Source organism: Anabaena sp. UHCC 0451 (assembly GCF_034931405.1).
Lineage (GTDB): Bacteria > Cyanobacteriota > Cyanobacteriia > Cyanobacteriales > Nostocaceae > RDYJ01.
Map to the genome: position 1 here is coordinate 44,085 of NZ_JAYGHA010000004.1, position 57,671 is coordinate 101,755.

The 57,671-nt window shown below is 37.9% G+C and carries 56 protein-coding genes (1 of these 56 only partly in view); 28 read left to right on the forward strand and 28 right to left on the reverse strand.

All coding sequences use genetic code 11. From position 1 onward, the window contains the following. Window positions 1-120 precede the first annotated feature (120 nt). A complete protein-coding gene (locus VB694_RS04115; RefSeq protein WP_323359043.1) occupies window positions 121-327 on the reverse strand; it encodes a hypothetical protein in 207 nt (68 codons plus the stop codon). A gap of 269 nt (window positions 328-596) precedes the next feature. On the opposite strand from VB694_RS04115, the gene VB694_RS04120 reads away from it, so the two are divergent. After that, entirely contained in the window at window positions 597-1,397 is an 801-nt protein-coding gene (locus VB694_RS04120; protein ID WP_323359044.1) for a Tab2/Atab2 family RNA-binding protein, read from the forward strand. Window positions 1,398-1,406: 9 nt separating this feature from the next. Here the strand turns inward: VB694_RS04120 and VB694_RS04125 are convergent, their stop codons facing one another. Both VB694_RS04125 and VB694_RS04130 read right to left on the reverse strand, forming a co-directional pair. Next, window positions 1,407-2,210: an SDR family oxidoreductase gene (locus VB694_RS04125; RefSeq protein ID WP_323359045.1), complete on the reverse strand. Its 804-nt coding sequence runs from the start codon at window positions 2,208-2,210 to the stop codon at window positions 1,407-1,409. A gap of 262 nt (window positions 2,211-2,472) precedes the next feature. Continuing rightward, window positions 2,473-4,572, reverse strand: coding sequence for an amylo-alpha-1,6-glucosidase (locus tag VB694_RS04130; RefSeq protein ID WP_323359046.1), 2,100 nt, complete (start codon window positions 4,570-4,572; stop codon window positions 2,473-2,475). Between the two features lie 232 nt (window positions 4,573-4,804). On the opposite strand from VB694_RS04130, the gene VB694_RS04135 reads away from it, so the two are divergent. The 3 genes from VB694_RS04135 to VB694_RS04145 all read left to right on the forward strand — a co-directional run bounded on the left by VB694_RS04135 (window position 4,805) and on the right by VB694_RS04145 (window position 6,811). Continuing rightward, window positions 4,805-5,416, forward strand: a complete 612-nt coding sequence (locus VB694_RS04135) for a peroxiredoxin (protein ID WP_323359047.1) — start codon at window positions 4,805-4,807, stop codon at window positions 5,414-5,416. A gap of 160 nt (window positions 5,417-5,576) precedes the next feature. Then, entirely contained in the window at window positions 5,577-6,125 is a 549-nt protein-coding gene (locus tag VB694_RS04140; RefSeq protein ID WP_323359048.1) for a peroxiredoxin family protein, read from the forward strand. Window positions 6,126-6,160: 35 nt separating this feature from the next. Next, window positions 6,161-6,811, forward strand: a complete 651-nt coding sequence (locus VB694_RS04145) for a glutathione S-transferase family protein (RefSeq protein WP_323359049.1) — start codon at window positions 6,161-6,163, stop codon at window positions 6,809-6,811. Between the two features lie 66 nt (window positions 6,812-6,877). Here VB694_RS04145 and VB694_RS04150 read toward each other — a convergent pair whose 3' ends face one another. The 4 genes from VB694_RS04150 to VB694_RS04165 form a co-directional block, all read right to left on the reverse strand. Then, on the reverse strand, window positions 6,878-7,864 hold the full coding sequence (locus VB694_RS04150) for a J domain-containing protein (protein WP_323359050.1): 987 nt from the start codon (window positions 7,862-7,864) through the stop codon (window positions 6,878-6,880). Between the two features lie 169 nt (window positions 7,865-8,033). Beyond that, on the reverse strand, window positions 8,034-8,495 hold the full coding sequence (locus VB694_RS04155) for an AAA family ATPase (RefSeq protein WP_323359051.1): 462 nt from the start codon (window positions 8,493-8,495) through the stop codon (window positions 8,034-8,036). Between the two features lie 81 nt (window positions 8,496-8,576). Continuing rightward, window positions 8,577-9,866, reverse strand: coding sequence for a glucose-1-phosphate adenylyltransferase (locus VB694_RS04160; protein ID WP_323359052.1), 1,290 nt, complete (start codon window positions 9,864-9,866; stop codon window positions 8,577-8,579). A gap of 154 nt (window positions 9,867-10,020) precedes the next feature. Beyond that, the gene (locus VB694_RS04165; RefSeq protein ID WP_323359053.1) at window positions 10,021-10,485 is read right to left on the reverse strand and encodes a DUF29 domain-containing protein; all 465 of its coding nucleotides are present in this window, start codon (window positions 10,483-10,485) and stop codon (window positions 10,021-10,023) included. Between the two features lie 163 nt (window positions 10,486-10,648). Here VB694_RS04165 and VB694_RS04170 point away from each other — a divergent pair, with 163 nt between their 5' ends. Continuing rightward, window positions 10,649-11,050 (forward strand): helix-turn-helix domain-containing protein, encoded by a 402-nt coding sequence (locus VB694_RS04170; protein WP_323359054.1) that lies wholly within the window; start codon window positions 10,649-10,651, stop codon window positions 11,048-11,050. A 30-nt stretch (window positions 11,051-11,080) separates the two neighbouring features. Further along, window positions 11,081-12,526: a glycoside hydrolase family 13 protein gene (locus tag VB694_RS04175; protein WP_323359055.1), complete on the forward strand. Its 1,446-nt coding sequence runs from the start codon at window positions 11,081-11,083 to the stop codon at window positions 12,524-12,526. Here VB694_RS04175 and VB694_RS04180 read toward each other — a convergent pair. Further along, on the reverse strand, window positions 12,523-12,768 hold the full coding sequence (locus VB694_RS04180) for an HNH endonuclease (RefSeq protein WP_323359056.1): 246 nt from the start codon (window positions 12,766-12,768) through the stop codon (window positions 12,523-12,525). The genes VB694_RS04175 and VB694_RS04180 overlap by 4 nt on opposite strands. A gap of 92 nt (window positions 12,769-12,860) precedes the next feature. On the opposite strand from VB694_RS04180, the gene VB694_RS04185 reads away from it, so the two are divergent. Beyond that, a complete protein-coding gene (locus tag VB694_RS04185; protein WP_323359057.1) occupies window positions 12,861-13,403 on the forward strand; it encodes an REP-associated tyrosine transposase in 543 nt (180 codons plus the stop codon). Window positions 13,404-13,504: 101 nt separating this feature from the next. Here VB694_RS04185 and VB694_RS04190 read toward each other — a convergent pair whose 3' ends face one another. From VB694_RS04190 to VB694_RS04200, 3 genes are all read right to left on the reverse strand, one after another. After that, on the reverse strand, window positions 13,505-14,239 hold the full coding sequence (locus tag VB694_RS04190; RefSeq protein WP_323359058.1) for a PEP-CTERM sorting domain-containing protein: 735 nt from the start codon (window positions 14,237-14,239) through the stop codon (window positions 13,505-13,507). Window positions 14,240-14,522: 283 nt separating this feature from the next. Beyond that, window positions 14,523-14,936 (reverse strand): HNH endonuclease signature motif containing protein, encoded by a 414-nt coding sequence (locus VB694_RS04195; RefSeq protein ID WP_323359059.1) that lies wholly within the window; start codon window positions 14,934-14,936, stop codon window positions 14,523-14,525. Further along, on the reverse strand, window positions 14,937-15,146 hold the full coding sequence (locus VB694_RS04200; RefSeq protein WP_071190106.1) for a hypothetical protein: 210 nt from the start codon (window positions 15,144-15,146) through the stop codon (window positions 14,937-14,939). It lies immediately after the preceding gene. A 148-nt stretch (window positions 15,147-15,294) separates the two neighbouring features. Here VB694_RS04200 and ileS point away from each other — a divergent pair, with 148 nt between their 5' ends. Both ileS and VB694_RS04210 read left to right on the forward strand, forming a co-directional pair. Beyond that, window positions 15,295-18,180, forward strand: coding sequence for an isoleucine--tRNA ligase (ileS, locus tag VB694_RS04205; RefSeq protein ID WP_323359060.1), 2,886 nt, complete (start codon window positions 15,295-15,297; stop codon window positions 18,178-18,180). Between the two features lie 135 nt (window positions 18,181-18,315). Continuing rightward, the gene (locus VB694_RS04210; RefSeq protein ID WP_323359061.1) at window positions 18,316-18,903 is read left to right on the forward strand and encodes a Uma2 family endonuclease; all 588 of its coding nucleotides are present in this window, start codon (window positions 18,316-18,318) and stop codon (window positions 18,901-18,903) included. Here the strand turns inward: VB694_RS04210 and VB694_RS04215 are convergent. Together VB694_RS04215 and VB694_RS04220 are read right to left on the reverse strand one after the other, a co-directional pair. Beyond that, entirely contained in the window at window positions 18,886-19,038 is a 153-nt protein-coding gene (locus VB694_RS04215) for a hypothetical protein (protein WP_323359062.1), read from the reverse strand. The two genes, VB694_RS04210 and VB694_RS04215, sit on opposite strands and share 18 nt — an antisense overlap. 151 nt (window positions 19,039-19,189) lie before the next feature. Beyond that, window positions 19,190-20,074, reverse strand: coding sequence for a ParA family protein (locus VB694_RS04220; protein ID WP_323359063.1), 885 nt, complete (start codon window positions 20,072-20,074; stop codon window positions 19,190-19,192). Window positions 20,075-20,383: 309 nt separating this feature from the next. On the opposite strand from VB694_RS04220, the gene VB694_RS04225 reads away from it, so the two are divergent. Continuing rightward, window positions 20,384-21,757 (forward strand): AAA family ATPase, encoded by a 1,374-nt coding sequence (locus VB694_RS04225; protein ID WP_323359064.1) that lies wholly within the window; start codon window positions 20,384-20,386, stop codon window positions 21,755-21,757. Beyond that, complete coding sequence (locus tag VB694_RS04230; protein ID WP_323359065.1) at window positions 21,757-22,485, forward strand: chromosome partitioning protein ParB; 729 nt, start codon at window positions 21,757-21,759, stop codon at window positions 22,483-22,485. Before VB694_RS04225 ends, VB694_RS04230 begins: the two co-directional genes overlap by 1 nt. 60 nt (window positions 22,486-22,545) lie before the next feature. Here the strand turns inward: VB694_RS04230 and VB694_RS04235 are convergent, their stop codons facing one another. From VB694_RS04235 to VB694_RS04245, 3 genes are all read right to left on the reverse strand, one after another. After that, window positions 22,546-24,606: an ATP-binding protein gene (locus VB694_RS04235; RefSeq protein WP_323359066.1), complete on the reverse strand. Its 2,061-nt coding sequence runs from the start codon at window positions 24,604-24,606 to the stop codon at window positions 22,546-22,548. A gap of 138 nt (window positions 24,607-24,744) precedes the next feature. After that, the gene (locus VB694_RS04240) at window positions 24,745-25,701 is read right to left on the reverse strand and encodes a glycosyltransferase family 2 protein (protein WP_323359067.1); all 957 of its coding nucleotides are present in this window, start codon (window positions 25,699-25,701) and stop codon (window positions 24,745-24,747) included. Between the two features lie 4 nt (window positions 25,702-25,705). Continuing rightward, window positions 25,706-26,719: an Npun_R2821/Npun_R2822 family protein gene (locus VB694_RS04245; RefSeq protein WP_323359068.1), complete on the reverse strand. Its 1,014-nt coding sequence runs from the start codon at window positions 26,717-26,719 to the stop codon at window positions 25,706-25,708. A gap of 211 nt (window positions 26,720-26,930) precedes the next feature. Here VB694_RS04245 and VB694_RS04250 point away from each other — a divergent pair, with 211 nt between their 5' ends. Both VB694_RS04250 and VB694_RS04255 read left to right on the forward strand, forming a co-directional pair. Next, a complete protein-coding gene (locus tag VB694_RS04250) occupies window positions 26,931-28,151 on the forward strand; it encodes a glycosyltransferase family 4 protein (protein WP_323359069.1) in 1,221 nt (406 codons plus the stop codon). Window positions 28,152-28,814: 663 nt separating this feature from the next. Then, window positions 28,815-29,999, forward strand: a complete 1,185-nt coding sequence (locus tag VB694_RS04255) for a helix-turn-helix domain-containing protein (RefSeq protein ID WP_323359070.1) — start codon at window positions 28,815-28,817, stop codon at window positions 29,997-29,999. A 56-nt stretch (window positions 30,000-30,055) separates the two neighbouring features. On the opposite strand, the gene trpS is transcribed toward VB694_RS04255, so the two are convergent. From trpS to VB694_RS04270, 3 genes are all read right to left on the reverse strand, one after another. Further along, window positions 30,056-31,063 (reverse strand): tryptophan--tRNA ligase, encoded by a 1,008-nt coding sequence (gene trpS / locus VB694_RS04260; RefSeq protein WP_323359071.1) that lies wholly within the window; start codon window positions 31,061-31,063, stop codon window positions 30,056-30,058. Window positions 31,064-31,309: 246 nt separating this feature from the next. Next, entirely contained in the window at window positions 31,310-31,711 is a 402-nt protein-coding gene (locus tag VB694_RS04265; protein WP_323359072.1) for a transcriptional regulator, read from the reverse strand. Then, a complete protein-coding gene (locus tag VB694_RS04270) occupies window positions 31,695-31,994 on the reverse strand; it encodes a type II toxin-antitoxin system HigB family toxin (protein WP_323359073.1) in 300 nt (99 codons plus the stop codon). The genes VB694_RS04265 and VB694_RS04270 overlap by 17 nt, the downstream gene beginning before the upstream one ends. Before the next feature lie 180 nt (window positions 31,995-32,174). Here VB694_RS04270 and VB694_RS04275 point away from each other — a divergent pair, with 180 nt between their 5' ends. Both VB694_RS04275 and VB694_RS04280 read left to right on the forward strand, forming a co-directional pair. Beyond that, window positions 32,175-33,752, forward strand: coding sequence for a B12-binding domain-containing radical SAM protein (locus tag VB694_RS04275; protein WP_323359074.1), 1,578 nt, complete (start codon window positions 32,175-32,177; stop codon window positions 33,750-33,752). A 325-nt stretch (window positions 33,753-34,077) separates the two neighbouring features. Next, complete coding sequence (locus VB694_RS04280; RefSeq protein WP_323359075.1) at window positions 34,078-35,223, forward strand: DNA cytosine methyltransferase; 1,146 nt, start codon at window positions 34,078-34,080, stop codon at window positions 35,221-35,223. 4 nt (window positions 35,224-35,227) lie between these two features. On the opposite strand, the gene VB694_RS04285 is transcribed toward VB694_RS04280, so the two are convergent. After that, the gene (locus tag VB694_RS04285; protein ID WP_323359076.1) at window positions 35,228-35,968 is read right to left on the reverse strand and encodes a restriction endonuclease; all 741 of its coding nucleotides are present in this window, start codon (window positions 35,966-35,968) and stop codon (window positions 35,228-35,230) included. Next, window positions 35,965-36,213, reverse strand: a complete 249-nt coding sequence (locus tag VB694_RS04290) for a helix-turn-helix transcriptional regulator (RefSeq protein ID WP_323359077.1) — start codon at window positions 36,211-36,213, stop codon at window positions 35,965-35,967. Before VB694_RS04290 ends, VB694_RS04285 begins: the two co-directional genes overlap by 4 nt. A gap of 180 nt (window positions 36,214-36,393) precedes the next feature. On the opposite strand from VB694_RS04290, the gene VB694_RS04295 reads away from it, so the two are divergent. Then, a complete protein-coding gene (locus tag VB694_RS04295; RefSeq protein WP_323359078.1) occupies window positions 36,394-36,858 on the forward strand; it encodes an SRPBCC family protein in 465 nt (154 codons plus the stop codon). Between the two features lie 157 nt (window positions 36,859-37,015). On the opposite strand, the gene VB694_RS04300 is transcribed toward VB694_RS04295, so the two are convergent. Continuing rightward, window positions 37,016-38,287 (reverse strand): CCA tRNA nucleotidyltransferase, encoded by a 1,272-nt coding sequence (locus VB694_RS04300; RefSeq protein ID WP_323359079.1) that lies wholly within the window; start codon window positions 38,285-38,287, stop codon window positions 37,016-37,018. 152 nt (window positions 38,288-38,439) lie between these two features. On the opposite strand from VB694_RS04300, the gene VB694_RS04305 reads away from it, so the two are divergent. The 6 genes from VB694_RS04305 (at window position 38,440) to VB694_RS04330 (ending at window position 43,830) form a co-directional block, all read left to right on the forward strand. Beyond that, on the forward strand, window positions 38,440-38,688 hold the full coding sequence (locus tag VB694_RS04305) for a Ycf34 family protein (RefSeq protein ID WP_323359080.1): 249 nt from the start codon (window positions 38,440-38,442) through the stop codon (window positions 38,686-38,688). Between the two features lie 122 nt (window positions 38,689-38,810). Next, a complete protein-coding gene (gene tsaB, locus VB694_RS04310; protein WP_323359081.1) occupies window positions 38,811-39,470 on the forward strand; it encodes a tRNA (adenosine(37)-N6)-threonylcarbamoyltransferase complex dimerization subunit type 1 TsaB in 660 nt (219 codons plus the stop codon). A gap of 235 nt (window positions 39,471-39,705) precedes the next feature. After that, the gene (gene plsX / locus VB694_RS04315) at window positions 39,706-40,731 is read left to right on the forward strand and encodes a phosphate acyltransferase PlsX (RefSeq protein WP_323359082.1); all 1,026 of its coding nucleotides are present in this window, start codon (window positions 39,706-39,708) and stop codon (window positions 40,729-40,731) included. 97 nt (window positions 40,732-40,828) lie between these two features. Next, complete coding sequence (locus tag VB694_RS04320) at window positions 40,829-41,845, forward strand: beta-ketoacyl-ACP synthase III (protein ID WP_416233463.1); 1,017 nt, start codon at window positions 40,829-40,831, stop codon at window positions 41,843-41,845. Between the two features lie 43 nt (window positions 41,846-41,888). Beyond that, window positions 41,889-42,770 carry an ACP S-malonyltransferase gene (gene fabD, locus VB694_RS04325; RefSeq protein WP_323359083.1) on the forward strand — a complete coding sequence of 294 codons (882 nt, stop codon included), beginning with the start codon at window positions 41,889-41,891 and terminating at the stop codon, window positions 42,768-42,770. A gap of 160 nt (window positions 42,771-42,930) precedes the next feature. Next, window positions 42,931-43,830 carry an acyl-CoA desaturase gene (locus tag VB694_RS04330; protein WP_323359084.1) on the forward strand — a complete coding sequence of 300 codons (900 nt, stop codon included), beginning with the start codon at window positions 42,931-42,933 and terminating at the stop codon, window positions 43,828-43,830. Between the two features lie 58 nt (window positions 43,831-43,888). Here the strand turns inward: VB694_RS04330 and VB694_RS04335 are convergent, their stop codons facing one another. The 5 genes from VB694_RS04335 to VB694_RS04355 form a co-directional block, all read right to left on the reverse strand. Continuing rightward, a complete protein-coding gene (locus VB694_RS04335) occupies window positions 43,889-46,933 on the reverse strand; it encodes a type I polyketide synthase (protein ID WP_323359085.1) in 3,045 nt (1,014 codons plus the stop codon). Window positions 46,934-46,953: 20 nt separating this feature from the next. After that, window positions 46,954-47,370 (reverse strand): hypothetical protein, encoded by a 417-nt coding sequence (locus tag VB694_RS04340; protein ID WP_323359086.1) that lies wholly within the window; start codon window positions 47,368-47,370, stop codon window positions 46,954-46,956. Window positions 47,371-47,413: 43 nt separating this feature from the next. Next, window positions 47,414-48,424 carry a hypothetical protein gene (locus VB694_RS04345; protein WP_323359087.1) on the reverse strand — a complete coding sequence of 337 codons (1,011 nt, stop codon included), beginning with the start codon at window positions 48,422-48,424 and terminating at the stop codon, window positions 47,414-47,416. 23 nt (window positions 48,425-48,447) lie between these two features. Then, on the reverse strand, window positions 48,448-49,668 hold the full coding sequence (locus tag VB694_RS04350; protein WP_323359088.1) for a cytochrome P450: 1,221 nt from the start codon (window positions 49,666-49,668) through the stop codon (window positions 48,448-48,450). A 100-nt stretch (window positions 49,669-49,768) separates the two neighbouring features. Continuing rightward, window positions 49,769-51,778, reverse strand: coding sequence for an AMP-binding protein (locus VB694_RS04355; RefSeq protein ID WP_323359089.1), 2,010 nt, complete (start codon window positions 51,776-51,778; stop codon window positions 49,769-49,771). Window positions 51,779-52,219: 441 nt separating this feature from the next. On the opposite strand from VB694_RS04355, the gene VB694_RS04360 reads away from it, so the two are divergent. The 6 genes from VB694_RS04360 (at window position 52,220) to VB694_RS04385 (ending at window position 57,253) form a co-directional block, all read left to right on the forward strand. Continuing rightward, on the forward strand, window positions 52,220-52,933 hold the full coding sequence (locus VB694_RS04360; protein WP_323359090.1) for a PspA/IM30 family protein: 714 nt from the start codon (window positions 52,220-52,222) through the stop codon (window positions 52,931-52,933). Window positions 52,934-52,943: 10 nt separating this feature from the next. Beyond that, complete coding sequence (locus VB694_RS04365) at window positions 52,944-53,840, forward strand: phosphate ABC transporter substrate-binding protein (RefSeq protein WP_323359091.1); 897 nt, start codon at window positions 52,944-52,946, stop codon at window positions 53,838-53,840. Between the two features lie 103 nt (window positions 53,841-53,943). Continuing rightward, window positions 53,944-54,582 carry a lysophospholipid acyltransferase family protein gene (locus VB694_RS04370; protein WP_323359092.1) on the forward strand — a complete coding sequence of 213 codons (639 nt, stop codon included), beginning with the start codon at window positions 53,944-53,946 and terminating at the stop codon, window positions 54,580-54,582. A 306-nt stretch (window positions 54,583-54,888) separates the two neighbouring features. Continuing rightward, the gene (locus VB694_RS04375) at window positions 54,889-55,926 is read left to right on the forward strand and encodes an AI-2E family transporter (protein WP_323359093.1); all 1,038 of its coding nucleotides are present in this window, start codon (window positions 54,889-54,891) and stop codon (window positions 55,924-55,926) included. A 116-nt stretch (window positions 55,927-56,042) separates the two neighbouring features. Beyond that, on the forward strand, window positions 56,043-56,339 hold the full coding sequence (locus VB694_RS04380; protein ID WP_323359094.1) for a DUF2288 domain-containing protein: 297 nt from the start codon (window positions 56,043-56,045) through the stop codon (window positions 56,337-56,339). Beyond that, a complete protein-coding gene (locus tag VB694_RS04385) occupies window positions 56,336-57,253 on the forward strand; it encodes a hypothetical protein (RefSeq protein WP_323359095.1) in 918 nt (305 codons plus the stop codon). The genes VB694_RS04380 and VB694_RS04385 overlap by 4 nt, the downstream gene beginning before the upstream one ends. Before the next feature lie 130 nt (window positions 57,254-57,383). On the opposite strand, the gene VB694_RS04390 is transcribed toward VB694_RS04385, so the two are convergent. Next, on the reverse strand, window positions 57,384-57,671 hold the 3' portion of the coding sequence (locus VB694_RS04390) for a flotillin family protein (RefSeq protein ID WP_323359096.1). It continues 1,623 nt past the right edge of the window; 288 of the gene's 1,911 nt are visible here — the last part of the coding sequence; the start codon falls outside the window, past its right edge — the gene reads right to left on this strand; its stop codon occupies window positions 57,384-57,386.

A 57,671-nucleotide genomic window follows, 5' to 3' on the forward strand; every position in this document is an offset into this window, starting at 1 on the left:
GATTTTTTCAAAATTCAAACATGAGTCCTGTATTAGCAAATTCAGATTAATTTCACCCAAACGAATACATCCCCACCTGCTTAACTCTAGAGATGGGGAAATAATAATTACATGATTTGCTTAACGAGAGGGATTACCCTGATTAGGACTCCCCGCTACTTGATCTTCACCGGGTGCTTCTGGTTTAGCTGTTTCTCTAGCATCACTTTTTTCAGTATCGCCGGTTTTACGAATTTCTGCATCAAGGGGAGTTTGATAACCACCAGAAGCTGCTGGTGTACTCTCTTGCTGTTCAGATTTTTTTGTTTTCTTAGCTTTTGAATTCATGAATTGAATAAACTCCGATATAAACTCCGATTAATCTGGGCATTATTTTAGTTAGTCAAGAAGTACAAATTTATCTATCTATAATCTAGTTATGAGAAATTTCTTTATCTGTCCTAAGTATTGTTTTTAATTTCGTCACTTCATACTTGCAGAAATAGACAAAATTGCCAAATTGATCTGTTATTGATCAAAAAAATAATTTATGATTACTTAATTGTCCCTGTTTTGTGCTAAAAATTAAGTTGAACTACAGAGGTACAGAATTAAGAATGAGTCTAGTTTGGCAGGTTGATTTTTATCGCAGTCCTCAAAAGGATGCAACAGAACAGGTATTATGGGAGTTGTTGATTTGTGATCCAACTCGCAGCTTTGAATATGTCGCTACCTGTCCCCAGTCACAAGCTAATTCAAAGTGGCTGACAGAACAGTTTAAGTTAGCAGCTAAAGCAAAATTACCAGATATCATCCAGTTATTTCGTCCTCAGTCTTTGAGTTTAATTACCGCTGTGGGAAATAATTTAGGTATTAATATTGAAGCTACCCGTCACACTTTAGCATTAAAAAAATGGTTGCAAGAAAAGCAATATCCTACAGTTATTGATAAACTACCACCAACACCATTACCGGAAAATCTCTGGGGTGAAGAATGGCGTTTTGCAAATATTCCCGCAGGTGATATTGTGGATGAGTTTGCAAATCGTCCGATTCCTGTTTTGCAAATACCAGAATTTCTGCAACCGATTAATCTAGGTTTAGCGTCAACTGTTCCTATTCCCGGTGTGATAATTTATGGTGGTAGACAATCTCTGCGTTTAGCAAGATGGTTACAAGAAGCTCATCCTGTAAGTTTAAATTATATCGCTGGTGCGCCTGATGGTTTGATTTTAGAAGCTGGTTTAGCAGATAGATGGATTTTGGCAACTTTTGAAGATGCAGAAGTTACAGCAGCAGCAAAGGTATATGAACAGAGAAAACAATTAAGTAAAGGTTTGCATTTTTTATTGGTGCAACCTGATAATTCAGGGATGACTTACAGTGGTTTTTGGTTATTACAACAGGAAAAACTTTAGTCTTCCTAATTATTTCCTTAGTTCGTGCATATTTCGCACGACTTTTGTCACTATGTTTCTGGGTGCAAATCTGACAGATTTCACTAATATATTATTTCTCAGACCAGGTATAGCAATAGTTTTGTTTGCCATTAAACTATCATAGCCTATTTTAGCCACCGTCTCACTATTCATCATTCTATTAACATGAGAAATTTTGGCTTCTTCCATTGCAGCCGCTTTTTGAAATTCTGATGTTGTCGGTCCTGGACAAAGAGTAGTGACTGTTACCCCTGTACCTTCTAATTCATTAGCGATCGCTTCAGAAAATGATAACACATAAGCTTTAGTGGCAAAATAAACTGCCATTAATGGACCAGGTTGAAAAGCTGCAACTGAAGCCACATTTAATATCTTACCATAGCCTTGAGCAATCATATCTTTGAGGAACAATTTAGTTAGGTGGGTGAGACTAACTATGTTTACCTGTAACATTTTTAATTCTGTGGTCAGGTCAGTTTCGCTAAATACTCCATAAGTACCAAACCCAGCATTATTAACTAATACATCAATTTTAATTCCAGCTTGCTGTAATTCGGTGAATATTTCTGTTGGAGAAGTTGATATAGATAAATCTTTAACTAAAGTTTTGATGGAAATACCAAATTTTGGGCTAAATTCCTCAGCAATTATCGCTAGTGTTTCTGCATCTTTATCTACTAAAACCAGATTGTAATTATGACCAGCAAAAACATAAGCTAATTGATAGCCAATTCCATGCGCTGATCCGGTGACAAGAACAGTTTTTTGTCGAGATTTATGATTATTTTTCATTTGATGTAATGGTTAATTTAACTTGAATAAAGTGAAAATGTTCTGATATGAACAGTATTGTAATTGACTTTTGTAGCAGTCCCATTAACCTTATGAGTCTCAAATGAAAAAATCTGTATTCCCTGATTCACTCTTTATTTACAAACAGTCCTAAGTCATCAATTAATAATTAGGACTAAAGCTGCGTGTCACACCAAAAATTATTAAAAATGTACTAACTTTGGCTTTCTTATTTGCGCCTTTGCGCCTCTGCGTGAGAAAATCATTTAAAATGCCGTAAAACCTCAGCAACAGACCAAGCTTGAGCGATCGCACCCCTAGATATATGCGGTGCATCACCATCAAAAATTTCCGAAATTGAACCCAGACAACCATCAGATAAAAAATGATCTAAAAGTGGTTGCCAATCAAAAGGTATAGGTATTTGAGGATAAAAACGCTCCCAAGCCCGGATGTAGGCACCAATTAACCAAGTCCAAACAGTACCTTGATGATAAGAGCGATCGCGTTTTTGTGGACTACCCTCACATTTCCCCATATATTCGGGATCACCAGGATCGAGACTTCGCAAACCGTAAGGAGTCAATAATCGAGAAGTTGCTAAATCTAATACTTGTTGTCCCTGCTGTTCAGAAAAACCGCAATGATGCAGAGATAATGCTAAAACCGCATTAGGGCGAATTTGCGAATTTCTTCTATCATCTAGATCAATCACATCATATAAATAACCTAACTGCGGATTCCAGAACTTTTGTAAAGAAACTTTTACCTGTTCTGCTTGCTGTACATAGCGTTGTTTTTGATTATTTAAACGTAGAGAATTGTCTATGTCTTCATGACTCAAACGTTCAGCCCATTTACTCAACCAACATAAAGCCGAATACCACAAAGCATTAATTTCCACTGGTTTACCGCGACGGGGTGTAATAGGTAGTCCTTCCACCATCGCATCCATCCAAGTCAAAGCCACACCATTAGCATCCCAAGAAAGCAGCCCATCCATAGCATCAACTTGGATATTGTAGCGAGTACCACCAATAAAAGCTTTGTAAATTTGCTGGACAACTGGGAACTGCTCTACTAAAAATTGCCAATCTTGAGTAGCTTCTAAGTAAAGTCCTAAAGTTTCAATCCACCATAAAGCGGCATCAATACTATTATAAAATGGTTCGCTATCCACATCAGGAAAAGCATTAGGTATCAGTCCATAACGACAATAACGCCCAAATGTTTTTAGCAGTCCTTTGGCTATATCAAAACGTCCTGTAACTAAGGTCAATCCTGGTAAAGCAATTAAAGTATCTCTACCCCAATCATTAAACCAATGATATCCAGCGATAACTGTTGGACCGGCTATGGAATCACGATAAACAATAAACTGATCACTGGCTTTGAGTAATTGTTGAATAGGTGACAGGTGACAGGTGACAGGTGACAGTGAAGAAGAGGGTGTGGGGTGTAGGGTGTAGGGTAAGAATTTTCTCCCCATCTCCCCATCTCCCCAACCGAAAATCTGAGCCAGTCTTTCTTGTTCTGCGTCTACTGTTTCTGTAAAGCTATCAGGTGAGAGAATTGGTTGTTCAGAGTCGGGTAAACCTACTTTGGCTTCTAGGGTGACTGTATCTCCTGGTTGGAGGTTAATTGTTAAATAACCGGGACTATAAAGGTCTTGGCGATCGCCTAATCCTCGTTTTGTTTCTGCTGGTAAACTATAATTCCAGTACCATAATCCATCAACTTGATACTTTCCTTGTGTCCAGCGCAGATGCCAAGGTGTACCAAATTGATCAGCATTACTCATTTGTAAACAAACTAACTTTTGACTAACTAATTGAGAACATTGTATTTTTTCACTCCCAATTTGTTGATGATGAAAATCGCGATCGCCTATAAACAATCTCAACCTTAAAATCCCTGCATCCTTACCTTCATAACGATACTGAATCAAAATCCTCTGAATATTCGGTATTGATAATTTATTCTCCCCACCTCCCCATCTCCCCATCTCCCCACCTTTTCCCCGCAACCCATTTGGCATCACCAACTGTCTGGTTAACTGCCAGTTATCCTCACTCCAAACCCATTGGGGAACTGGGTTAATATCGAAATGGTTCAGGAATTTATAACCTGTTGGTTCAATTTGACCACTACCCCACACATTTGTCCCCAGTGCTATGACTTTTCCTGATATTTCTAAACTTGCTTCTAAGTGTGAGAGCAGTAATTTTCTTCCTGAAGGTGGATTTGTTACTGCAAATAACCAACCATGATAAGTCCTTGTCTGTACATCCGCAACTGTACCACTGGCAAAACCACCCAAACCATTAGTCAACAGCCATTCTCTAGTATCTAAATCAGTCATGTGATTTTGGATTTTAGATTTTAGATTTTATATCTTAGATTAATTCCACCTATCAATCCTGGGGTTTGAAACATGAAGGAATGATTAGTCATCAGCTACTCAAAATCGTAATGACTATGATATAGTCGTAACAGATCGTAATCAAACTGTAAAAAGCGTAAATGGGTGAGTTTTCATCGACCCCGAATTTCTACGCTAAAAAATAGATATAAGTTGAAGGAGAACTAGATTAATGACACTCACTTACGGATCAGAAGGATGCCTTCGAGTTGGTCAACAGGCTCCCGATTTTAAAGCCACAGCCGTAGCAGATCAGGAATTCAAGGATATTAAACTTTCCGACTATCGTGGTAAGTATGTAGTCCTGTTTTTTTACCCCTTAGACTTTACCTTTGTTTGCCCCACTGAGATCACAGCATTTAGCGATCGCTACGAAGAATTTAACAATCTTAACACAGAAGTTCTCGGTGTTTCCGTTGATAGCGAATTTTCTCACCTGGCTTGGATTCAAACAGATCGTAAATCTGGCGGTGTAGGTGATTTAAATTATCCCCTAGTTTCCGATATCAAAAAAGAAATTAGTGCCGCTTACAACGTTCTTGATCCCGCTGCTGGTATTGCTTTGCGTGGTCTGTTTATCATTGACAAAGATGGTGTCATTCAACACGCCACAATCAACAATCTAGCATTTGGTCGCAGTGTTGAAGAAACATTGCGTACCCTACAAGCTATCCAACACGTTCAATCTCACCCCGATGAAGTTTGTCCTGCTGGTTGGCAACCTGGAGAAAAAACAATGGTTCCCGACCCTGTGAAGTCCAAAGTTTATTTCGCAGCAGTTTAGGTAACTGGGGATTGGGGACTGGGGACTGGGGATTGGGGACTGGGGACTGGGGACTAGGGACTAGGGACTAGGGACTGGGGACTGGGTAAGATTTTTCCCAATCACCAATCATTAATCACCAATCCTCGATGAATTTTTAACTTTTATTTTTTAATAATTTATGCTGACATCAACAGATTTTACTGGTTTATTTAATGAGAGATTTTTTCGCAATCTTTTACCAAAACCTGCACTTGACGAGTTTAGGTTGGGAGTAGGAACGCCAGATTTTAAATTATCAGATATTACCAATAATCGTACCGTAAAATTATCAGATTATCGTGGTAAACAACCAGTTTTACTGGCCTTTACCAGAATTTTCACAGAAAAGCAATATTGCCCCTTTTGCTATCCCCATATTAAAACCTTGAATGAAAATTATCAGGAGTTTGTGAATCGAGGTATAGAAGTTTTAATGATTACTAGCACTGATAAAAAGCAAAGTCAAATAGTTGTACAAGACTTAGATTTAAAAATGCCCTTATTCAGTGATCCTAGTTGTTATGTTTTTCGGACTTATAAAACAGGACAAGCACTAGGAGCGCCTTTACCAGCGCAATTTGTGTTAGATCAAGATGGCAAATTAGTTTACAGACATTTATTTTCTTTTTTGGATCATAATGCCAGCGTAGAGAGATTGTTAGAGCAATTCAATCATAGTAAAGTGTAAAATTTTAATTATGTCTAATTATTTAGGTTTTTTTGATGATTACGCTTTATCATACGCCGATTTCTCCCAACTCACGCCGAGTCTGGATTACGCTACTAGAAAAAGGATTAGAATTTAAACTGGTAGAAGTTAAACTAAATGGAGAACAGTTTAAACCGGAATTTTTAGCGATTAACCCTTTCCATCACATTCCAGCCTTGGTAGATGATGGTTTTAATGTAGTAGAGTCCTTAGCAATGTTGGATTATTTAGAAGCTAAATATCCAACTCCTTCGATGTTGCCAAAAGATGCAAAAGATTTAACAATAGTGCGAATGGTAGAAATGGTGAGCGTAAATGAATTATTACCTGCTATTACACCGCTGATGTCAGTAATGTTAGATTTACCGGGAAAAAATGCAGAAGCAATTGAGCAAGCTAAGACAAAAATTAGCACTGCATTGAATTTTTTCGAGAACCAGCTTGATGAACGCCCGTACTTTGGCAGTGATAACCTAACTTTAGCTGATGTTGTAGCCGGAAGTATAGTACCCTGGTTGCCAAAAGCGGGTATATCCTTAGATGAATATCCAAAATTAAAAGCTTGGTGCGATCGCTTAGTTGCACGTCCAGCATGGGAAACTACCCAAGCGACACCAGAGATGATAGAAGGTTTTAGGACATTGATAATGTCCAGAACGGCATAGTATACGAGGTGACAGTGAAGAGGGAAGAGGGAAGAGGAAATAAGTTTCTTCTGCCTCCTGCCTCCTTTATAATTTGACTTGAGCCAAATGACTGCGGGGGTTGTAGGTGCGAATAGCCCGGATTTTTTCATAATATTCCCTCTCTTGTGGACTGAGGTCTTTAGGTGGTGCGATCGCCACCTTAACGAATTGATCACCACGTCCACCTTTAGCTAGAGGCCAACCCTTACCACGTAAGCGCAGAGACTGACCAGAACGAACTCCCGCTGGTAGCTTCACATTAACACTGCCATCGGGTGTAGGTACATCAATAGCAGCACCTAAAGTAGCTTCATCGGGGGTAATTAGCACCTCACAGACTAGATGATCACCCTCAATTTGAAAAAAAGAATGAGGTTGGAGTTCCACCTTTAAATACAAATCTCCCCGTTGTTGAGTCATCGGGTTAACTTGACCTTTGCCTCGTACCCGCAAACGAGTACCAGTTTTTGCACCTGCGGGGATGCGAACATCTATAGTCTCATTCCCCAAACTAAAGCGTTTTTGCACCCCAGCGAATGCTTCAGCAAAAGTTAAGCTAATTACAAACTCAGTATCTTGAGTTGCACCAGCACTAGCATCTTGAAAACCAAAATCGCTAAAACCGCTACCTGGTCTACCAGTAGAAGAGCGATAAGAGTAACTTTGTCTCTTAGTTCCAGGTCTTGCACCACCAAATAAATCATTGATAAAATCGTTAAAACTGCCGTATTCACTGAAGTCAAAGCCACTCATATCAACACCAGCAGCACCAGCACCAGGGAAGCCACCTTCGCCTACTTGCTTCCAGTATTGACCATATTGATCATATTTTTTACGTTTATCTGGGTCAGAGAGAACTTCATAAGCTTCGTTAACTTCTTTAAATTTTGCCTCGGCTTGCTTATTAGCGGGGTTAACATCGGGGTGGAATTTACGGGCTAGTTTACGAAAAGCCTGTTTAATTTCTTCTGGACTGGCAGTTTTACTAATTCCTAAAATTGAGTAATAGTCTTTAAAGTCCGTTGCAGCCATCTACCAGCCTCCTGTAAAAATTTAAGTTATTTTTTTTTCTAAGATATGAGATTTACTGTTTGCCAGGTATAATGCCTGGGAGCAGAATTATTGATATTAAATTAGCAAAGAATATCAAAAATTGAGTGTGGTTGTCGCTCATAGTGGCAGCGAAATTCCCGTACTCCCGTCATTGGGGAAAGCAAATCAGCTGATCTAGTCCATCGTCTAAACTAGGAGGAGCATCCCGGAGTTGGCGGTGCATTCGCAAAATGACTTCTTCAGGAACGTGTCGGTTACGCTGTTTATTCCGTGCTAAACATAGCCATACTGGAGTTTTTAGCCATAACCCGGTAATGTGAGTAAAACCGATATGACGGGCTAATTCTACCATTTCCCGGCGTTGTTTTCTCTGGGCATTGGTGGCATCGAAAATGGTGGGTATACTTATGCTAGTGGCTTGCTGAAATTGCCTTTCTATTTCTTGCCAAATTAATAGCCAAGATCCTTGAGTTGCTTCTGAACCAAAAAGCTGCCCCCGGATAGCATCTGTGGAAATTAACCGCATCTGGGGGCATTCTGTTAGTAGTTGTTTGGCCAATGTTGACTTACCACTACCAGGAAGACCAATCAGCAAAAGTAGTTTAGTCATTAGTCATTAGTCATTAGTCATTAGTCATTAGTCATTAGTTATTTTTTCCCAATTACCAATTACCAATTACCAATTACCAGACTAAATGATTGTGCCATCAGGAATTACAGCATTTTTGAGAACAACTACAATCCCACTACGAATGTAAAAACCTTGTTTTTCCCGTTCGGCTTCTTGGACATTATCTTTATTGACAATTTTCACATCATGACCGATGCGGGCATTCTTATCAATAATGGCTTTGCGAATGATGGTGTCTGTCCCAATACCCACAGGGATGTCACCTTGTTCTAGGCTACATTGGCGTTCGACAGAGGGTTGATAATAGTCTGCACCCATGAGTAGGGATTCTTCAATTATACAGCCTGATTCAATCCGCGATCGCACTCCCAAAACTGAATGCTGAATGCGGCAGTTTTTCAAAATACAACCTTCGCCAATCATTGATTCTGTGATATCACAATTCAAGAGTTTAGACGGAGGTAAATAACGAGCGCGGGTGTAAATTGGTGCTGCTTCATCATAGAAGCTAAAAGGCGGCATTGGTTGTTGGGTCAGGGCTAAATTAGCCTCATAAAAGGCTTCGATTGTTCCAATGTCTTCCCAGTAGTCATCAAATAAGAAAGCTTGAACGTTGTGATCCTTAGCTGCATCAGGTATAATTTCTTTACCAAAGTCAGTCCGTTCTAAAGATTCTTTCAACAGTTTGATCAAAACATCTTTTTTAAAGACATAAATCCCCATCGAAGCGATGTAGGGTTGTAATTCAGCTTGTTCTTTGGTTAAACCCAGTACGGTAGTATCCACACGCATTTGCGCTAAAGCGTCACCTTTGGGTTTTTCGCTAAAGTCAATTACTCTACCGGAGTCGTCGATTTTCATCAAGCCAAAATCGGAAGCACGGCGATCATCAATAGGAATGACAGAAAGGGTAATATCCGCATTTGTGTCCCTGTGACGCTGGATAAACTGACGGTAATCCATGCGGTAGAGGTGATCACCTGATAGAATCAGAAATTCGTCTACATCCCAATCTTGTAACATCCAGATGTACTGACGCACAGCATCAGCCGTACCTTGGAACCAGTTGGGGTTTTCAGGTGTTTGCTGTGCTGCTAACACTTCCACAAACCCATCACTAAAGCCGCTGAAGTTGTAGGCGCGGGCGATGTGACGATTCAGGGAAGCTGAGTTAAACTGTGTCAGGACGTAGATTTTAAATATCTCTGAATTGATGCAGTTGCTGACAGGGATATCTATTAAGCGATATTTCCCAGCCACTGGTACTGCGGGTTTAGCGCGAAGTTTGGTTAGCGGATACAGCCGAGTACCCGCACCCCCACCAAGTATGATTGCTAAAACTTTTTTCACAAAATTTCTCCAGACTGCCTTTCAACTCTCACCTACAGTTTAGGACTCTATGTGGCAGCTGATAAGGGGGGATCAAAGAATCTTGGGGAAGAATTTTTGAGAAGGTGGTTAGGTACGGAAAGTAGAACTAATGTATTAACAATTGTAGAGAATATCAATTAGGTAAAAAATCATCTTCTATTACTTGTAGTAGATGATATGGACAGATCACAGGAAAAGATTCTCTTGGTAAACCTGTTTCAGCTTTTGCTTGCTTAACCGCTTGTGTATAACATTCTGTAAAAATTTCCTCTAGATAGGGTTTGAGACTGGGAGAATCCTGGAGTGATTCTTGAACACGTCTACGATGTTCAATGATGCTTCCTTCCCAGCTACCGCTTCTCTTGTCAGGCTGAAATTGCCATTTGAGCAAATGCAGTAAAATAACAATCAGATTGCTTTTGAGACTTTTGCGTTCACTTCTTCCCATGTCGCCAATTTCTTCGATCAGGTTTTCCCAGTCGACATTTGCGTAGTCCTGACTTTGCAATTTTGCCACAGTTGTTTCTATCCATTGCAAGTAGTCAGTTTCATATAAGGTTGGGGAATGGGTTTTTAACAAAGACATGGCTGTTTCCATAGCTTTTACTTTGATTGTAGTTTATGAAACTAATAAATGGAAAGATGATCCTTTATTTAAAAAACCATTTCAAAAAGATACTTAATTAAGTTAATGAAAAGGAGTTCTTACCTCCCCAGATCCCAAATGTACAACCCTTGATTGATTAAAAAGTGATTAAAGTATGACTATCACACTGGACAGAAAAACCTATGGTTCTCTTTTAGAAGAATACCAACCTAAAGTTATTACTTCTGAAGCAGAGTATAATATTGCCATTGAATCTATTGAGAAATTGATGGAATGTGGAGAAGAACTTTCTCCAGAAGAAACTTCTCTATTAGAATTGCTTTCTATTCTTGTAGAAATGTATGAAGATTCCCAATTTCCTTTAGAATCAGCATCTCCTCAAGAAATTCTCTTACATCTGATGGATGCACGAGGACTTAAACAGGCAGATTTAGTTGATGTTATCGGTTCAAAGGGTGTAGTTTCAGAAATTGTTAATGGTAAAAGATCCATTAGTAAAGCACAAGCTAAAGCTTTAGGAGAGTTTTTCCATGTTTCTGCGGTACTTTTTATTTAAGATTCACAATTTCATAATTTATTAGTAGATATGCAAATTCACACACCAGACTGGGTAAAACACGCGGTTTTCTACCAAATCTTCCCCGATAGATTCGCTAAAAGCACACAACCCCATAAACGATTATTAAATAATGCAAAATGGGAAGATTGGGATGCTACTCCCACACTCCAAGGTTATAAAGGTGGGGATTTATGGGGAGTTGTAGAACAATTAGACTATATTCAAAGTTTAGGAATTAACGCCATTTACTTTACTCCGATTTTTCAATCAGCTTGTAATCACCGTTATCACACCCATGATTATTATCAAGTTGATCCATTATTGGGAGGTAATGAAGCTTTTAAAGAATTACTCAATGCAGCACATCAACGGAATATCAAAGTAGTTCTCGATGGCGTTTTTAATCATGCGAGTCGTGGGATATTCTTCTTTCACGACATATTAGAAAATGGACCTCATTCACCTTGGGTAGATTGGTTTAAAATTCAAGGTTGGCCACTTGCACCTTATACGGGTGATGCACCTGCAAATTATGAAAGTTGGGCAGGAATTCGCTCTTTACCAGTATTTAACCATGATAACCTTGATGTACGTGAGTACATTATGGAAATTGCCGAATATTGGATTAAATTTGGTATTGATGGATGGCGTTTAGATGTACCTTTTGAAATTAAAACTCCTGGTTTTTGGCAAGAATTTAGAGAAAGAGTAAAAGCAATTAATACCGATGCTTATATTGTAGGAGAAGTGTGGACAGATTCCCGCGAATGGTTAGATGGAACGCAATTTGATGGGGTAATGAATTATTTATTTACTGGTCCAACTATTGCCTTTACCGCTGGCGATCGCGTAGACTTAGAACAGGTAAAAGGGCGGGATTATGAAACCTATCCACCATTATTTGCTGCTGAATATGCGGAAAAAATTGAGGATTTATTAAAACTTTATCCTTGGGAAATTCAACTAACACAACTGAATTTACTCGCAAGTCACGATACAGCGAGATTAATTACCATTGCGGGTGGTGATATTGCAACTGTAGAATTAGCCACTTTACTTTTATTAACTTTTCCTGGTGCGCCAAGTGTGTATTATGGTGATGAAGTTGGTTTACCAGGTGCATTAGATCCTGATTGTCGTCGTGGTTTTCCGTTAGAATCTAATTGGAATTTGGAAATACTGGAAACTCATAAACAATTAATTTCTCTACGTCATAAATACGAAGCTTTGCGGATTGGAAATTATCAAGTTCTTTATGCAGAAAGAACGCTGTATGTATTTGCGCGAATTTTGGGAAATGAGGAATTAGTTATTGCAGTGAATGTGGGTAATGAGTCAGTTACAGCTAGTTTTGATTGTAGTCAATTACAAAATCAACCTGATCAAGTTTTATTTGGTAATGGAGAAATTGATTGGAATAGTAACAATCTAGGTTTAACTATTCCTGCGCGTAGTGGTTGCATTTTAGGTTAAATGTCGAAATGTCGGTGAAAACGATTGTCAATTTTATTTGTTTTGCTTTTATTACAAGTTAAACAGAGAGTTTGTAAATTGCTAATATCGTTTTTACCACCACGAGATAAAGGGATAATATGATCAATGCTGAGGTTAGTTTCTTGGGAAGTTTTACCGCAGCTTTGACACTGATATTTATCCCTTTGAAAAACGTAGTTTCTGACTTCTGGAGGTATGGGAATGCGTGGGGTTTTATTCATATTAATTGACGAAACTATTGATAATCAAAACAGTCGCTACGGGGTAAAGTCAAGGTTATAAAACACAACTTTAATCAAAGGATATTTATAGTATGGAATATCGCCGCGCCAAAGTTGCAGGAGGAACATACTTTTTTACAGTGGTGACAGATAAAAGACAAAAAATATTATGTTTACCAAAAAATGTTTGTTTATTAAGAGATGCTTTTGGTTATGTAATGCAGAAACATCCATTTATTATAGATGCTGTTGTTATTTTACCTGATCATCTCCACTGTATTTGGACTTTACCAGAAAATGATCATGATTTTTCTACCCGTTGGCGGTTAATTAAAAGTTATTTTAGTCGTAAATGTGAAACTATTTCACCAGAAAATATATCTATATCTAGAAAAAAGAAAAAACAACGGGCTATATGGCAATATCGTTTTTGGGAACATTTAATTAGAGATGAAATTGATTTTCAAAATCACGTTGAATATATTCATTACAATCCGGTGAAACATGGTTTGGTAACAGCACCAAAAGATTGGGAATATTCAAGTTTTCATCGCGCTGTGCGTCAAGGTATGTATGACATGATGTGGGGTGCGGGTGAGGAAATTATTTTTGATGATGATATTGGCAACGAGTAGGTTGGGTTATAGCTTGCTTCTCGTAGGGTAGGGTATGAAATGAAACCCAACATTAAACATAAAATATCATGGTGCTGGATTTCATTTCTCTGAGAGCGAAATTAGGATAATTTCAAATCCCGTTTTCTTTGCAATAATTTACCTACTCCTAAGATTAACCCTAGACCAAGAACATTAGAAGGCTCAGGAACAGATTGAGTAGTGGCTTGAACAATACTACTAGCTTGGATGTTGGGAACACCACCACCAGGTCCCGAAATATTTATGTATCCGAATCGCATCCCTGTGGTTGTTACAGATCCAGATGCTCCAATTGTTCCACCAGGTCCAAATCCTAAACTTGCTAATGTGATAGAGCCAAGGTTATTAAAGCTTTTGTTGGCGGAAGTTAAAACAACTGGGTTTCCGTATACAGAAACGGATGCTGTCGAACCAGTGGGTGTAATGCTCAGTTTTGTTACTGTATTTTTAGGATCAGCCGCAATCGCCCAAGGTGCATAACCACCACCTTTTGCTGCATTTAGGTCGTAGTAATTGGCCGCATAATCTACTACTCCATCACGATTGAGATCCAAAGCGATTGAATCATCAAATAAACCATCGAAAGCAAATGTGAAATCAAGAGAAGATACTACTTCTCCAGGAGTTCCCGTAACAGTTAGGCTAAATTCATCATAGAATGATCCACTGGCATAGCCTGGAGGTGGACCCCATGAACCGTTATCAGTAATTAGATTTACGGAACTAATTGTATAAGCTTGTGCTGGAGCAGAAATAAGCGCAAGTGCTGCAACTGTGAAACCTGCTAAGAAAATTGATTTATTAGATAATGGCATGATGGACTTTCTTTGTATTGAATGTCGTATAAACTTAAAAATAAATATAGATGGAATTACTTAATACAGTCAACCCTAATATCGGCTGAATTATTAATCTTCACAGATTCTTTACTAAAACTTTATACAGATAACTGTTTGTCGTCTAACAAAAGGTTACGGGATGTTTATATGCAATTCAAAGGTTTTAGTTCCGTAGGTTGGGTAGAACGAAGTGAAACCCAACATTAACCACAAGATACCAATGTGTAATGTTGGGTTTTCTTAACTCAACCGAAAGGGCTTAAAATGGTGGATGACGGCCAAGTAATTCCTCTTCTCCACGAATTGCTAACATCATCGGCCGATTTATTTTCAATGCTTCAACAGTTCCTCGTCCTGTAGCTGTTAATCCTACTACTCTCACACCATCCCAGAGAAAGTTTTCTGTCCATACTTGTTGACGAGGATTAAAAATAAATACTTCTTTTTTTGTTTCTGGATCTGTTACTGTTTGTCTAGCAGATTTGCGAAGTGAACACGACACACAAGCAAGAGCTAAATTATCAGATGTTGTTGCACCACCAGCCACAACTGGAATAATATGATCTATGTGAAATGTTGCAGCTTGTCCCGCTTGAGACAAACAACAATATTCACACCTATCTTTTGCACGCTGGATAACTAATTGACGTAGTGAACTTGGAATTTTACCCATTTATCCCGCCCGCATGATCCGCTGAGAACGCAAAGAAAGCAAAGATAAAAATTCCGCCAAATCAACTAAACCTTCAGCTTCATTTCTTTCTGCTAAAGTCAATTCTTCACCAGCATCTTGACGATCTAATAAAAATTGTAACCGTGTTTGTACAGCTTCAGGAAGTTGAAAATAAGTCAAACTAACGGGTATCTCAATTACTTCAGTCATATAATATTTCCCTACAGATGTGATCTATTGCCTGAAAGTATGACTATAAATCTCTGATCAATATAGCGATCGCTCACCGCACCCTACAATCATACCATCTCTTATAATTGATCGGATAACCTGCACACCTACATTTAGGCATGAAACTGTGACCGAAACTGGAAAATACAAAGATACCGTCAACTTACCCAAAACTAACTTCGATATGCGGGCAAACGCCATTAAGCGCGAACCCGAAATCCAAAAATTCTGGGAAGAAAACAACATTTATTCTCAACTGGCTGAAAACAACCCCGGCGAATTATTTATACTCCATGATGGTCCTCCCTATGCTAACGGCCAGTTGCATATTGGTCATGCCTTAAATAAGATTCTCAAAGATATTATTAACCGCTACCATTTGCTAAAAGGTCGTAAAATTCGCTACGTTCCAGGCTGGGATTGTCACGGATTGCCAATTGAGTTGAAAGTTCTGCAAAATATGAAACAGGCAGAACGGCAAAATCTCACTCCTTTGCAATTGCGTCAAAAAGCCAAAGAGTTTGCACTGAAAACCGTAGATGAGCAAAGAGAAGGCTTTAAACGCTATGGAATTTGGGGTGATTGGGAAAATCCTTATTTAACCCTCAAACCGGAATACGAAGCCGCGCAAATTGGCGTTTTTGGGGAAATGTTCCTCAAAGGTTATATCTATCGCGGTTTAAAGCCTGTGCATTGGAGTCCTAGTTCTAAAACCGCTTTGGCTGAAGCAGAGTTAGAATATCCTGAAGGTCACGTTTCTAGGAGTATTTACGCGGCTTTTCCGGTGCAGAAGGTTGCAGAAGGGTTAAAAGCTAGTTTGGATGGCTTCTTGCCTGATTTGGGCGTGGCTGTGTGGACTACTACTCCTTGGACTATTCCCGGTAATTTGGCTGTGGCTGTGAATGGTGCGTTGGAGTATGCGGTGGTGGAGGTGTCACGCAGAGACGCAGAGGCGCGGAGAGAATGCAGATATCTGATTGTTGCGGCTGAGTTGGTAGGGCGTTTGGGAGAGATTTTGGATGCTGAGTTAACGGTAAAAGCTAAATTCTCTGGTCAGGATTTGGAACATACTACTTACCGTCATCCTCTGTTTGACCGTGAAAGTCCGGTGGTGGTTGGTGGTGATTATATCACTACTGAGTCGGGGACTGGGTTGGTACATACTGCTCCTGGTCATGGTCAAGAGGATTATATTGTCGGTCAGCGTTACGGTTTGCCGATTCTTGCACCTGTTGATGATAGTGGTAATTTCACGGATGAGGCTGGTAAGTTTGCTGGCTTGAATGTTTTGGGTGATGGTAATCAAGCGATTATTGACGCTTTGAATGAGGTCGGTTCTCTGTTGAAGGAGGAAGCATATCCTCACAAGTATCCTTATGATTGGAGAACAAAAAAACCAACGATTTTCCGTGCTACTGAACAATGGTTTGCTTCTGTGGCAGGATTTAGGGAAGATGCTTTAAAAGCGATCGCATCTGTGCGTTGGATTCCCGCTCAAGGTGAAAACCGCATCACACCGATGATAGCAGAAAGATCCGATTGGTGTATTTCTCGTCAACGTTCTTGGGGTGTGCCGATTCCCGTGTTTTATGATGAAGCAACTGGGGAAGTTTTGCTGAATGCGGACACGATTAACCACGTTCAAGCTATCTTTGCCGAAAAGGGTTCTGATGCTTGGTGGGAGTTGTCGGTTGAAGAGTTGTTACCGGAAACATATCGCAATAATGGCAAGACTTACCGCCGAGGTACGGATACGATGGATGTCTGGTTTGATTCTGGCTCGTCTTGGGCAGCGGTGGCGAAGCAAAGACCGGAGTTATGCTATCCTGTTGATATGTATTTAGAAGGTTCTGATCAACATCGGGGATGGTTTCAATCGTCTTTGTTAACCAGTGTTGCAGTTAATGGCATTGCACCTTATAAAACTGTGTTAACTCATGGTTTTGTCTTGGATGAAAATGGCCGAAAAATGAGTAAATCGGTGGGAAATGTTGTTGATCCACAGGTTATTATTAACGGTGGTAGTAACCAAAAACAACAACCTGCTTATGGTGCTGATGTTTTGCGTTTGTGGGTTTCTTCTGTAGATTATTCTGGTGATGTGCGTCTGGGAAGTAACATCATTAAACAACTCGCTGATGTGAGAAATAAAATCCGCAATACTGCGCGGTTTTTATTGGGTAGTTTGCATGATTTTGATCCTCAGAAGGATGCTGTAGCTTTTGATGATTTGCCAGATTTGGATAAGTATATGTTACACCGCATTCGTGAGGTGTTTAATGAGGTGACGGACGCTTTTGATAGTTTCCAGTTTTTCCGCTTTTTCCAAACTGTGCAGAATTTCTGTGTTGTTGATTTGTCGAACTTTTATTTAGATGTTGCGAAAGATAGATTATATATCAGTGCTGCTGATAGTTTCCGTCGTCGTAGTTGTCAAACAGTTTTGCAGATTGCTTTGGAGAATTTAGCCAGAGCGATCGCACCTGTTTTGTGTCATACTGCGGAAGATATTTGGCAATTTATCCCCTATAAAACATCATTTAAATCAGTATTTGAAGCTGGTTGGATTCAGGTTAGTGATGAATGGGAAAAAGACGAATTAGAAGCAGAATTTTGGAATACTTTGCGTTCACTCCGCACCGATGTTAACAAGGTGATGGAACAAGCGCGGATGGAAAAAATGATTGGTTCTTCTTTGGAAGCAAAGGTATTACTGCATATTCCCCATAAACAGTTGCGTGAAGCTATCCAAGGTTTCAATCCTGTGAAGGGTAATGGTATTGATGAACTGCGATATTTATTGCTGACTTCTCAGGTGGAAATTGTCGATAATGCTGCAAAAATTTCTGAGTTGAAATATACTACAACCACAGAAGATTGGACAATTGGAATAGTAAATGCAGATGGGGACAAGTGCGATCGCTGTTGGAATTATTCTACTCATGTAGGAGAATCAGAAGCACATCCTTTATTGTGTGAAAGATGTGTTCCCGCATTAGCTGGGGAATTTTAGTATCATAGAAAGGTAGGGGTTTAAGATCCCCGACTTCTTTTTTAAGTTGGTTAACAAATGATCAATTAATATTAGAAGTCGGGGATCTGTATCTTGAACAAATAAACTAGAAACTAACACCTTGAGGTAAAAATCATGAACACTGCAATAACAACTTTACCTCCTCAACTCACATTAAATCTCGATTTAACAGATGAGCAATTTTTTCAACTATGTCAAAATAACCGGGATTTAAGATTTGAACGCACAGCAGCAGGGGAATTAATAATTATGCCACCAACTGGTAGCGATACAGGAAATCGTAATTTTGATATTGCTGTAGAATTAGGAATTTGGAATAAACAAACAAAATTAGGTAAAGGATTTGATTCTTCCACAGGTTTTAAATTACCCAATGGAAAAGATGTTTCTCCTGATGTTGCTTGGGTTAAAAAAGAAAGTTGGGATAGTTTAACACCAGAACAACAAAATAAATTTGCACCTATTTACCCTGATTTTGTAATTGAATTGCGTTCTCCTAGCGATAGTTTAAAACCATTACAAGAAAAAATGCAAGAATATATAGAAAATGGTGTTAAATTAGCTTGGTTAATTGATAGAAAACAACGTAAAGTATTTATTTATCGTCCTGCTAAAGTTGTGGAAGAATTAGATAAACCACAAACATTAAATGGTGAAGATATTTTACCAGGATTTGTTTTAGATTTAAGTGACATTTGGTAATAAATTAAGTATCCATAAATTATTTAATCTTTCAATAGCTTGATCATATTCTTCTTCATTACGAATTGTCAGCAAAGGAGCGATCGCACTCCAATAGATATTAATATCAGGGGGCAATGTAGTTAATTTTTCCATAGATTTTTGTCGTATTCTGAATGAGTTAAGATATTGCGAATATACACTTTAATCATAATGTGAGCATACCAAAATCCCCGACTTCTTTTTTAATTTTGTAAATAAATGATAAATTAATTTCAGAAGTCGGGGATCTATATGTAAGAAAGTTTTACAATTTCTGCAACAATTCCTGAGTCAACTGCATAAATGACTTAGCACCAGCAGAACCCGGACTCATTAACGTTACCGGCATAAAACTATCAACAGCTTTGGCTACATTTACATCAACAGGAATTTGTGACTGACAAATAGTTTCCACACCAAAATCTTCCACAACTCGGTGCATTACTTGTTTATAATATCTGCCAGTCAGCAAATTAGTATTGCACATACTAAAAACAATTCCCAGCATTTTGATATTGATTTTTGCTTCATGTTCGTGACTATCTTTCAACTTAGCAATGCGTCTTTCTAATAATTGAATTCCCACCACAGATAAAGGTTCTGGTTTAGCAGGAAGCAGATAAAAATCGCTAGTTGCTAAAGCACTACGAGTCATGAGATTATAACCAGGAGCGCAATCTAAAAGAATAAAATCATATTCATCACGCACGGGTTTTAAAATATCCCTAATCAGCACTCTTTCAAACCGATTCCAAATAGTTTCAAAATCTTGCTCACCCAAGGCAATTGCTTGATTATGCACCATTTCCGAAACAACAAATTCATCATATAAATCTATATCTCCTGGCAATAAATCCAAACCGGGAAGATTGCATAATTGAGATTGAATGATATCATGAATTTTGAATTGCGGATTAGGTTCTGGGTTAATAACTTCATCTATTAAATATCTAAATGTCTTCCTTTGTTTGCGACGTTTGGCAAACTCCACCGGTGACATTAAGCTAAGTGTGGCGCTAATTTGACTGTCTAAATCAAGAACAAGTACCTTTTTTCCGTGATTTTTCGCTAAACAAGTAGCTAAATTAACGGTGAGGGTAGTTTTACCTACTCCACCTTTCATGTTTGCAGTTGCAATTACATATCCCATTTTTATTTCCTCTGCTGACGCATTCCCATCAAGGTAGCGTACATATTATCTAATAGATTTTAACTTTCGCTAATTTAGTCTTTGGGAGGATGCGAAAATGTGCTTTTATGATCAGATACCCGACTTCTCCAAGAAGTCGGGTATCTATGGGGGTATCTTTAGAGTCTTTTACGTATAAATACTAAGTTAATTAGCTTTTGACTACAAATCTTTAAGTAAACTTTATAAAATTAAAAGCTCATGTTATGACACAATGAATCGTGTAGCTAAATTTTCATGATGATTACTGTTCATTAGAGGTAAAATACCTTGCTTTTTAACCCTGCACTGTGCCGTAATGAAAGCGAAGTTGAAAGTAAACTCATTGTTCAATATTTGCTACCACAGTTAGGTTATACACCTGATACATGGCATCAGGAAGTGGCCTTTGGTAGCATTCGCTTAGATTTTTTAGCATTTTCAGCACAAGCTATTCCCTTTGTGTTGGATGATAACTCACCCCTTAGTGTAGTAATGGAGGCAAAAAGCCCAAAGCAAAATTTAAATTATCATGTTTTACGACTACGGCATTATTTAACGAGTTTAAATGTGTGCTATGGGTTGTTAACTAATGGTAAGGAAATCAGAATTTATGAAAAAGACGGGGCTGATATTATCCTAGTTTTTCAATGTGATGGTAATGATATTGAGGAAAATATCGAGGAAATTAGGGGGGTAATTGGTAGGGAAAGTTTGAAGAATAGGCAGTTTAAGGAACAGTTAGAAGTTCAAGTATCACAGTTAGAAACTAAGAAGGAGAATTCTATGAAGACAATCGCAATTTATCACAATAAAGGCGGAGTTGGGAAAACAACTGTTGCAGTTAATTTAGCAGCGGCATTTAGTAATAAAGGCAAAAGAGTTCTCTTAATTGATATAGATGCTCAAGCCAATACAACCTTTGCTACAGGATTAATCAAGTTTCAATTTGAAGAAGATGATGATCTACGAGATAAAAACATTTTTCACTTGATTAATGTTGGAGATTATAATTTCATACCTGATGTGGTTCGCAAGTCCCAGTATTTCAATAATCCAGAGATTGAAATCGTTCCTTCACACATTACTTTAATGGATGAACAACACAATCTCACTAGAATTATGAATGCTAGAAGCAGGTTATCTAGCAAGTTAAAAAAAGTAGAGAATGAATATGATATCGTAATTATTGATACACCTCCATCAAGAGATGTATATGCTGAAGTTGCTCTAATTGCTGCTGATCATCTTATAATTCCTTCCGATTTAAAACCATTTGCAAATCAAGGATTACCAACAGTAAAAAACTTTGTAGAGCAAATTAATGAATCTAGAGAAGTTTTGGGTAAATCACCATTAAATATACTTGGAGTTTTAGCATCTAAAATCTCAACCAATCATAAATTTCTACAATATACATTTCCAAAACAAAGAGATGTAATTCCTGAAAAGTATGATTTACCGTTAATGGAAGCAGTCATTTATGATAGGAGTGTACTTTCAGAATGCTTGAATAAAACTATAACTATCGGAGAATTAGAATATCCTGATCCTAAGTCGATAATTAAATACGCAGAAGAAGTCAAATCTAATGCTCAACAATCCGCATTAGAATTTGAAATTTTGGCCAATGAAGTTTTACAAAAAATGGGAGTTCAAGAATAATGCGGTTTTACCTCGTAGATGTTAAAGATATTGTATCTGATGTTCCTCGCTCAAATTTTGATGAAGCTGAATTAGAAACCATTGCAGAACTAATTATAGAAAGTGGGGGACTTATCAAACCTTTAGTTCTTAAACAATCAGGTGCAGAAACTTATGCAGTAGTTGAAGGACATTTAGAATATTATGCTGCTGTCAGAGCGAAGGAAAAAAATCCGCGTCAATGTGAAATGGTGAATGCGTTTGTTATCTCCCCAAAAATTGAGGACTTGGTTTTAAAGCAAGTTACAGCTATTACAGGAGTTGGTGATGGTAATAAACCACCAATAATTGAACCTGTGATAACTAATATAGAAACATCTCGCTTAAACAATCTAGAATTAAGATTGGAGAAAGTTATTAGTGAGTTAAAGTCAGAAATTGCACAGGAAAGACAGAGAGTTGATGATAAATTCAAGGAAGTTAATAGTAATACTCCAAAGCCAGGAGAAGAAGTATCTCAGCCAAATGATCCGCTACAATTACTTAACACTTTAACACAACAGCAATTAGTTGCAAGATTAAGAAGCTCTCGAATAACAAGTTATGAAAAAAAGGCTAAAGCTATTGTAGAAGCAAGAAACAAGAAACAAAATCAAAAATTTGAAGATTATCGAGATGTCAAGAGTTCCGTTACAGGATTAGGTGAAATGGGAATTCTAACCATTATTGATGAGTGGTCAAGAAATTAAACTTCTCTTCCTTTGCGCCTTTGCGTGAAACAAAACCCCCGCATTTGGCGCAAAAACCAATCACTTCTTAGGAAACAAACAAACCAACTGAGCATCTGGTGAAGCTTTAGAATCAATAATTTTAATCTTATTTTCCCAACATAATTGTTGAATCAAACCATCAAGTTGTAACTCAGTCAAAATCGAAAAATGACTACAAGCTTTTTGTAACAAAACTTTTCTACTCAAACAAGACTGAGTAATAACTAAATTAAATATATAATCTTTGGCTTCCTTCCATTCTATTTGTTTATTCATCCGTCTGAACATATTAAGTTCACCACTATTACCACTACTATCATCCTTCTCAAAATCTAAATCATCTAATTTTTGAACTATTCCCAAATCTTGTAATAAATAACAATCATCTAAAATCTTAGTTGCAGCTATCAGAGATTGCAAATTCTTTAAACTAATAATTTTATTACCAATTACCAAATCTCCTTCCCGCGCATTTCTCACCAAACTATGATATGTAGCTAAATAATGAATAGAATTTAAATCAGGAATAATATAACGATGTACAGGAGAATTAACAAAAATATCCTGATAAACTTTATAACCTTTACTTTCGGGAGTCCCTAAAGGTTGTGAACGAATTAGGAATAATTTAAAAGATGGATTTTTTTCAAGTGTTTTTCTACAAGCTTCCATCACGTAAAAAAAACTGTTTAAATTTGCATCTTCAGTCCAAACAACTCCTAATATTTCTGGTTTATGCGGAAATTCGTAACCAAGCGAATAACTAGCATACTTGCTTCTAATAAACAGAGGATTTATAACTTTCTCTATTTGCAGAGCCAATAAAACTTCTTGTAGAAACTGAATCAATTCTGAAGACGATATTTGAGAAATCTGTGTAATTTGTTGACGATATTGGGAAAATTCCTCATACCATCTGACCTTGAAATATGAAAATATTTCTAATTTATCTTGAGTTTTTTTATAAAAAGTAAACGTACTACTTTTATCATCTTGAGCTAAATATTCCTTATGCTCTTTAAATACATTTTTACCAAAAATAATTACATCTCTAAAATTCATTCTCCCTCTGGGAAATGTCTTCTCTAATAATTGACGACTTAACGGATAAAGAGGAGAAGTAAGTTGAGAAGTTGCTTGTCGATGCAGATATTCAAGTCGAGATACTAAAATTAATTCTGCTTGAGCTAAACTAATATTTCTTAATTCTACCCTTTGATTAATAGTAGATTGGTAAGATTCTTCAATTTGATATTTATTCTGTTCCCAGGTATGAGTAGCAATACTAATAATAATCAGAAAGTTATTATTATCCTCCCGAATTTTAGCATTGGCTTGAAATAAAGCATCTAAATCTAATGCTCCATCTGGTAACCGAGCAATACTTTCAAGTTGATTAAAACAGAGTATAATTGGCTGAACATCACAACTAATTCTACTAAAATTACTGATAGTTTCCCTAGCTGTTGTTTCTGTATCTATTGACTTTTCTACTCCCAATGCTTGTAGAGACTCTTCTGTTAAATCATCTCCGCGCAGATATTTATAAGCTAAATCAGATAATTCTGGATTAATTAATTCATATAAAATAGCAAAGAAAATATCAGGATGATAAATATTGACTTGTTTATATTTTTCTTTAATTTTATTAATAAATTTTTGCTTTTCGCTTCGTAAAAAACCTAATAAAGTATCTTTCCGTTCGTTAATAGTAGATAACCACAACAACAACGGAGATGTTTGATTATCATCTGTAACCTTTATTAAATTATCAACAACATAGCGTAAAATCCACCGCCAAATGTTATCACGTTTAGCAAAGGGAGGAATATGAACAAAACAAGCTTTATAGCTTAATTGACTTTTTAATCTAGTTAATAAATAAGTTTTACCACAACCAGTATCTCCAGTAATTAGTACAGTACGTGTAAGATGATCTTGAATAACTTGACTTACTAATGCTTCAATTTTGATAAATGTTTCTTGATGAATATAACTGATAGTAGGTTCAGAATATTCCTGATTATCTCCTAAATTAGCACAGTAAATATTATCAAAAGGATTAGTATTTCTGAGAATAATCTCATCAATAGATGGCATACAAATTGCTCCTAGTTTACCGTAGCTTTTTTGAAAAAAGTGGATGCTATGAGTATTAGCTAATTCATAACTCTTTTAGAATTATTTTGGGTTAAGAATTGATTATGATTAAAGAAAATATATAATCAAGTCTAAATTTTATAGAACATCACCCCGTAGATGGCGTAAAAAATTAAACGCCCAACTTCTTAAACCAACAGGTAAAAAAGATAAACCGAAACCTGTTAAGGTCTTGATAATAGAAGCTGACTTACCCGCCAAAACTAACTCTCTTCCCTTTTGAGGTTGATTATTTTCAATTAACCGCAACCCCAATAATAATTTTGTTTCAGATAAACGATTTTTCCTAATCGTCTCCAGTTCCTCAAACTCAAACTGATAACTTTCTAAATAACGAATTTTATCATATAAATAAGGAATAGCTCGATTAATACCTTTCTGTTCTGCATGAACTCGATATTCCATCAACATCTCTGGTAAATAATAACCCTTTTTCCCAGCCAAAGCTAACCGCACAAATAAATCATTATCCTCACAATTTTGCCAATTAGGCATCATAAAATTTAATTCTTGCAAAGTTTGCCGTCGAAATAAAGTTGCACCAATTTGAAAACTTTGGCGCACAAATACAACTTCCAATAAATTATCTATAATACCTGTTGCTAAATCTTTTCTACCCCAACGGTGAGAATTTTCTTGAGATGCTTCCTCATCTCTAACATTGTTAATATCAATTATCCAATGATCCGTACCCACAAAATCAAGACTAGAATCTTTTGCTAAAATTGCAGATGTCTGTAATAAAAAATCAGGAGTTAATCGATCATCATCATCAAATTTAATAAAAAATTCACCACTAGCTGCATCAAAACCAGAACGCATATTATTACTTTTACCGATATTTTGCGAATGACGAATATATTTAATGCGTTTGTCTGTGTATTTTGACATCAATTCTGGTGTATCATCATTAGAACCATCATCACAAATAATTAACTCAAAATCTTGCTCAGATTGATTTAATACACTTTCAATGGCAAAAGGTAGTAGTTGAACGCGATTAAAAGTAGGAATGCAAACAGAAATTTTTACCATTAGCTTAAAAAAGAGCTTTCTTAACTTTCTGAATAGTTTTTTGTAACAACCTATTTGCTTTAGTCAAACTATTAGGTGCTTTCAGAACCTGTGGTTTTTGTCCAGGATTTTTTAAAAAACGGTAGTACAAAAATACATCTTGATACCGAACATTTACATCTTCACCTTGGCATAAACGAGTAAAATTAATTGAGGGATAGTTCATATAGTGTAGCCGATGAATTGGCTTTAACCCTTCCTCATTATAAACAACATTATCTATATTCACAAATGGGTCAGAAATTGCACAATTACCAGTTCTATCTTCTCCCTGATCACTAAGCGTAAAATTGAAAAGAGGCCGATTTGATTTAAAAGTTAAATAATTAAACAAATGAGCATCATCCCACCATGCAGTTAGCCATTCTACTTCTTTCTTTTTAACTAGCAGATTTTGCAATTCCAGTAATTCTTGTTCAGCAAATAATCCCCGTTTAGAAGCGAAAAAATCTGAACAATGAAGACGAGGACGTATATCTTTTTCAGTAAATAAATTCTGGTTTTCTAATAAAGGAATGTTTAACGGTACTTTGGTTTTGTCTTTAGTATGTATCCAGTCATCAAAAATAAAATCATAGTTATTTAATTTTTCAAAAATATTATCAAAAGATTTCATCGCTAAACTGTCAGCATCACAAAAAATAAATCTGTCAAATAGTCCATCAAAAACACACATTTTTCTTTGCAAATGTCCCGAAGACCACCAGTTACGTGCTATTTTCGATGTTTTAGCACCTGGATGATGTTGCCAGACTTGATGAGCAAAAGATTCCCAACGCGCAATAGAATCAACATTATCAAACAGCGTAACATTTGCTCTAGAATCAATTTCTTGTTTGACTTTATCTAACTTGTCATCATAGGGAATTATACAAACGGGAATATCTGTGCTAATATTCTTTTCAATGCTATTTAGCAAAGCCAATAACTGATCATAAACTACATCGTTAGCTAAAGTATAAATTCCCAAATAACTCATTTGATACTTCCTTAAAAATATATGAATTTTTTACAAACACCGGAAGATGAGATTTAGCATACCTGAAAGTATACAATCAGTCTGAGAATAATCTCTCAAATCAAAACCATGATACCGTTCTTTGTATCTAAAGTAACATAAATCTCTTATATTTTACAAACTCTACTCTATATACAAAGTAAACAATTTTTACCTTAAAGTTATCACATTTATGCAAATTCTTATGCTATCTTCAACTTTTCCCTATCCACCAACCAGAGGAGGAACTCAAGTCAGGACATTTAATTTACTCAAGTATCTCCGTCAATACCATAGCATTACTTTGGTAACTCAACGGGAGTCTGATGTTATGGACGCGGAAATAGCAGGTTTGCGAGAGTGCGTAGATAATCTGGTTGTTTTTGATCGTCCCTCAGAACAGGTGAGTTCAGCAGAAATACCCAAAAAAATTCAGCGATTAAGTTCATTTTTATTTACGGGTACACCTCCAAACGTTCTTAACCGCTATTCCATTGAAATGCAATCATGGATTGATAACTTTGTCAAGTCTAGTAAATGTGATGTAATTACCTGTGAACACAGTGTTAACGAAATTTACATTCGTCCTGATTTTCAAACCCACGTAAAAACCATTATCAATATTCATAGTTCTGTGTATGGAACTTGTTTAAATCAGTTAGCAACTGGTACTTCAGAAAATCAATTAAGAGATAAAATTAATCTGCCTTTATTGCGTCGTTATGAACAAAATTATTGTTCAAAATTTAGCAATATTGTAGTTACAACAGCAGAGGATAAAGAACAATTACAAAAATTTAATCCAAAAGCTGAAATTGCCGTTATTCCTAATGGTGTAGATTTAGTTTCCTTTCCCAAACGTCTTCAAGATCCCGGTGGACATCGGATAATTTTTATTGGTGCAATGGATAATTTAGCTAATATTGATGCGGTTTGTTTTTTCAGCAATGAAGTATTACCAGAAATCCAAAAACTCTATCCTGATACAACCTTTGATATAGTCGGTTCTCGTCCTGATTCAGCAGTTTTAGCACTTGGGCAAAAACCCGGGATTAATGTAACAGGTAGTGTACCATCAATGGTAGAATATTTACATAAATCTACTGTTTGTGTTGTACCAATGCGGACAGGATTTGGCATCAAAAATAAAACCCTAGAAGCGATGGCCGCAGGTATCCCCGTTGTAGGGAGCGATCGCGGTGTAGAAGGATTAGCTGTAGATGGTATAAATACACCTATCCGAGCCTTACGAGCAAACCAAACTACAGAATACATAAGTGCTATTACTCAGCTTTTTGAACAGCCAAAACTCAGACAACAACTCTCTACTTGTGCTAGAGAACTGATTGAAACCCAATTCACCTGGGAAATTGCAGGTCAGCGGTATAATCAAATTTGCTCAGAAAAAAAGTAATTATAGTTACATCAAAACATCATCTACTAATTTAAAAGAGTCAACAACAATGAGTAATTACATCCACTGTCCTCGGAATAGCGTTACACCCCATATAAATAATCAACAAAATCAAGAAACTAACTTATGCGATTTTTGCTGGAATGAATACTGCTTCTGCTGGTCTGAATACTGTATGAATGAATGGTATGATGTTCAAACCCAACATGATCACCAAAAAGGTAATAAAAAATCAAGCCATTCCCCATCCCAAAATTAGTAAGCATCCCCATTTTGTCCAAATAACTGATGAATAAGAACATCTGGCGATCGCCAGATATACGTAATTACACAGAAATATATTTTGCTTGTGTAGTCTAAATTGTCGTTAAAAATTGCCGTGATGACAAGACAGAAGGGAAGAGGTTTTTGGGCAACTTTACTTTTTGTTACATCCTGGTTTCTGAGGAGTCACTGCGCGTCTATGGTTTTTTGCACCTATACACACACACACATATATATATATATATATATTAATATTACAAGTAGTAGTTATCTCTTAAAATTTAAAGTTAAATAAACTAAATGTAGGCTTATAAGTATATTAAATATTCCATCAACTTTTATCAATTTGAACTTGTGCAATTTTCAAATCAATCCCTGCAACTATAGTGAGAATTTCCGGTGAATATAGAACTGTTTGTCCAACGTACAGAATTATTACGCCAGCGTTTAGAAGATTTGTATCAGACTGCTAATGTATTACCTTGGATTCCTTCGGATTTAATACCAGAAGCATTTAAAGAACTCTACACCACCTCACAAATGCTGCAATTAGCAGTTGAAGAACTTTACCAACAAAATGAAGAATTCATACAAACACGCAAGTTGCTGGAAACACAACGTCAACATTACCAAGATTTATTTGAGTTCGCACCAGTAGCCTATTTAATCACTAATCAACAAGGTATCATCCAAGAAGCCAACCACGTAGCAGAAAAGCTACTGAATATTTCCGCAAATTTTCTAGTTGGTAAACCTATAATTATTTTTATTCCCCACGAACAACACCCATACTTTTATAACAAACTTACCCAGATATCTCAATCTCAGAAAATCCAAAAACTTTTATTACCTTTACAACCCCGCGAGAGTGATAAATTTGATGCCTCACTGAAAGTTAAATCTTTCACCCCAAAGCATGGAAAAACCACAAATTTACACTGGTTAATCCAAAAAATTTCTGAACATCATTCAATAGCATCAAAAACCTTCCCTATTGAATCAGACTTAATAGATGATTTTCCTATAAATAAATATTCTAAAGGAGAATTAATTGCCCTCAACCCCCTATTAATTTGTTATGTTCGGCAGGGTTTAGTTAAACTTAGTACATTTAGTGAAATCGGCGAAGAATTGGTGACGGGTTTAGCAACATCAGGAATGGTTTTTAGTCCTAGTATGACATCTCTAGCAACTTACCAAGCAAAAGCTTTGACAGATGTTGAATTAGCATCAATTTCTCTGACAGAAATTACAGTTTCTCCATCAATGAATGAAATCCTCTTACCTAAAATTCAGCAACGATTACAACAGACGGAATCTTTTTTATTCATTACAAGTAGGAAAAAAGTACAAGATAGACTACATCATTTATTAGATTTTTTAAAAAAGAAAATTGGTGAACCAGTACCAGAAGGAACTCGTCTTACTTTTCGCCTTACCCATGAAGATATTGCCAGTATTTGTGGCACTACCAGAGTTACAATTACACGTTTACTCAGTCAATTTGAACAACAAGGTATCATTAGCTTTGATCATAAAAAACATATTATTTGCAATAGACATCTGCGAAAAGAGAATGTATAGAAGTTGTATGATTTCAAAAGTCCGCACTTGCGGACTTAGATTATTTAAGTTCGTAATTACAAAGGAATTGTGTAACCTAAAGCTGCTTTCACATCGGCTAAAGTTTGATTAGCTATAGCTTCCGCTTTCTCCCTTCCATCTTTTAAAACCGACTCTAAATAGCTTTTATCAGCCATTACCTCCTGATATTTATCTTGAATTGGTTTTAAAGCATTAATCGCTGTTTCTGTTAACAAAGGTTTAAATTGTCCCCAACCCATATCCGCACATTCAGCCGCTACCGCTTCCTTAGTTTTCCCAGATAGCAGCATATACAAAGTTAACAGGTTATGACATTCTGGACGGTCTACATCATCAAAAGTTAAACCCCGCACCAAATCAGTTTTACATTTTTTAATCTTCTTAGTAATTTGATCCGGTGAGTCTAAAACATTAATTCTGCTTAATTCTGAAGGATCAGATTTGGACATTTTCCGAGTTCCATCTGTCAAACTCATTACCCTTGCACCTTCTTTTCTAATCAAAGGATCGGGTAATTTTAAAGCGGGTTTATCCTTAGCAAATTGATGATTAAACCTGTTGACAATATCCCGTGCTAGTTCTAAATGTTGTTTTTGGTCTTCACCCACAGGCACTTTATCCGCTTGATAAAGCAAAATATCCGCAGCCATCAACACTGGATAAGTCAATAAACCAGCACTGACATTTTCACCTTGTTTAACTGCTTTTTCCTTAAATTGAATCATGTCCTGCAACCAATTTAAAGGAGTAATACAGTTTAACAACCAACAGAGTTCACTATGTGCAGAAACATGAGATTGCACAAAGATGTGAGAATGTTGTAAATCAATGCCACAAGCTAAATATAAAGCAGCGATGGTGTAAGTATCAGCCGCTAAGGTGGCGGGGTTATGTGGTACAGTGATGGCGTGTAAATCGACCACACAAAAGAAATTTTCATACTGGTCTTGAATTTCTACCCAGTTACGAATAGCACCCAAGTAGTTACCCAAGTGTAAGTTACCAGTTGGTTGAACTCCCGACAGAACGCGCTGCTTACCCATAATTATTAGTTAGTTATCTCCTCTTCCCCGCTTTGTTAGGTGGCGGTTACAAAATCTATTTTAGTAGTGATTAGTCATTAGGGAGTGATCATATCCCCGACTTCTTTTACTATCCTGTCAATAAATTGTAAATTGATCTGAGAAGTCGGGGATCTAAGTATTAGGTGATCATATCCCCGACTTCTTTTACTATCCTGTCAATAAATTGTAAATTGATCTGAGAAGTCGGGGATCTAAGTATCAGTATTATTCAACCAAATAACTAGGATCTATTTGAAAAAACACAGCTAATTCTTGAATTTGTTTTTCTGTTAATTGCCGATTACCATTGAGAACATCTAAAACTATTGACTCACTTTGTAAAATAGCAACTAAATCTTCTTGAGTAACATTTTTTGCTTCCATCAAATGTAATAACATAGAATGTTGTGTTCCTGGAGGTATAGGATAATTTTCCTCCTCAAATTTGGAGATTAATGTTACCAATAATTCCAATAGTGCTTTTTCCTCTGGAGTGAGATGGGAACGGTGTTCTAAATCCTCTACAATAGCGATCGCTGTCTCATTTTCTGCTTCAGTTGTAATCACTTTTGGTTGATATTGAGCAAGTAAAGCAGCGTAGGACTCTGGGTTAAAAGTAAGGGTCATTTTTCCATTTTCCTTGATCGTATTCAGCATGAGTTAAAATATACTTTATATAAATTCTTTGACTAGCATAGACAATATCAACTATTAAACGATAGTTATTTCCTCTAATGTTAAAAACCGTGAAGTTTCCTACTGATTCAGCACTTTTATAAACTGATTGGACTTCAATTAAGTTTTGCCATTGAACTTTACTTGCAACTCTATACCAGTCATAAAGTGCATCGCAGGAATCAGCATGGTTTAAACAGAAATCTCGCAAAATTTTCCGACTAATAACATTCACTCCTCTTTGATTCTCCCTAATTTTTTTAATAATGGAGTTAATTATAATACATTTACCATATATTGTCTAGGATATAGATCGAAAATCTGTACCTCCAGATGGATAAAAACTAACTGACCCAGCTTTTATATTTCAATAAAGGGGTATTTGAAAATAAAGCAAATCTGGGGGATATGCTTGATGAAAGCCTTACTAATCTGGCCGATCATGCCTAATTCTTTTTGGTCTTATCAGGAAACTCTTGATTTGGCTGGGTTACGTACTACAAATCCCCCATTGGGTTTAATCACAGTAGCAGCAATGCTACCAACTGATTGGGAAATTAGATTGTGCGATCGCAATGTTAGTCTAGAAACAGATGCAGATTGGCAATGGTGCGATATTGTCATTCTATCGGCAATGATTATCCAAAAACCAGATTTTAGTGAATTAATTAAAATAGCTAAAAACTTAGGTAAAAAAGTCGCAGTTGGTGGACCATTGCCCACATCTCTATCAGAATTTGCCCTAGAAGCAGGAGCAGATTATTTAATTTTAGATGAAGGGGAATGTACAATTCCCATGTTTTTAGCAGCTTTAGAACAGGGAGAAGAAACAGGTATTTTCCGCGCTACAGAAAAACCAGATGTTACCCAAACTCCCATCCCTAGATTTGATTTACTTGATTTAAATGCCTATTATGCAATCACAGTACAATTTTCTAGAGGATGTCCTTTTCAATGTGAATTTTGCGATATTATTACCCTTTTTGGTCGTAAGCCCCGCACGAAAACACCAGCACAAATGCTGGCAGAATTAGAAGTATTATATCAAATGGGTTGGCATCGTTATATATTTATAGTTGATGATAATTTTATTGGCAATAAACGTAATGCTAAAATCTTTTTAAAAGAACTAATTCCCTGGATGGAAAAACGTAATTATCCTTTTAGCTTAATTACAGAAGCTTCTTTAAATTTAGCAGAAGATGACGAATTACTAGAATTGATGGTGAAAGCTGGTTTTGTCATGGTATTCATGGGAATTGAAACCCCTGATATTGAAAGTTTATTGGGAGTTAATAAAGAACAAAATACCCGTCATTCATTAGTTGAATCCTGTGATAAAATTACTAAGGCAGGTTTACAAATTATGTCTGGTTTTATCTTAGGTTTTGATCATGAAAAACCAGGCGCTGGTAAACGTATTCAAGAGTTTGTAGAATCAACAAATATTCCCCAAGCTCATCTCAGTTTGTTGCAAGCATTACCAAATACAGCAATGTGGACTCGTCTACAACAAGAAGGACGTTTAATAGACAGTTTGAGTAAATATTTCACTTCTCAGAAATCTTTGATGAATTTTGTCCCTACTCGGCCGATGTCGGAAATTGTCAACGAGTTTATTGAGACTTTTTGGAATTTATATGAACCCTTACTTTATCTAAAACGAACTTTCCGCCATTTCCAACAAATGCCAGATTCGCGACCTAAACACAACCAGATTTTAACTAAAGCAGAATGGCGTTTTTTAAGGTCTATTTGTTGGCGACAAGGTATATTACGTTCTACCAGATTTGATTTTTGGTGGCAATTTATGGTCATAGGTTTTAGTAAACCTAATTTATTGTATGGTTATTTAATTACTTTAGGTATAGGTGAACATTTTTTCACTTTACGTCATGAAGTAAAGGCCGCACTAGAGGCAGAATTGCCATTATTAACGCAACAAGAACAGAAGAATCAAGAAGGAACTTTGCAATTAGAAGCTGTGAGTTAATTTTTTGTAAGTTGATTTGCTATATATAATTGAAATTGACACCTATTCGTAAGAATTCAGGTAAGGCGATAAGATTCCCGACTTCTTTTATTTATTGTGTCCATAAGTGATAAATTGATCTTAGAAGTCGGGGATCTGGGTATGAACGATTGCTATAACTGAATACTTACACCTAGTCTATAATTAGGAATAGGTGTTTTTTGAAGTTATGAATGAATATTTTCTAGCCCCTAATTTTTAGGATTAGGTTGCCAATTTTGCTATTCTTGATATATTAGTGTAGACTATATGTCACAGCAAAGCAAACATTCATATCAATTATCAAATGCAAGGAACACAAATTTCTTTTTTTCCTAACGAGGATCAGTATCATCCTACCAAAAAGCAAAAGAAACCAAAGTTAGGGCGTTATCAGCGTATTCAGCGCGAACTAGATCAAGATAATTCTGATCCACATAAGATATTTATTGATGTTAGTTCCCCACCCAGTCCATTATCTAAATATACTTTTGTGGATCTGTTTTGTGGTGCTGGGGGAATCACACAAGGTTTATTCCAAGCTGGATTTACACCATTAGCTAGTGTAGAAATTAGTCCAATTGCTTCTGCTACTCATAAAAGAAATTTTCCACAATGTCATCATTTCTGTGGAGATATTGAACAATTTTCTGCCCAATATTGGCTACAAAAAATCGCCTCACCTGATATTAATGTTGTTGTTGGCGGTCCACCATGTCAAGGATTTTCAGTAGCTGGAAAACGTGATCCAAAAGATCCTCGAAATAGGTTATTTTATGAATTCGTGCGTGTTGTTTCCGAAATACGTCCTTGGTATGTAGTGATGGAAAATGTGCCAGGTATTTTGACAATTCAAAAAGGGGATGTAAAAACCGCAATTATTGAAGCTTTTGAATCTATTGGTTATCCTCATATTTCGGTTGCAATTCTAGAATCTGCGGCTTATGGAGTCCCCCAAATTCGACCAAGAGCTATTTTTATTGCTAATAGATTTGGAATGCCAAATCCTTATCCTCAAGCGCAATTAAACCAAGAAGAATACAAAGCTATTGAGTCAGCAATTTCTGATTTACCAGAATATACTCGAATATCAGAAATTAATCACGAGTGGACTAAACATTCACAGGAGTACATGGAACGTCTTGCTCAAGTTCCTCCTGGTGGTTCTTTATATACAAAATACGTTGATGCTTTCAAACGCCAATATCCTGGTAAACCGAGTATGACTGTGAAAGAAAATCATGGTGGTACACATATTCATCCCTATTTAAATCGTGTGATTTCAGCTAGGGAAATGGCAAGATTACAAACCTTTCCCGATTCATTTATTTTTGAAGGTTCTATGAAAAAAGCTATGTGGCAAATTGGCAATGCAGTACCACCACGTTTAGCAGAGTGTATTGGTTATGGACTTATTCCTTACTTAAATGATATTTACCTGAACAAAAAATAACTGATTATTTTTCCTGATTTTCAACAAATTCAATTAGCTTTTCATTAAGTGCATTACGCCAAGCTTCAAAATCATACCAACCACAACCAATACAGCCTTCCTCAGCCTGATCACCTCGTTGATGTTGAGAAGGCCAATTTTCACCTCCTTGATACCAAAATTTAATGCCAAAAGGTGTACCTCGTTTACCAGTTTTTATACAGCGTTCACAACTTCTGGATTTTAAAAGATTATGATTGCCAGAAGCATCTTTTTTGAGTAATTGAAACTTTTTCCTAATTTCTGTTTCACTCATAGAGGTTAAATGTGGAGCCTCACTTTCTCCCCAACGTTCCATGGGAAACCTATGATCAATAACTAGCTCATGCTTTTCTCTTTGTCTCTGCTCTATTACATCTCTATATGAATAGACTTGGAGAATTCTTTGAACTAAAGAAGCTGGTATATTAGAAACAGAATTAGCTGATTTTATCTCTCCTGTCCAACAATCTCCTAAACGTATTTGTTGACAAGTTGGACAAAAATTCTTTTTTGTTTCAATTACAAGACCAGGACGACTTCTTGTCCCGCGTTGTAATCCTTGAATACCTCCACCACCAGCATACTGAGTTGATCCTATATTTTTTCCTTCGCACTCCCTACAATGCCATTTTTGATCTGATAAAAGAGTAAAGACTTGTAATTGAGTTGATCCTTGTCTAAATTGGGCTGTAATTGTCTCAACTAAATTTTGTTGGTTTGTCACTGTATTCTATCGGCTTCGATTTCCAAATTTGTCAGCAGAACCGAAACACTAATACCTAAGCCATCTGCAAGACTGACAAGAGCAGTCAGAGAAGGATTTCTGACTCCACGTTCCACACCAGAAATATATGTGCGGTCTAAGTTAGCGCGTAGTCCTAACTCCTCTTGTGAAATTCCTAACTCTGTTCTGCGTTGTCTGACTAGATAACCTAAAGCATAAAGAACCTTTTGTTTTGATTCATCCATCTGCTGATTTTGAGCCTTTATAGACTATCAGTCTACGGACGATGTGTCACATTACCAGGCATGACTTATTAAAATTTGGAAAAATTAGCCATCTCACAAGACTTTTATATAATTGAGATATCCGAAATAAATAAATGTATTAGCTTAATATAAACACAGCACTAGCATTACTACTACAAAATGTCCCAGGTTTTAGAACAATCAATAAAAATTAATGCCGCTGCTACGGTAGTGGAACAATGTTTTACAGATTTAACTTTAATGCACCGCTGGCTTAACCCTGTTCTCCGTTGTGAACCTGTAGGAAAAGTGTGGAGTACGGAAATAGGTAGTCGCAGTCGGTTTATGATTCAAATTCCTGTAATTAAACCTACTTTAAATACTGTAGTTCTCGAACGACAACCGGGTTTAGTAGTCTGGGGATTTAAGGGATTTTTCCAAGGTAGCGATCGCTGGGAATGTCAACCACTGTCAAAAGGTACACTTCTTGTTAACAGGTTTGAATTTAAAATTCCTAACCCTGTCGTCAGTTGGGGTTTTAATACCTTCGCCGCATCTTGGACTAAAGCCGATATGCAAGCACAACTGCGACGTTTTAAACGAGTTGCAGAAGAACTAGCTAATTCTCCTAAGTATGCTAAATAGGAGTAGTAGGGGCGAAGCATTCGGAAAATATCCTTTGGCAAAAACTGATAATTTATCACCCGAATGCTTCGCCCGTACAGGAGTCAGGAGGTAAACATTTCTTCCCAGTCACCAGTCACCAGTCACCAGTCACCAGTCCCCAGTCATCAGTCCCCAGTCACCAGTCCCCAGTCACCTGTTTTGCAAATTCTAGCGCCTCTGCTGCTGTAGTAACTTTTCCCTCAGCTTGGGCAATCGCAATTTCACTGAGTATCTTACCCACAAGTGGCGAAGCCGGAATATTTAGTGCTAAAATTACCTCTTTACCACTCACCAACGGTGAGGGGTGAGCTACCAAATCATCAGGGTTCAGGTAACGGTCGATCAAGGGTGCATAAACCCCTAGCGGATTATCGCCAGACATCGCCTCTACTACATCATCTGCTAAGGCTAAGGCAGTTGTAGCACTAAATACAACTCTCACGTCCTGAAATAAAAAATACTGTTCTCGTAGGGATTTATGAACTAATTTGAACTGCGGGAACAGTCTCAGGGCGGTAACAACACTACGAGTTTCTGCACGACTATAAGTTAGTTGCTGTAGTTCAATTTCCGCTTTTTCTGGGTTTGGGTGAACAAGACAAGCAAGTTTAGCAACACCTAACCAAGTAGTTTTGACAGTATCACGGATAGGTTGTTCCAGTTCTGCTTCTAATTGTGGATATTTTTCCCCTATCAAGCTGCAAGCTTTGTCAACTGCGGCTAATTTATCCAAGCTTTCACGGTTAGTATTTGTAAAAAAACTCCCTAGTAAATTATCTTCCCAGGCACTTTTTAACCAAGGTGTACCTTGAGAATTGCCTAAAAGATAACCAATTTCTACCCGCACTCTCTCGGCTGCAACCTTACCGATATCTGCTGCTAAGGTGCGAATAGTAGCTTGGGTAGCTGGTTCAATCGTAAAACCCAGTTGAGCCGCTTGACGATATGCTCGCATTAACCGCAAAGGGTCATCTTGCAGATTTTCCCGTGATATCATCCGTAATAGACCAGCGTTTATATCTGCATAACCTTGGAGGGGGTCGATAATTTCCTGGGTATGGGGATGATAGGCGATCGCATTAATTGTAAAATCCCTTCTCTGCAAATCAGTAAATATACTATCTCCTTCCTGTTGGGCAAAATCAGCGGTAGCATGAGGAAACACCACACGGGCAATTTTTCTTTCCGCATCCAGTAACACAAAACCAGCTTGATAATATTTAGCGATCGCCCGTGCCACTTTCACCGCATCATCTGGGATAATAAAATCTAAATCTAAATATTCCCGACTTCTACCCAAAATTGCATCCCGCACCGCACCACCTACCATGTAAGCAGTTTTTGGCAACCATTCCAAACTAAAAGGCCAATTTTTGGCATCTAAACGATCAACAATTAAATTATTCATTGTCAGTATGTCCACTTTATAGAACATAGATCCCCGACTTCTCACAGAAGTCGGGGAATATAGATACTTTATAAAAATCAACCCACCAACTAATGCTTAACATTTTTTCCTAAGCTACATTAACTATAAAGGTTCTAGGAGTTGGTTCTATTATGTGTATTTGCGTGAATTGCCACTATGTAGACCGTTGTGTAACCTACAATGCTGTAGAAGCACAGCACCAACAGCCCCATTTGACCGAAAACCCAGATTTTGAAGCCAATGAACCCTCTATCAATGTTAATATTCGCACAAAAGATGACATCATTGAAATGGAATGGGATGTAGTTGGTTGTCTCAGCTTTAAACAAGAAATGGGTAAATGGTCAAAATTGCGTCCCGGTGAATTAGTCCCTACTTGAATTTTAGATTTTAGATTTTGGATTTTAAATACCCAGATCCCTGCATTCTCACAGAAGTCGGGGATCTATCAGACTATGCTTTATTTTATAATTAATCTTTGTACTTATTCTGAACAATCATTTTGGCAACTAAACTACCACATCTCCCCCCCACAAAATACGCTTTAGGACTACACACCACTACACCAGAATTAGGTTTAGTAATTAGTGATTTTGCAGAAGATCCTCGCACCCATGTTTGGAATTTAGGACGTGATGTATCTAGTCATATCCATCAATATTTAATTGATTTGATTCAACCCCAAACCTGGACAGATTTAGCATTTATTGCCGTTGCTAAAGGACCAGGAGGTTTTACAGGAACTCGGATTGGTGTTGTTACAGCCCGCACTTTAGGACAACAGTTAGAAATACCTGTATTTGCAGTTTCCACCTTAGCCGCCTTCGCTTGGGATGAAAACAGCAAAAATCCCAAAACACAACCAATCATTGCTGTAGAAATGCCAGCACAAAGAGGTCAAGTCTTTGCAGCAATTTATCAAATAGCTACTGATAATTCTGGCATTATCGCATTATTATCAGATACTGTTTTTACACCAGAAAAATGGCAGGAAACCTTAGCAAATTGGCATACAGAATATCAAATAATTAAAGCCACATCTGGTTTAGCTGCAACAGTAAGCAGTATTTTAGAATTAGCCTATTTAGACTGGCAACAAGGTAAACGCCCTCATTGGTCAGAAGCTTTACCATATTATGGACAGCATCCTGTAGATATTTGATCATGAATCAGCAGTTATTCCGGTTTTGAGACCCCTGTTATTTGCGGTTAATGTGGTTTCAAAATTGCCTTGTTTGCAGTTCGCTACATTTAATAAGCGAGTTTTGATAGATACAGATTTAGTAAACTCGCTTAGTGGCAAATAAAATATAGTTTTTTATGCTTTTTTTGGGAATTTTTAATTGTTGAGTATTGCAATCTGATAAAATTTGTAAGGTTTCTTTGAGCTAGGAGCAATGGGATCGACTGGTGTAAGGATCGCAATTGACGCAATGGGGGGAGATTATGCACCCGCTGAAATCGTCGCTGGCGCACTGCGAGCGAAGGAAGAATTGGGTGTAAAAATCCTGTTGGTGGGTGATGCTCAACAAATTGAAGCTGTCGTACCGCCAAAAACAAATATGGAGGGATTGGAGATTGTTGCGGCTGAGGAAATGATCACCATGGATGAAGAGCCTTTGAGCGCAGTCAGGAAAAAGCGCAAGGCTTCCATCAATGTAGCAATGGATTTAGTCAAAACTCAACAGGCTGATGCTGTATTTTCTGCTGGACACTCTGGTGCAGCAATGGCATCTGCTTTGTTACGTTTAGGTAGACTACCAGGAATTGATCGCCCAGCAATTGGCACAGTATTCCCCACAATTAAAGCAGGTAAACCAGTATTAATACTTGATGTCGGCGCTAACGTAGACTGTCGGCCTAAATTTTTAGAGCAGTTTGCGGTGATGGGGTCGATTTATAGTCAGTATGTTTTGGGAATGCCTGAACCCAAAATAGGATTATTGAATATCGGTGAAGAAGATACCAAAGGCAACGAAGCAGCCCTCCGCGCCCATCAATTATTAAAGGAGAATACCCACATTAACTTTAGTGGCAACGCTGAAGGTCGTGATGTCTTATCTGGTGACTTTGATGTAATTGTCTGCGATGGTTTTGTGGGTAATGTGTTATTAAAATTTGCCGAAGCAGTTGGAGGAGTAATTTTACAAATTCTGCGGGAAGAATTACCCCAAGGAATACATGGTCAAATCGGCACAGCAATTTTAAAACCCAACCTCAAGCGGGTTAAACAGCGCATGGATCACGCAGAACATGGTGGCGCTTTACTTTTAGGCGTAAATGGAATCTGCTTTATCGGTCATGGTAGTTCCCAAGCGCCTTCAATTTTTAGTGCTATTCGCATGGCCAAAGAAGCTGTAGACAATCAAGTATTGACAAGACTACAGTCACAATATCAAATCCTCCAGAGTGAAAGGGATTAGCCTTAGCTATGGGAGAGTCCATTGTCATTAGTCATTGGTCATTCATGAATGGGGTTTGCTGACTGCTGACTGATGACTGCTTCTTAACAACTGACAAATGGAGAGATTAGGAGTGCAGAATTTATTCAATAATGGCATAGCAATTACAGGAAGTGGCTCGGCAGTACCAGCTACTCGCTTGGATAACCAGTTACTAACTGAACTGGTGGAAACTTCAGACGAGTGGATCACCTCACGCACAGGAATTAGTCAACGGCAGTTGGCATTACCGCCGGAATCATTGACTACATTGGCAACGGATGCAAGTAAACAGGCTCTTGCTGCCGCCGGTCTTAAAGCAGAAGATATTGATTTAATTTTGTTGGCCACATCTACCCCAGATGACTTGTTTGGTAATGCTTGCCGGATTCAAGCTGAACTAGGCGCAATTAAAGCAGTCGCCTTTGATTTAACAGCAGCCTGTTCTGGTTTTGTATTTGGACTGGTAACGGCAGCCCAATATATTAGAACAGGTGTCTATCAAAATGTACTGCTAATAGGCGGAGATATCCTCTCTCGTTGGGTAGATTGGCAAGATCGCCGCACGTGTGTACTGTTCGGTGATGGGGCTGGGGCTGTGGTCATACAAGCGAATAAGAGCGATCGCTTATTAGGATTTTCCCTGAAAAGTGATGGCACTCAAAACCACTATCTCAACCTGAATTATGAAGGTACAACCAAACAGGTAACATCGAAAATTCATGTACCGACAGGCACTTATCACCCCATTACCATGAACGGCAAAGAAGTTTACCGTTTTGCTATTCAGAAAGTCCCAGAAGTCATAGATAAAGCTCTATTTCAAGCTCATCTGAGTGTAGATAAAATAGATTGGTTGATCTTACATCAAGCAAACCAGCGCATTATTAATTCCGTAGCTGAACGTTTAAATATTCCTGAGCATAAAGTAATTAGTAACGTTGCCCATTATGGCAACACTTCCGCAGCTTCTATTCCCCTAGCACTAGATGAAGCAGTCAGGCAAGGCAAAATCAAAACTAATGATATAATTGCTACATCCGGCTTTGGCGCAGGTTTAACCTGGGGTGCTGCCATTTTTCAATGGGGAAGGTAAACAATTCAAAAGTCAAAAGTCAAAAGTCAAAATTAGAAACTTAATGACAAAAACTGCATGGGTGTTTCCCGGACAAGGTTCTCAAGCTTTGAACATGGGAATTGATCTACTAAAAATATCATCTGCCAAAGCAAAATTCGATCAAGCTGAGGCAATTTTGGGTTGGTCTGTGAGTGACATTTGTGAAAATGACGAAGAAAAACTATCGCGCACAGCTTATACACAACCCTGTTTGTATGTGGTTGAAAGCATTCTCGCTGATTTATTGCGAGAAAAGGGACAACAACCAAATTTAGTTGCCGGTCACAGTTTAGGAGAATATATTGCTCTTTATGTTGCTGGTGTTTTTGACTGGTCTACTGGGTTACAATTAGTCAAACGCCGCGCAGAAATTATGGATAGTGCTGCTGGGGGGATGATGGCAGCATTACTCAATTTTGACCGGGAAAAATTAGAAAAAGTGATTTCTGCGACTCCTGATGTCGTCTTGGCAAATGATAATAGTCCCGCCCAAGTTGTGATTTCTGGGACTCCAGAAGCAGTTCAAACTGTTATCTCCCAAGTCAAGGCAAAACGCGCACTACCTTTAAAAGTTTCTGGTGCATTTCATTCACATTTAATGGCAGCAGCAGCAGAGGAATTTCAAGCAATTTTAGAAAAAACCGATTTTCAAACAGCTGCAATTCCCGTTTCTTCAAATGTAGATCCAGTTCCTGAAATTGATGCAAATATTTTAAAGCAGCGTTTAATTCAACAAATGACTGGTTCTGTGCGTTGGCGAGAAATTTCTTTGCAATTACCAGAAAATGGCATTGAAAAAGTAGTGGAAATTGGACCAGGTAATGTTTTAACTGGGTTAATTAAACGTACTGCTTCTGGGTTAATCTTAGAAAACATTCGTCATGCTGCTGAGTTGCCTGAATAGGTGATAGAAGCAAACAAATTCAAAATTAAATAAGTAATTATATAGATAACTGTGGCAGTATAAACTTTCTATGTTGCCTATTTTTTTGTCTAAAGATTTACTTGATGAATTGTTTCTTAATTTGTTGTCAATGATTGGTCTAACTTTTACTACCGAATAGATGAAAAAATATCCAAGACTTTTAGCCCTTAGTTACAGTTTGGGACCTTTTCTAATCATAGTAACCCACTTGGGAGCATTCCTTCCCTTCTTCACAGGACTCTCATGGAGCAGCATTCTGTGGGCAGTTGCTCTTTATGTTGTCAGAATGATGAGTATTACAGCCATCTACCATCGGCTGCTTATTCATAAATCTTATCAAGCACCGGCAATCATCAAATGGGTCGGTAGCATTATTGCCTGTTCGTCAGGACAAATGGGTCCGAACTGGTGGAAAGGTCATCATATTCAGGGACATCACAATAACTCCGATCAACCAGACGATAGCCACTCTCCACATACACCATTTAAAGGTTTCAAAGGCTTCCTATGGTCACAATGTGGATGGCTTTTGTCCCGAAACTTTTTCCCTCCCAGCCTTCCTGCTGATTTGGAAGCAGACTGGGTACTCAAAACCATAGATAGGTTACACTTTATCCCCCTCATCCTATTAGGCGCAATTTCTTTCTGGATAGGTGGATTGGAGTTTTTCGGTGCTTTCTGCTTGAGTACAATGATACTTTTCCATTGTGTTGCCTTTGTCAATTCTCTTGCTCATATATTTGGCAAAACACCCTTTGTTAGCAATGATTATAGTCGGAATAACTGGTTCGTGGCAATGCTTACCTTTGGTGAAGGGTGGCACAATATGCACCACGCATTTCAGTGGTCAGCCCGTCATGGTTTCTCTGTTAAAGAAGGCAAAATTGTCTATTTGATAGATCCTACATATCAATTTATCCGACTGCTGGAAAGACTACACTTAAGTTCTAATTTGAAACTACCCACCGAAGCAGAACTTCTGCAAGCGGCCAACAGTGTCAGTACAGCCAAAAAAATAACGGTTGATGTATTTAGATAATAAATTTGTGCACTACTACAGTATTGCCAGAACGAATCGCACTTACTTCTATCTCGGCTTAATGCCCTCGACCCAACTCAATACCCAAACAAGTATTAAGTTGTTTTGCCAAAACCCTGACGTGGGGAAATTGAATCATGGTGTGGTGATTACCGGGGACCTTAAATATCTCCAATTTGGGTAGTATTTCCTTACCCCACCCATTGCGCGAAAATAACCACAGTGGTGTTTTCCTTTCCTCAGCACAAAAAAGCGCAACACGAGCGTCATAGGGAGCAAATTGATAAGGACATGGGGAAGATATGCTCTCCAAATCAGACTCTTTTTCTCTTTCTTCTAATGAGGGTGACTCAAATGGAGTCTGCTTGAGTCCCATTCGGCACAAAATCTTCAATCCTTTTTCTCGCAGATATTGCAAGCGTGTTCTCGTGTTTGACTTTTGGAGATAAGACACAATCCATCTGCAACGAAACAGTTGCTTTTGCCATTCCTGATAAAGTAGGTAAAGAAAATGAGTTCCTGGGCGATCAAAAATTACTAATAAATCTACTGTTTTGCCTCGTGCTTGCAGTTGTTGACTAATTTCGTAAGCAACAAGAGTTCCATAAGAATAACCACCAATGGAATAAGATCCGTGAGGCTGAACTTTCAAAATGTCTTCCAGATGGCGAGCGGCTAAAGCTTTAATAGCGTAAGCATTATCACTACCAAAAACGGCATAACCTGATTCTAGCAAGAAGAAAGGATATTCTAAACAATTTGCTAAAGGAAGAGCCTCTTGATAACTATTAGCGCAGTAAAAGAAAGGTTTTTTAAAATTATCTCTAGAGTGGATTTTTACCATGAAAGAGTATGGATGAGGTCGTTCTCCTTGACGACCCACAGTAATGGCTAAAAGACTCCGTTCTTGCTCTTCAGAAAGTTGGTATTTGGGAATATTGGGATCAGAGGGAGGTGTGTTATTTGCTTCCTTTATGGGAGGGTTGTTTGAAATATCTTCATTTTCAAGATAATGGGCTAAATCAGCAATAGTCATTAACTCAAAAAGAGCCGTGATCGGGAGTTTTTTCCCTAGTATTGTTTCGATTTTAGCTATAAGACTGACTGTCACCGAGGAATTGCCACCAAGATCAAAAAAATTATCTTTAACTCCAATGGGCTTGACATTGAGTACCTGTTCCCAGATTGCTGTCAGTTGTTGTTCAAGGTCATTTCGAGGTGGAATGAAAGTTCCTGTGATTAAATCTTCAGAGTCGATTACAGGAGTATTATCTTGAGGTTGTTGAGGAGATAAATTTCTAATTTCTGAGGGTATAGAAACATTAACAGTTGATTGAAACCAACAACTTTGTCTTTCAAAGGGATAGCTTGGTAACGAAATTAACTGGTAATAATCTGCACTATAAATCAAGTTCCAATCAATATTGTTATTTTCTAGCCATAAATTTCCTAGCTTGGTTAAAATTTGATGCCATAGTAAAGCATTACTCTCAACAAGAGAAGAAATCTCATGAGGTTGAGTAATCGTAGTTATATCTTGAATAATAGATAAGGTATCAATCTGACGCTGACGTTTGCTCGCTTTTTGAGTCAAGACTTTTGAAGTCGTAGAAGATTGAAGGAAATTTTCTAAATTTTCCTGTAGTTCCTTGAGAGATGAAGCGATGGTAAAAAGACCATATTGAAAGTGCGATCGCCCTACATTCGCACTATAACAAAGATTCCCTAAATCAATGTCTGGGTTTTGAGATAACCACACTAAGTAACGTTTGACAAGGGTTTGTAAGGCGGTGTCAGTTTGAGCAGACAGAGTGAACAGATGAAACGGTGCAGCGATAGGATGAATCGGCAGCGGTAATGGTGCTTCTTCTAATACTACATGAGCATTGGTTCCCCCAAAACCAAAGGCACTCACCCCCATCCGCAGAGGTTGCTCTGTCTGGACTAACGGCTCTAAGGTTTGTTGTACCCTTAGTCCCAGCTTTTCAAAATCAACAGCAGGATTGGGTTGCTGGAAATGGAGCGTGGGGAAAAGCTGACGATGGCGGAGGGAGAGGATGACTTTGATCAAACCCGCCATACCAGATGCTGCTTCTGTATGCCCAATATTGGTTTTGATTGAGCCAACCCGACAGGGATTATCCGCTGAACGCTGCTTTCCCAAAACTTTACCAATGGCTTTGAGTTCTAATGCGTCGCCAATAGGCGTTCCGGTGGCGTGAGTTTCGATGTAACAAATAGTTGCAGGATCAACCCCTGCATTTTGATAAGCTTGTTGGAGTAACTCAACCTGTGCTTGCAGATTGGGTGCGGTTAAATTATTACTGCGTCCGTTATTATTAACAGCATTTCCCTTGATAATGGCGTAAACGTGATCGCGATCTGCCTGTGCCTGAGCAAGGGATTTCAACACCACCATTCCCACCCCTTCACTCCTGACATAGCCATCAGCACGAGCATCAAACACTTTACAACGATTATCCGCAGCAATTAAACCAGCATTCTCAAATCTTTCTGTCCCATTCTCCACTAAAATCAGATTAACTCCCCCGGCTAAGGCTAAGGTAGATTCCCCCGTCCAGAGACTGTGACAAGCTCGATCTACCGCCACTAAAGCCGAAGAACAAGCCGTATCAACTGATAAACTAATTCCCCTGAAGTCAAAGAAATAGGAAATCCGATTTGCAGTCATTCCTCGCTGGTTTCCTGTCGTCACATTCAGATGTTCAATTCCTTGATCACTAATTAATCGAGAGTAGTCATTGCTGGCAATCCCGACAAAAACGCCTGTCCTACTTCCAGCCAAATTTTGAGGAACTTGACCTGCATCTTCTAGTGCTTCCCAAGCTATTTCTAATAGCAAACGATGTTGAGGATCAATCATCGCTGCTTCCGGGGGAGAGATTTTAAAAAAATCAGCAGCAAATTGATCAATATTTTCTAAGAATCCTCCCCAAATTGAAGAACTAGAATGATTTGAATTTCGTGATGAGTTAGTTATTGCATCAACCCCATTCTTGACTAATTCCTGAAAAGATTCTATGTTTTCAGCTTTAGAAAAACGACAGCTTAACCCAATAATTGCAATTGGTTCTTGATTCATATTTACAATTTCTTTCATGATTATTCTGTGACAATTCCCTGGTGTTTGATGTTTTTTTCTTCTTTTTCAGAAAGGCTTGGATAGGGCAGAAAATTCAAACGAATGATGCGCTTATCAGGAATATTATCAGTTACTGAATACACAGTTTCCCATCCTTGTTTAAAATCTCCTTTTAGGATACAAAACTGTTGAACAATAATATGATAAATTTCTTCAGCTATTTCTGGAGTTACAAAAATATTAGAATGAGTTTCTAAATCAATCTTCATCCATGTATGATCATTGTGAGAGTCTATTTTTGCAGTCCATATTCCTGTCAAATAGGAAACTAATTTTTCACAAACAAGAGCTTCATCAATTTCTGATTTCGAGAACCTATGTCCACATAGATTTAAGAATTTATCGCCTCTTTCCACTAGAGCTACTAAATTTGGCAAAAAATTACTCGCTGATCTCAAGACTTCAAGTAAGTTTTCATCTTTAGAGGTGAACTAAGTCAGAATTCAAGATAATGCTTTTTATTTCTTTCCAGTCTATCAAAATAACGTAGTCATCAAGAATATAACGGATGATTGGGATTCCTTGCCAACGAGTCACACATAAAGAACCCTCATAAGTTTCTAGAAAGGTATTAGATAAAGAAGCATGGAAAAATGTTGGAATTGCAGTTTTAAAACCTAGCTCATTAGCCAAATTTTTATTACGTGCCAGGAGTTTTCGCAAAGCAATGGTAGCTAAAGATTCGACACCAATCCCTCCGGTGTCAGCAGATCCATATATTGAAAATAGAAAAGGGTCTGTATCTGTTAAATTAGCTTTTTTTTGTAAAGTATCACGAACCGTTTCTGGAAATCCCTCTCCTGCTACTAGATATCTGAGTTTGTCAAGGGGTAGATATTGGTTTAACTGATTTGCTTTTAAATGCAGAAAACTGATTCTAGAACAGTTGGTATATAAAATAATCTGTTCTACTAAAGACTGCATTTTTTCAATGATTTCTAAAATCGCCTCAAGGTTTGCCCCTGGAGAAAATGAATAAAAGGGATAATCAACCGTTGCTGCAATACTTTGAAAAGCCCAATTCATTGAATCGCCTCCATTCCATCCTCCCAGCATTCCACCCATAATCACAAGAGTCTTTTTCTTATGAATTGAAAAGTTGCTTTCCAAAAACATCTTCAGATTGATGGGAGTTGCACGGTTATCTGTTTGGTTTCCCAACCAATAGCTTCTTCCCTTTCCTGATGTTCCTGTTGAACAAAAGATAGTATATGTGCCGTTATAGTCTGGATCAAGAAGTTGCTCAAGTGAGTAGGCTGAAATATAAGACTTCTTATCTGTTGTCGGTAAATTGTCTAATGATTCTCCTAGATTGACTCCCTTTTTATTTAGGAAATATTGATAAGCGGGAATAGAAGTTTGAGCGCGTTGAGCAACGGCTTCTGCCTTTTTCTTTGAACCTAATGTCTTTTTTGTAAATGGCTGATTCATTGTATTATGGATTCACGAATAAATTAATAGATAACAGGTTGAAAGGTTACGGGTAAAGTTTTTAAACCTCGTAAAGTGATACTTTCGCGCCAATCTAGGGTATCAGTAGCTAACTGAATATTGGGTAATTTCTGAAGTATTGCATTAATAGCAATTTGTCCTTGGACTCTAGCCAAGAAAGTACCCAAACAGAAGTGTATTCCCCCACCGAAAGGCAAGCTATAGTTTCTGCGAGTAAAGTCTAGTTGATCAGGGTTCGTAAACTGTTCTGGATCACGATTAGCTGCACCAATGCAGAGAATTACTTTATCCCCAGCTTGAATAGTTTTATCTCCCATTTCCAAATTTTCTGTCGCTAAACGCGCAATGACTTGGACTGGACTATCGTAGCGGAGTAACTCTTCTACTGCATTTTTAATCAAGTCTGGGTTTTGCTTGAGTTCAGCTAATTTATCAGGATGTTTCAATAGCGCCACCATTGCATTTCCGGTTAAGCTTTTCGTGGTTTCTTGTCCCACAATTAGCAGCATGATGCAGAAGCCAATAATTTCATCTTGGGTAATGCTCCTATCTTCATCTCTAGCTGCAATTAGACAACTAATTAAACCATCATTGGGTTGTTTCTCTAAGCGTGTCATCATTTCGGTGAGATAGTCTCTGGCTTTGATCGCCATCTGATTTTGCTTTTGATAGCCTTGTAAAGACATTGGTTGATCAAAAACAAAGAACAAGTCATAGGACCAACGAACCAGTTTAGGGTAGTCTTCGGGTGGGAGTCCCAAGATACGAGTCACAGTCATGGCGGGGAGTGGAGAGGCTAAGTCTTTGATGACATCCATCTGTCCTGTTGGTTGTACTTTTGCGAGTAGTTCATTCGCCATCGCCTGTATTTCAGTCCGCATCCCCTCTACAGTTGCAGAACAAAAAGCTTTACTTACCAGTTCCCGCAGACGGTTATGGTCGGGAGGTTCAAGGAAAAAGAGCCACTTATGAATGGTTTGAGCTAGGGGATCAAGATTCCCTTGCTTGAGGTAATGGCTTTTCTGGATCAGGCGTTGGGGTAAGTCATCCACTTGAAAACGAGAGTCTTTCAAAATAGCTTCCACATCGGCATAGCGAGTAATCACCCAAGCCTGGAGAAAACTGTAGTGAATGGGGTCTTCTCGACGCAGATACTCATAGGTGGGATAAGGATTTTGATGAAATTCCGCTTGGAAAGGGTTAAAGCGGATAGCGGTTGTCATGGTTATTAGTTCTTGAATTATAAGTTTAAACTAAAGCTGCTATTGGACTGGAGGGAGAAGTCATGGCTGTGAGAATCCGTCTTTCTCCTTGAAAAGGGGACTAAGAAACTTCTGTACTGAGATACTCGGTCAAAGACTCAATATTTGTATATTCCCAAAAGAGAGTGGGTTCTAACTCACACTCCAGCCAAATTGCCAATTCTCCCGTGAGTTCCAGCGCCACGGAGGAATCTAAACCATAGTGAGCAAAAGATTCTTCAGGATCAACTTCGTCAAGGTCTAGATGAAGAACGTCTGCAAGTTTGGTGATCAGCCAGTCTTGAATGGTTTCTGCGGTGGGTGCTATGTTCGGAATATCTGCTATTGGTGTTAAGGTTTCAGATAGATTAGGTTGCTGTTGCCATTCGCCAACTATATCAAGGGTTTGATTGAGAAATCCGGCTCGACAGGCGCGACGTTGGATTTTACCACTGGATGTCTTGGGAATACTGGCGGTTTTGAGCAAAGCCACCGCATAGACTTGTAAATCATGGTCAGCAGCTACCGCTTCACGGATTGCACCAACGACTTCATCCACATCCATCTGACGCAGATAACTCCGTTCCACTTCTTGGGTAATGACTAATTTTTCAAATCCATTGACATTTATGCTGAAAGCTGCACCACTGTCGGGACGTAAAGCAGGGTGAGATTGGAAAACGGTGTATTCAATGTCTTGGGGATAGTGATTGCGACCCCAGATAATAATGACATCTTTAATGCGTCCAGTGACAAATAACTCACTGTTGTGTAAAAAGCCTAAATCTCCAGTGCGGAGAAATTTACCTGTGGTGTTTTCCACAGATGCGCTAAATGTTTCTTGGGTAGCTGCTGTTTGATTCCAGTATCCCTGTGCCACACTTGGACTAGATACCCAGATTTCACCTACTTGGTTGTCTTCACAGGGAGTCAAGGTTTCTGGATTCACAATGAGGACTTTGGTATCTAGCCAAGGATATCCACAACCGACGATTTTTTTGACGTTTTGACTAGTTGGTAAAGCTTTGACAACTTGGTTTTGTTCTAAGGCTTCTGCTTCAACTGCTAAGACAGTTGGCTCATCTTTGAGGTTTACCCCTGTAATCATGAGGGTAGACTCTGCCATACCATAACAGGGATAGAAAAATTGAGGCTGAAAGCTACAGGAGATAAACTTTGTAGTAAATTGTTCTAAGGTTTCTGGACGAATCGGTTCTGCACCATTGTAGGCACTTGACCAACAACTGAGGTCTAATTCTTGTTGCTGTTCAGGTCTGATTTTCTGAACACAAAGTTCGTAACCTAAGTTAGGACCGCCGCTATGGGTGACACGATAGTGAGAAATGGCTTCGAGCCAGCGAATCGGACTTTGTAAAAAAGCGGCAGGTGGCATTAAAACCCCAAGACAACCTGTATAGAGAGGTTCAAGAATTCCATCCACCAAGCCCATATCATGGTAGTGAGGCAACCAACTCAGTGATACACTCTCTGGAGTCAGTTCAAAGGCTTTCTGAATGCTTTGGAGGTTATGCAATAAGTTACCATGACTGACCATCACTCCTTTGGATGTCCCAGTTGAGCCGGAAGTATATTGTAAGAAGGCAAGAGTATGGGGGGAAATTTCAGGGGGATGCCAGTTTTCTGGCTGCGGAATCAGGTTATCAGTGGCAATCCAGTCGAGATTTTGTATATCTGGGATGGCAACCTGTTTGGCTTTAATCTGGGTTAATAGAGATGCTGTGGTCAGTGCAATTGTAGCTTGAGCATCTGTGGCGATCGCATTGAGGCGAGGCAGAGAGTGATTAGGACGGGGAGGATGGACAGGTACAGCGATAATGCCAGCATAGAGACACCCCATAAAGGCTGTGATCAACTCTAAACCCGCAGGATAAACCAGCAAGGCTCGCTCTCCTGGTATGGCTACAGTTTGCAAATAAGCTGCAATATTTTGAGCTTGTTTGTCAAGTTTCTCATAGGTTAAATGAGCAGTTGCTGTTGTTCCATTTTCGAGGAAGGTATAAGCACGTTTTTGGGGTTGCTGGCGCGATCGCCCTTGAAGTAACTGGACTAAGTTAGATATTTCTAAATTCATCGTAGGGTAGTGTGACTTGAATCAAAAAGTGAGCAAAATTCTGAACTAAGACTTACGCATTGACAAAAAACATTATCTAAACCACGTCTACTTTGAAACCCATAGTTTTTTCTTAATCGGGTTTTATTCCTAAATCCTATACTCTTCCCTGTTCCCTGTTCCCTGTTCCCTTTTGAAAAACTCCAGTTCTCAACTTGGACGAGGTTTATGTGTTCTAGTAGATCATGCCATCACTATTTGGATAAGATAAAAAATACCACTTAGTAAGCTAAGTTTATCTCAGTACCAAGGTGAGCAAATTCGGCGCAGCCTCGTAAAAAATGGGATCAATAATGCGGTTAGCTGATGAAATTTGCCAAAATTGACATACAACTGGTAGGTGTGTCAATTTTAAGGTAAAAATATTACCATAACCATCCTTACTGAAATAACTTTACGGTTATGAAAAAAGCTGTCTACTGGATAATGGGTGAAAGGGCAGGGCGAACCATAGTTGGGACTTGGAACTGGTTATGGGGAATGCCTGTAGAGTCGGGTGGTAAAGTGGCTGTCGCAGTTGCTGAAGAATCTCTACAGTCAATGCAGGAAGCTGTTCAGAAACTAGCGGGAGCAGTTGCGGCTCAAGAAGGCGCTTATAAGACTGCTAAGCGCAAATATGAGGATAAAATTACAGAATTCAACACCTTAGAGCGACAAGCGATGACTGCTCAACGTATTGGCAATGAAGAAGCAGCGCGAATGGCCATGAGTAAGGCAATTCAAACGGAGCAAATCTTGCCAAAACTAGAGGAAATGGTTAAACAGGCGGAAATGGCGGTAAAAGCTTCTAAAGATAAACTCAACCGTGAACGGATGAAGCTAGAAAGCTACAAAGCCGATATGCAAAATATGAAAGATATGTCAGAGGTAAACGAAGCTCTGGCTATGATTGCCAAAGTTAATAACGAATTTGATATTGGTTCGGCTAAAAGTGACTTTGAAAAAGCTAAAGGTGCAGTTGAACGTCGAAATCTGAAAACAGAAGCTTTAGCAGAATTGTCAGAAAATCCAGCGGAAAAACTCCAGGCCGAAATTGAAAATATGACCTTAGATGACGAAGTTGCCCGTCGTTTGCAAAGGTTACAGGATTCTAAACCGAAACAACTACCGGAGTAAATAGAAGCTTATGAGTAAGAGAAGCGGACCGCCGCCTATTGTTTTTATCTTGATATTTCTAGGGCTTGTAGGTGGTGGTTACTGGTGGTTTTTCATGCGTAACTCTACCTCAACTCCGACAACCACACAGCCCAACAATAATCCTGTCAGTACAACTACTGAAGCTTTTCCACTCCCAACAACAGTAGCCAGTGGTACTACCGTTAAAATAGATGGTTCTACCAGTATGGTGACAATCAACCAAAGTCTCAAAAATGGTTTTGAGAGACAATTTCCAGGAACAACGGTGGGAACATCTGGAAATGGGACAGATAAAGGAATTCAGGATCTTTTAGCTGGTAAAATTGATATTTCCGCAGCGTCTAGACCATTGACAGCCCAAGAGCAAAGTCAGGGATTAAAGGCTGTGACTGTCACACAAGATGCGATCGCCATTATTGTCAGTAAAGCAAATCCTTTCAACCGAGGATTAACCAGCAGCCAAATTGCAGATATATTTCAGGGAAAAATTAATAATTGGTCAGCAGTAGGTGGTCCATCTGCAACTATCAACGTTATTAATCGCCCGGTAATTAGTGGCACACATCAAACTTTTAAAGAATTGGTCCTCAAAGGGGGTAATTTTGGGACTACATCCAATATTACTACACTGCCACGAGATGCCACAACTCCCTTAATTCAAGCTTTGAAAAAAGATGGAATCGGCTATGCAACCTTTGATCAAGTTGCTAATCAGCAAACCGTGCGCGTTGTTGCTATTGAAGGTTTGACTCCAGAAGCTGCTAGTTATCCTTATAAACGTCCATTGTATTATGTCTATAAAGACCCTGCTAATGTTGGCGTTCAAGCATTTCTAGGTTATGTAACTTCACCCCAAGGACAACAGGCTTTAGCATTAGGAAACTAATGTAGAAAAAAATAGGAAGTTAGGATGTGGGAGTTAAAGGTTAAAATAAGTTGCAACTCCTGTATTCTGACTTCTGGATTCTATTTTATTTATATTATCTTCTGTGACTAGAACTCGTGAACCCTTAATTAGTTTAGCACTGTATCACGCCTTTAAGTGGTCGGTGGTTAGTCCCATGTTACACGCTTACTTTCGGGTAAAAATTTATGGCGTGGAAAATGTCCCCCAAACCGGTCCAGTGTTGGTAGTGAGTAACCACGCAAGTTATTTTGACCCACCAATAGTTTCTAATTGTGTGCGTCGTCCAGTTGCATACATGGCTAAAGAAGAATTATTTAAAGTTCCCGTTTTAGCACAAGCAATTAAATTATATGGTGCTTACCCTGTGAGTCGGGGTAGTGCTGACCGTGCTGCTATCCGTGCGGCTTTAGAATGTCTTGATCAAGGTTGGGCTGTGGGTGTATTTTTAGAAGGTACTCGTACCCCTGATGGTCGCATTACTGACCCTAAAAAAGGCGCAGCATTATTAGCAGCTAAAGCAAAAGTACCTTTTTTACCCGTGAGTTTATGGGGTACTGACAAGATTTTACAACCTGGTTCATCTCTTCCCCGTGGAGTTCCCATTACTGTGAGAATTGGTAAACCAATTGATGCTCCTAGTTCAACTACTAAAACAGAATTAGAAGCTGTTACCCAAAAATGTGCAACTGTAATTAATGAAATGCACGATTTAGGGCGATAATAGCAAGTTTAGATTTTGGGTAAAAATTCAGGTGAGGCGATAAGATCCCCGACTTCTTTTGTTTATTGTGTCCATAAATGATAAATTGATCTGGTGAAGTCGGGGATCTGGGTATGAACTATTGCTATAACTGAATACTTACGATTTGGGATTATCAATTGTCACAGTGCAGACAGAATTTATCTACTCAGGAATATGCTTTAAGGATGTGGTGGATAATTCGGTAATTGTATATAGTTGAAGACTTATGTTGTTAACAACAATATCCCCAATTTCTTTAAGATAAATCCTAAATCTAAAATTGATATGAGTGGATTTGAAACCCGAAAAATCTGGCAGAGATTAAATAATTTAGTCTTAGTTCGCTTTTTACTTTTAGTTGCTTCTGGTTGGGCAATTGTACAGCTTTTGGATTATTTTCAAGCGGTGATAGTGGTTTTTTCATTGGCTGCAATTTTGGCGTTTTTACTTAACTATCCTGTAGACTTTCTCCGGCAATTTTTACCTCGTTCGGTTGCAGTTGTTTTAGTTTTTTTATGTAGCATAATGATACTTGGGGTGTTGATTATTAGTGTTGGTTTGACAGTTTTAGCCCAAGGACAACAATTAATTGATAGTATTTCCAGTTTTTTAAATTCTTTAGTTCCTTTCATCGAAAGATTAGAGGAATTTCTAAAAAGTCGTAATTTGCAAATAGATTTAAGTGTAATTGAAACCCAACTCCGTAATCAGGCTGTAACAACACTGGTGACTAGTTTAACTATTTTACAAAGTATACTCACTAATTTTATCACTTTTGTATTTATTGCTGTTGTCGCTTTTTTTATGTTATTAGATGGCGAAAAATTATGGGAATTTTTGATTAAAATATTTCCGCAAAATCGCCGACAAAGATTTACAAATATCATCAGACGCAGTTTTCTAGGTTTTTTTCGTGGTCAATTATTATTAACTTTATTTTTGACAACTTCTACATTTATAGTCTTTTTATTATTTAATGTAAGATTTGCTTTATTATTGTCACTGATAGTAGGTTTTCTAGACATGATACCTGGGATTGGTGCAACATTAGGAGTTAGTACAATTACGTTAATTATTCTATCACAAGATGCTTGGTTGGCATTAAGGGTATTGATAGCTTGTGTGATTCTCCAGCAGATTCAAGATAACTTAATTGCTCCACGAGTTATGCAAGGAACAATGAATCTCAACCCGGTAATAGTATTTTTCTCTTTATTAGTTGGTGCTAGAATTGCTGGTTTATTAGGTGTTTTTATCTCTATTCCTATTGCGGGAATAATTGTAGCTTTATTGGAAATTGATGAAATGAAATCAGAAGTTTAGTGATTGGTAATTAATAATTAGTAATTGGGAAGAAGAGTTTTTTAAAATCACGAATTATTTTACTCAAATGGATAAATAATGTATAATCTTGATTATACGAATATGATGGTTTAACTATGTCTGATTTAAAAGAAACATTAAAACAAAACCTAGATGAAGCCGAATGGGATTGGTTAGTTCCCCATGCACAAAAAGATACGATAATTGTGGTAGCAGATGGTTTAGATTTGCTGGATGTGGGAGAAGCGATCGCTAGTGATAATATTCCCACTGTCCAAAATTGGATTGATGAACAATTATTAGCTAAACCCTCACCAGAACAGTTGGGAGAATGGAATAGCGATCGCACTAAACGGTTTAATGCTTTGATTGTTGAACCTTATGTTTTAGTGCAAGAAAAAGCCGTTTTATGACTCGACAACCCCATGATCAACTAGCAAAAGAATATCTAGAGGAATTATTAGCACCTCTAGGTAATGTCACTACTAGCAAAGATGTAAAAAGCGAAGTTCAAGAAATTGATGTTTGGTTTGTTCCTACAACAAAATCAGAAAATTCAGAATTAGGAATTTTAGGAAAAATGGCGGTTACAAGCTGCCTTTTTGAACCTTATCGCAATGCACCTAATGAAATAGAAATTAGGAGTTGTTTGTTAAAATTGTATAGTGTTCAAGGTGAATTGTTAAGACAAGCGAAAAGAGAAAAACGTTCTCTATCTGAAGAAGAATTACCTTGTTTATGGATTTTAACACCAACCTGTTCTGAAAAAATCCTCAACAGTTTTGGAGGAAAAGCAAAAGATAACTGGGAAAAAGGAGTATATTTTCTCCCCAAAGCTTATAAAACTGCCATTGTTGCCATTAACCAATTATCCATTAAAGAGGATACACTATGGTTAAGGGTACTAGGAAAAGGCAGAACTCAAACGGAAGCTATTACCGAAGTAGTTCAACTCTCAAAAGAGAATGATAAATGGAACAGACTGGTGGAAATTTTCGCATCTTGGCGGAAAAATTTAGAATTGAATAGTGATGTCAATGATGAAGAGGTAAAGGAGTTAATTATGAGTTTATCACCTGCGTATCTTAAACAACGGGAAGAATGGAAACAAGAAGGTAAAGAAGAAGGACGACAAGAAGGACAAAAAGACGGACAGCGTTTGATGGTAGAGAGTTTGTTAGCAGTCCGTTTTGGTAATTTAGATGAGGAGTTATCTGTGATTGTAACTCGGATGATGGAACTTTCTTTGACAGAGAGAACCCAGTTATTGCTTAATTTATCTAATATTTCCCGTGAGGAATTATTAGCTAGGTTTAAAGTTGATTAGATGTTCTGAAAAAACTATGTAGAGACGTTTCATACAACGTCTCTTTAAACTAATATTGAAAGTTTAACAACAAGCATCTGCTTAATAATTCATAGTTCATTTCCCTTACGAATCTACGAATTACGAATTATTAATTACTTTCTTTGTCTTGGTGATTCAAGATTGCTGGACTAACTGAATTATTATTACGCACCATTTGACTAACTTGTCCAATTAAGTCTCCTAATTTACCTTCATCTAACAAGGTATTAATTAAGGAAAGTCCGCTAGTGGATAATAGCAACTTGTTAATATCTTGACTGCCACTACTACCATTTGCACCAGGGAAAGAATAAATCCGAGTATCTCCTAAAACTCCTGGTTGTGGTGCTAAAGCAGAAACAATTTCTGGGAGTTTATCCGCTAATTCTGGCCAGAT

Excerpts from the sequence above, each read along its gene's own strand:
- VB694_RS04190 (WP_323359058.1), bottom strand. The coding sequence starts at position 14,239 with ATGCCATTATCTAATAAATCAATTTTCTTAGCAGGTTTCACAGTTGCA.
- VB694_RS04275 (WP_323359074.1), top strand. The coding sequence starts at position 32,175 with ATGAAAGCCTTACTAATCTGGCCGATCATGCCTAATTCTTTTTGGTCT.
- VB694_RS04180 (WP_323359056.1), bottom strand. The coding sequence starts at position 12,768 with ATGAATAAAACCCCACGCATTCCCATACCTCCAGAAGTCAGAAACTAC.
- VB694_RS04295 (WP_323359078.1), top strand. The coding sequence starts at position 36,394 with ATGTCCCAGGTTTTAGAACAATCAATAAAAATTAATGCCGCTGCTACG.
- VB694_RS04200 (WP_071190106.1), bottom strand. The coding sequence starts at position 15,146 with ATGACTGAAGTAATTGAGATACCCGTTAGTTTGACTTATTTTCAACTT.
- VB694_RS04345 (WP_323359087.1), bottom strand. The coding sequence starts at position 48,424 with ATGAATCAGCCATTTACAAAAAAGACATTAGGTTCAAAGAAAAAGGCA.
- VB694_RS04245 (WP_323359068.1), bottom strand. The coding sequence starts at position 26,719 with ATGAGTTATTTGGGAATTTATACTTTAGCTAACGATGTAGTTTATGAT.
- VB694_RS04210 (WP_323359061.1), top strand. The coding sequence starts at position 18,316 with ATGAACACTGCAATAACAACTTTACCTCCTCAACTCACATTAAATCTC.
- VB694_RS04335 (WP_323359085.1), bottom strand. The coding sequence starts at position 46,933 with ATGAATCAAGAACCAATTGCAATTATTGGGTTAAGCTGTCGTTTTTCT.
- VB694_RS04230 (WP_323359065.1), top strand. The coding sequence starts at position 21,757 with ATGCGGTTTTACCTCGTAGATGTTAAAGATATTGTATCTGATGTTCCT.
- VB694_RS04380 (WP_323359094.1), top strand. The coding sequence starts at position 56,043 with ATGTCTGATTTAAAAGAAACATTAAAACAAAACCTAGATGAAGCCGAA.
- VB694_RS04320 (WP_416233463.1), top strand. The coding sequence starts at position 40,829 with ATGGAGAGATTAGGAGTGCAGAATTTATTCAATAATGGCATAGCAATT.
- trpS (WP_323359071.1), bottom strand. The coding sequence starts at position 31,063 with ATGGGTAAGCAGCGCGTTCTGTCGGGAGTTCAACCAACTGGTAACTTA.
- VB694_RS04170 (WP_323359054.1), top strand. The coding sequence starts at position 10,649 with ATGACTATCACACTGGACAGAAAAACCTATGGTTCTCTTTTAGAAGAA.
- VB694_RS04385 (WP_323359095.1), top strand. The coding sequence starts at position 56,336 with ATGACTCGACAACCCCATGATCAACTAGCAAAAGAATATCTAGAGGAA.
- VB694_RS04360 (WP_323359090.1), top strand. The coding sequence starts at position 52,220 with ATGAAAAAAGCTGTCTACTGGATAATGGGTGAAAGGGCAGGGCGAACC.
- VB694_RS04290 (WP_323359077.1), bottom strand. The coding sequence starts at position 36,213 with ATGGATGAATCAAAACAAAAGGTTCTTTATGCTTTAGGTTATCTAGTC.
- VB694_RS04375 (WP_323359093.1), top strand. The coding sequence starts at position 54,889 with ATGAGTGGATTTGAAACCCGAAAAATCTGGCAGAGATTAAATAATTTA.
- VB694_RS04155 (WP_323359051.1), bottom strand. The coding sequence starts at position 8,495 with ATGACTAAACTACTTTTGCTGATTGGTCTTCCTGGTAGTGGTAAGTCA.
- VB694_RS04115 (WP_323359043.1), bottom strand. The coding sequence starts at position 327 with ATGAATTCAAAAGCTAAGAAAACAAAAAAATCTGAACAGCAAGAGAGT.
- VB694_RS04365 (WP_323359091.1), top strand. The coding sequence starts at position 52,944 with ATGAGTAAGAGAAGCGGACCGCCGCCTATTGTTTTTATCTTGATATTT.
- VB694_RS04175 (WP_323359055.1), top strand. The coding sequence starts at position 11,081 with ATGCAAATTCACACACCAGACTGGGTAAAACACGCGGTTTTCTACCAA.
- VB694_RS04120 (WP_323359044.1), top strand. The coding sequence starts at position 597 with ATGAGTCTAGTTTGGCAGGTTGATTTTTATCGCAGTCCTCAAAAGGAT.
- plsX (WP_323359082.1), top strand. The coding sequence starts at position 39,706 with ATGGGATCGACTGGTGTAAGGATCGCAATTGACGCAATGGGGGGAGAT.
- VB694_RS04150 (WP_323359050.1), bottom strand. The coding sequence starts at position 7,864 with ATGGCTGCAACGGACTTTAAAGACTATTACTCAATTTTAGGAATTAGT.
- VB694_RS04235 (WP_323359066.1), bottom strand. The coding sequence starts at position 24,606 with ATGCCATCTATTGATGAGATTATTCTCAGAAATACTAATCCTTTTGAT.
- VB694_RS04355 (WP_323359089.1), bottom strand. The coding sequence starts at position 51,778 with ATGAATTTAGAAATATCTAACTTAGTCCAGTTACTTCAAGGGCGATCG.
- VB694_RS04215 (WP_323359062.1), bottom strand. The coding sequence starts at position 19,038 with ATGGAAAAATTAACTACATTGCCCCCTGATATTAATATCTATTGGAGT.
- VB694_RS04165 (WP_323359053.1), bottom strand. The coding sequence starts at position 10,485 with ATGGAAACAGCCATGTCTTTGTTAAAAACCCATTCCCCAACCTTATAT.
- VB694_RS04185 (WP_323359057.1), top strand. The coding sequence starts at position 12,861 with ATGGAATATCGCCGCGCCAAAGTTGCAGGAGGAACATACTTTTTTACA.
- VB694_RS04250 (WP_323359069.1), top strand. The coding sequence starts at position 26,931 with ATGCAAATTCTTATGCTATCTTCAACTTTTCCCTATCCACCAACCAGA.
- VB694_RS04195 (WP_323359059.1), bottom strand. The coding sequence starts at position 14,936 with ATGGGTAAAATTCCAAGTTCACTACGTCAATTAGTTATCCAGCGTGCA.
- VB694_RS04220 (WP_323359063.1), bottom strand. The coding sequence starts at position 20,074 with ATGGGATATGTAATTGCAACTGCAAACATGAAAGGTGGAGTAGGTAAA.
- VB694_RS04145 (WP_323359049.1), top strand. The coding sequence starts at position 6,161 with ATGATTACGCTTTATCATACGCCGATTTCTCCCAACTCACGCCGAGTC.
- VB694_RS04125 (WP_323359045.1), bottom strand. The coding sequence starts at position 2,210 with ATGAAAAATAATCATAAATCTCGACAAAAAACTGTTCTTGTCACCGGA.
- VB694_RS04330 (WP_323359084.1), top strand. The coding sequence starts at position 42,931 with ATGAAAAAATATCCAAGACTTTTAGCCCTTAGTTACAGTTTGGGACCT.
- VB694_RS04300 (WP_323359079.1), bottom strand. The coding sequence starts at position 38,287 with ATGAATAATTTAATTGTTGATCGTTTAGATGCCAAAAATTGGCCTTTT.
- VB694_RS04130 (WP_323359046.1), bottom strand. The coding sequence starts at position 4,572 with ATGACTGATTTAGATACTAGAGAATGGCTGTTGACTAATGGTTTGGGT.
- VB694_RS04350 (WP_323359088.1), bottom strand. The coding sequence starts at position 49,668 with ATGACAACCGCTATCCGCTTTAACCCTTTCCAAGCGGAATTTCATCAA.
- VB694_RS04265 (WP_323359072.1), bottom strand. The coding sequence starts at position 31,711 with ATGACCCTTACTTTTAACCCAGAGTCCTACGCTGCTTTACTTGCTCAA.
- VB694_RS04135 (WP_323359047.1), top strand. The coding sequence starts at position 4,805 with ATGACACTCACTTACGGATCAGAAGGATGCCTTCGAGTTGGTCAACAG.
- VB694_RS04280 (WP_323359075.1), top strand. The coding sequence starts at position 34,078 with ATGCAAGGAACACAAATTTCTTTTTTTCCTAACGAGGATCAGTATCAT.
- fabD (WP_323359083.1), top strand. The coding sequence starts at position 41,889 with ATGACAAAAACTGCATGGGTGTTTCCCGGACAAGGTTCTCAAGCTTTG.
- VB694_RS04240 (WP_323359067.1), bottom strand. The coding sequence starts at position 25,701 with ATGGTAAAAATTTCTGTTTGCATTCCTACTTTTAATCGCGTTCAACTA.
- VB694_RS04140 (WP_323359048.1), top strand. The coding sequence starts at position 5,577 with ATGCTGACATCAACAGATTTTACTGGTTTATTTAATGAGAGATTTTTT.
- VB694_RS04305 (WP_323359080.1), top strand. The coding sequence starts at position 38,440 with ATGTGTATTTGCGTGAATTGCCACTATGTAGACCGTTGTGTAACCTAC.